Source organism: Actinoplanes sp. G11-F43 (assembly GCF_050589265.1).
Classification (GTDB): Bacteria; Actinomycetota; Actinomycetes; order Mycobacteriales; family Micromonosporaceae; genus Actinoplanes.
Genome location: NZ_JBNZCE010000021.1, coordinates 57,672 through 110,354, shown reverse-complemented (window position 1 = coordinate 110,354; position 52,683 = coordinate 57,672). Strand labels below are relative to the sequence as shown.

The 52,683-nt window shown below is 70.0% G+C and carries 58 protein-coding genes and 1 pseudogene (1 of these 59 cut by a window edge); 41 read left to right on the top strand and 18 right to left on the bottom strand.

Annotation, left to right across the window (positions count from 1 at the left end):
• Positions 1-220: 220 nt before the first annotated feature.
• Genes ACQ0O7_RS25320 through ACQ0O7_RS25310 form a run of 3 tightly spaced genes read right to left on the bottom strand, consistent with a single transcriptional unit; the run spans position 221 to position 2,806 of the window.
• On the bottom strand, positions 221-1,045 hold the full coding sequence (locus ACQ0O7_RS25320) for a CDP-alcohol phosphatidyltransferase family protein (protein WP_430784941.1): 825 nt from the start codon (positions 1,043-1,045) through the stop codon (positions 221-223).
• Positions 1,026-2,087: an iron-containing alcohol dehydrogenase family protein gene (locus tag ACQ0O7_RS25315; RefSeq protein WP_430784939.1), complete on the bottom strand. Its 1,062-nt coding sequence runs from the start codon at positions 2,085-2,087 to the stop codon at positions 1,026-1,028. The genes ACQ0O7_RS25320 and ACQ0O7_RS25315 overlap by 20 nt, the downstream gene beginning before the upstream one ends.
• Positions 2,075-2,806, bottom strand: a complete 732-nt coding sequence (locus ACQ0O7_RS25310; RefSeq protein WP_430784937.1) for a sugar phosphate nucleotidyltransferase — start codon at positions 2,804-2,806, stop codon at positions 2,075-2,077. Before ACQ0O7_RS25310 ends, ACQ0O7_RS25315 begins: the two co-directional genes overlap by 13 nt.
• Before the next feature lie 122 nt (positions 2,807-2,928).
• Between ACQ0O7_RS25310 and ACQ0O7_RS25305 the strand changes: the two genes are divergently transcribed.
• The 3 genes from ACQ0O7_RS25305 (at position 2,929) to eccB (ending at position 6,637) form a co-directional block, all read left to right on the top strand.
• Positions 2,929-4,023 (top strand): PLP-dependent aminotransferase family protein, encoded by a 1,095-nt coding sequence (locus ACQ0O7_RS25305; protein WP_430784935.1) that lies wholly within the window; start codon positions 2,929-2,931, stop codon positions 4,021-4,023.
• Between the two features lie 135 nt (positions 4,024-4,158).
• Positions 4,159-5,271: a magnesium and cobalt transport protein CorA gene (locus ACQ0O7_RS25300; RefSeq protein ID WP_430784933.1), complete on the top strand. Its 1,113-nt coding sequence runs from the start codon at positions 4,159-4,161 to the stop codon at positions 5,269-5,271.
• A 37-nt stretch (positions 5,272-5,308) separates the two neighbouring features.
• On the top strand, positions 5,309-6,637 hold the full coding sequence (eccB, locus tag ACQ0O7_RS25295) for a type VII secretion protein EccB (protein ID WP_430784931.1): 1,329 nt from the start codon (positions 5,309-5,311) through the stop codon (positions 6,635-6,637).
• A 7-nt stretch (positions 6,638-6,644) separates the two neighbouring features.
• On the opposite strand, the gene ACQ0O7_RS25290 is transcribed toward eccB, so the two are convergent.
• Positions 6,645-7,214 (bottom strand): hypothetical protein, encoded by a 570-nt coding sequence (locus ACQ0O7_RS25290; protein ID WP_430784929.1) that lies wholly within the window; start codon positions 7,212-7,214, stop codon positions 6,645-6,647.
• Between the two features lie 130 nt (positions 7,215-7,344).
• Between ACQ0O7_RS25290 and ACQ0O7_RS25285 the strand changes: the two genes are divergently transcribed.
• Positions 7,345-7,869 carry a peptidylprolyl isomerase gene (locus ACQ0O7_RS25285; protein ID WP_430784927.1) on the top strand — a complete coding sequence of 175 codons (525 nt, stop codon included), beginning with the start codon at positions 7,345-7,347 and terminating at the stop codon, positions 7,867-7,869.
• A 22-nt stretch (positions 7,870-7,891) separates the two neighbouring features.
• Complete coding sequence (locus tag ACQ0O7_RS25280; RefSeq protein WP_430784925.1) at positions 7,892-8,803, top strand: rhomboid family intramembrane serine protease; 912 nt, start codon at positions 7,892-7,894, stop codon at positions 8,801-8,803.
• On the opposite strand, the gene ACQ0O7_RS25275 is transcribed toward ACQ0O7_RS25280, so the two are convergent.
• Positions 8,790-9,194, bottom strand: a complete 405-nt coding sequence (locus ACQ0O7_RS25275; RefSeq protein WP_430784923.1) for a PH domain-containing protein — start codon at positions 9,192-9,194, stop codon at positions 8,790-8,792. The two genes, ACQ0O7_RS25280 and ACQ0O7_RS25275, sit on opposite strands and share 14 nt — an antisense overlap.
• Positions 9,195-9,301: 107 nt before the next feature.
• Between ACQ0O7_RS25275 and ACQ0O7_RS25270 the strand changes: the two genes are divergently transcribed.
• Positions 9,302-9,733: a hypothetical protein gene (locus tag ACQ0O7_RS25270; protein WP_430784921.1), complete on the top strand. Its 432-nt coding sequence runs from the start codon at positions 9,302-9,304 to the stop codon at positions 9,731-9,733.
• Here ACQ0O7_RS25270 and ACQ0O7_RS25265 read toward each other — a convergent pair.
• Positions 9,714-10,583, bottom strand: a complete 870-nt coding sequence (locus ACQ0O7_RS25265; RefSeq protein WP_430784919.1) for a transketolase family protein — start codon at positions 10,581-10,583, stop codon at positions 9,714-9,716. The two genes, ACQ0O7_RS25270 and ACQ0O7_RS25265, sit on opposite strands and share 20 nt — an antisense overlap.
• Positions 10,580-11,242, bottom strand: coding sequence for a thiamine pyrophosphate-dependent enzyme (locus ACQ0O7_RS25260; protein ID WP_430784917.1), 663 nt, complete (start codon positions 11,240-11,242; stop codon positions 10,580-10,582). Before ACQ0O7_RS25260 ends, ACQ0O7_RS25265 begins: the two co-directional genes overlap by 4 nt.
• A 46-nt stretch (positions 11,243-11,288) precedes the next feature.
• Here ACQ0O7_RS25260 and soxR point away from each other — a divergent pair, with 46 nt between their 5' ends.
• From soxR to ACQ0O7_RS25220, 8 genes are all read left to right on the top strand, one after another.
• Positions 11,289-11,732 carry a redox-sensitive transcriptional activator SoxR gene (gene soxR, locus ACQ0O7_RS25255; RefSeq protein ID WP_430784915.1) on the top strand — a complete coding sequence of 148 codons (444 nt, stop codon included), beginning with the start codon at positions 11,289-11,291 and terminating at the stop codon, positions 11,730-11,732.
• Positions 11,733-12,290: 558 nt separating this feature from the next.
• On the top strand, positions 12,291-12,971 hold the full coding sequence (locus ACQ0O7_RS25250) for a response regulator (RefSeq protein WP_430784913.1): 681 nt from the start codon (positions 12,291-12,293) through the stop codon (positions 12,969-12,971).
• Positions 12,971-14,008, top strand: coding sequence for a HAMP domain-containing sensor histidine kinase (locus ACQ0O7_RS25245; protein WP_430784911.1), 1,038 nt, complete (start codon positions 12,971-12,973; stop codon positions 14,006-14,008). The genes ACQ0O7_RS25250 and ACQ0O7_RS25245 overlap by 1 nt, the downstream gene beginning before the upstream one ends.
• A 38-nt stretch (positions 14,009-14,046) precedes the next feature.
• The gene (locus ACQ0O7_RS25240; protein WP_430784909.1) at positions 14,047-14,433 is read left to right on the top strand and encodes a hypothetical protein; all 387 of its coding nucleotides are present in this window, start codon (positions 14,047-14,049) and stop codon (positions 14,431-14,433) included.
• Positions 14,430-16,052, top strand: coding sequence for a cation acetate symporter (locus ACQ0O7_RS25235; protein WP_430784907.1), 1,623 nt, complete (start codon positions 14,430-14,432; stop codon positions 16,050-16,052). Before ACQ0O7_RS25240 ends, ACQ0O7_RS25235 begins: the two co-directional genes overlap by 4 nt.
• Before the next feature lie 127 nt (positions 16,053-16,179).
• Complete coding sequence (locus ACQ0O7_RS25230; RefSeq protein WP_430784905.1) at positions 16,180-16,875, top strand: hypothetical protein; 696 nt, start codon at positions 16,180-16,182, stop codon at positions 16,873-16,875.
• Between the two features lie 58 nt (positions 16,876-16,933).
• Positions 16,934-17,710, top strand: a complete 777-nt coding sequence (locus ACQ0O7_RS25225; protein WP_430784903.1) for an ABC transporter ATP-binding protein — start codon at positions 16,934-16,936, stop codon at positions 17,708-17,710.
• A complete protein-coding gene (locus tag ACQ0O7_RS25220) occupies positions 17,701-19,287 on the top strand; it encodes an ABC transporter permease (protein ID WP_430784901.1) in 1,587 nt (528 codons plus the stop codon). The genes ACQ0O7_RS25225 and ACQ0O7_RS25220 overlap by 10 nt, the downstream gene beginning before the upstream one ends.
• A gap of 18 nt (positions 19,288-19,305) precedes the next feature.
• Here the strand turns inward: ACQ0O7_RS25220 and ACQ0O7_RS25215 are convergent, their stop codons facing one another.
• Positions 19,306-19,590 (bottom strand): hypothetical protein, encoded by a 285-nt coding sequence (locus ACQ0O7_RS25215; protein WP_430784899.1) that lies wholly within the window; start codon positions 19,588-19,590, stop codon positions 19,306-19,308.
• A 72-nt stretch (positions 19,591-19,662) separates the two neighbouring features.
• Between ACQ0O7_RS25215 and ACQ0O7_RS25210 the strand changes: the two genes are divergently transcribed.
• The 9 genes from ACQ0O7_RS25210 to ACQ0O7_RS25170 all read left to right on the top strand — a co-directional run bounded on the left by ACQ0O7_RS25210 (position 19,663) and on the right by ACQ0O7_RS25170 (position 28,280).
• The gene (locus ACQ0O7_RS25210) at positions 19,663-20,187 is read left to right on the top strand and encodes a flavin reductase family protein (protein WP_430784897.1); all 525 of its coding nucleotides are present in this window, start codon (positions 19,663-19,665) and stop codon (positions 20,185-20,187) included.
• A 120-nt stretch (positions 20,188-20,307) separates the two neighbouring features.
• The gene (locus tag ACQ0O7_RS25205) at positions 20,308-20,655 is read left to right on the top strand and encodes a DUF485 domain-containing protein (protein WP_430784895.1); all 348 of its coding nucleotides are present in this window, start codon (positions 20,308-20,310) and stop codon (positions 20,653-20,655) included.
• Positions 20,655-22,331 carry a solute symporter family protein gene (locus tag ACQ0O7_RS25200; RefSeq protein ID WP_430784893.1) on the top strand — a complete coding sequence of 559 codons (1,677 nt, stop codon included), beginning with the start codon at positions 20,655-20,657 and terminating at the stop codon, positions 22,329-22,331. Before ACQ0O7_RS25205 ends, ACQ0O7_RS25200 begins: the two co-directional genes overlap by 1 nt.
• A 116-nt stretch (positions 22,332-22,447) precedes the next feature.
• Entirely contained in the window at positions 22,448-23,611 is a 1,164-nt protein-coding gene (locus ACQ0O7_RS25195; RefSeq protein ID WP_430784891.1) for an LCP family protein, read from the top strand.
• 111 nt (positions 23,612-23,722) lie between these two features.
• Positions 23,723-24,895, top strand: coding sequence for an LCP family protein (locus tag ACQ0O7_RS25190; RefSeq protein WP_430784889.1), 1,173 nt, complete (start codon positions 23,723-23,725; stop codon positions 24,893-24,895).
• A gap of 66 nt (positions 24,896-24,961) precedes the next feature.
• Entirely contained in the window at positions 24,962-25,297 is a 336-nt protein-coding gene (locus ACQ0O7_RS25185; RefSeq protein WP_430784887.1) for a rhodanese-like domain-containing protein, read from the top strand.
• A complete protein-coding gene (locus ACQ0O7_RS25180; RefSeq protein ID WP_430784885.1) occupies positions 25,294-26,085 on the top strand; it encodes a glycerophosphodiester phosphodiesterase in 792 nt (263 codons plus the stop codon). The genes ACQ0O7_RS25185 and ACQ0O7_RS25180 overlap by 4 nt, the downstream gene beginning before the upstream one ends.
• Before the next feature lie 84 nt (positions 26,086-26,169).
• Entirely contained in the window at positions 26,170-27,318 is a 1,149-nt protein-coding gene (locus ACQ0O7_RS25175; protein WP_430784883.1) for a sensor histidine kinase, read from the top strand.
• Positions 27,319-27,404: 86 nt separating this feature from the next.
• A complete protein-coding gene (locus tag ACQ0O7_RS25170) occupies positions 27,405-28,280 on the top strand; it encodes a DUF5926 family protein (RefSeq protein WP_430784881.1) in 876 nt (291 codons plus the stop codon).
• A 32-nt stretch (positions 28,281-28,312) separates the two neighbouring features.
• On the opposite strand, the gene ACQ0O7_RS25165 is transcribed toward ACQ0O7_RS25170, so the two are convergent.
• On the bottom strand, positions 28,313-29,503 hold the full coding sequence (locus ACQ0O7_RS25165) for an arginine deiminase (protein WP_430784879.1): 1,191 nt from the start codon (positions 29,501-29,503) through the stop codon (positions 28,313-28,315).
• 260 nt (positions 29,504-29,763) lie between these two features.
• On the opposite strand from ACQ0O7_RS25165, the gene ACQ0O7_RS25160 reads away from it, so the two are divergent.
• From ACQ0O7_RS25160 to pheA, 5 genes are all read left to right on the top strand, one after another.
• A complete protein-coding gene (locus ACQ0O7_RS25160) occupies positions 29,764-30,504 on the top strand; it encodes a hypothetical protein (protein WP_430784877.1) in 741 nt (246 codons plus the stop codon).
• A 74-nt stretch (positions 30,505-30,578) separates the two neighbouring features.
• A complete protein-coding gene (locus tag ACQ0O7_RS25155) occupies positions 30,579-31,040 on the top strand; it encodes a hypothetical protein (protein WP_430784875.1) in 462 nt (153 codons plus the stop codon).
• An 84-nt stretch (positions 31,041-31,124) separates the two neighbouring features.
• Positions 31,125-31,514 (top strand): ACT domain-containing protein, encoded by a 390-nt coding sequence (locus tag ACQ0O7_RS25150; RefSeq protein WP_430784873.1) that lies wholly within the window; start codon positions 31,125-31,127, stop codon positions 31,512-31,514.
• Positions 31,515-31,535: 21 nt separating this feature from the next.
• Complete coding sequence (locus tag ACQ0O7_RS25145; protein ID WP_430784871.1) at positions 31,536-32,102, top strand: hypothetical protein; 567 nt, start codon at positions 31,536-31,538, stop codon at positions 32,100-32,102.
• Between the two features lie 14 nt (positions 32,103-32,116).
• Positions 32,117-33,046, top strand: coding sequence for a prephenate dehydratase (gene pheA / locus ACQ0O7_RS25140; protein ID WP_430784869.1), 930 nt, complete (start codon positions 32,117-32,119; stop codon positions 33,044-33,046).
• 70 nt (positions 33,047-33,116) lie between these two features.
• Here the strand turns inward: pheA and ACQ0O7_RS25135 are convergent, their stop codons facing one another.
• The 3 genes from ACQ0O7_RS25135 to ACQ0O7_RS25125 form a co-directional block, all read right to left on the bottom strand.
• On the bottom strand, positions 33,117-33,851 hold the full coding sequence (locus ACQ0O7_RS25135; RefSeq protein ID WP_430784867.1) for an AIM24 family protein: 735 nt from the start codon (positions 33,849-33,851) through the stop codon (positions 33,117-33,119).
• Between the two features lie 30 nt (positions 33,852-33,881).
• The gene (locus tag ACQ0O7_RS25130; RefSeq protein WP_430784950.1) at positions 33,882-34,223 is read right to left on the bottom strand and encodes a metallopeptidase family protein; all 342 of its coding nucleotides are present in this window, start codon (positions 34,221-34,223) and stop codon (positions 33,882-33,884) included.
• Positions 34,224-34,287: 64 nt separating this feature from the next.
• Positions 34,288-34,716 (bottom strand): OsmC family protein, encoded by a 429-nt coding sequence (locus ACQ0O7_RS25125; protein ID WP_430784865.1) that lies wholly within the window; start codon positions 34,714-34,716, stop codon positions 34,288-34,290.
• Positions 34,717-34,783: 67 nt separating this feature from the next.
• Between ACQ0O7_RS25125 and ACQ0O7_RS25120 the strand changes: the two genes are divergently transcribed.
• The 4 genes from ACQ0O7_RS25120 to ACQ0O7_RS25105 all read left to right on the top strand — a co-directional run bounded on the left by ACQ0O7_RS25120 (position 34,784) and on the right by ACQ0O7_RS25105 (position 38,482).
• Complete coding sequence (locus ACQ0O7_RS25120) at positions 34,784-35,464, top strand: hypothetical protein (RefSeq protein ID WP_430784863.1); 681 nt, start codon at positions 34,784-34,786, stop codon at positions 35,462-35,464.
• Between the two features lie 55 nt (positions 35,465-35,519).
• Positions 35,520-36,773: a serine--tRNA ligase gene (gene serS, locus ACQ0O7_RS25115; RefSeq protein WP_430784861.1), complete on the top strand. Its 1,254-nt coding sequence runs from the start codon at positions 35,520-35,522 to the stop codon at positions 36,771-36,773.
• A gap of 102 nt (positions 36,774-36,875) precedes the next feature.
• Positions 36,876-37,688, top strand: a complete 813-nt coding sequence (locus ACQ0O7_RS25110) for an HAD family hydrolase (RefSeq protein ID WP_430784859.1) — start codon at positions 36,876-36,878, stop codon at positions 37,686-37,688.
• A complete protein-coding gene (locus tag ACQ0O7_RS25105) occupies positions 37,688-38,482 on the top strand; it encodes an HAD family hydrolase (RefSeq protein ID WP_430784857.1) in 795 nt (264 codons plus the stop codon). Before ACQ0O7_RS25110 ends, ACQ0O7_RS25105 begins: the two co-directional genes overlap by 1 nt.
• Positions 38,483-38,560: 78 nt before the next feature.
• Here ACQ0O7_RS25105 and ACQ0O7_RS25100 read toward each other — a convergent pair whose 3' ends face one another.
• Positions 38,561-39,016, bottom strand: coding sequence for an Lrp/AsnC family transcriptional regulator (locus ACQ0O7_RS25100; RefSeq protein ID WP_430784855.1), 456 nt, complete (start codon positions 39,014-39,016; stop codon positions 38,561-38,563).
• Positions 39,017-39,084: 68 nt separating this feature from the next.
• Between ACQ0O7_RS25100 and ddaH the strand changes: the two genes are divergently transcribed.
• Both ddaH and ACQ0O7_RS25090 read left to right on the top strand, forming a co-directional pair.
• The gene (gene ddaH / locus ACQ0O7_RS25095; protein WP_430784853.1) at positions 39,085-39,915 is read left to right on the top strand and encodes a dimethylargininase; all 831 of its coding nucleotides are present in this window, start codon (positions 39,085-39,087) and stop codon (positions 39,913-39,915) included.
• A gap of 52 nt (positions 39,916-39,967) precedes the next feature.
• Positions 39,968-40,534 carry a bacterial proteasome activator family protein gene (locus ACQ0O7_RS25090; RefSeq protein ID WP_430784851.1) on the top strand — a complete coding sequence of 189 codons (567 nt, stop codon included), beginning with the start codon at positions 39,968-39,970 and terminating at the stop codon, positions 40,532-40,534.
• Between the two features lie 558 nt (positions 40,535-41,092).
• Here ACQ0O7_RS25090 and ACQ0O7_RS25085 read toward each other — a convergent pair.
• The 3 genes from ACQ0O7_RS25085 to mobA all read right to left on the bottom strand — a co-directional run bounded on the left by ACQ0O7_RS25085 (position 41,093) and on the right by mobA (position 43,317).
• Positions 41,093-42,178: a T3SS (YopN, CesT) and YbjN peptide-binding chaperone 1 gene (locus ACQ0O7_RS25085; RefSeq protein WP_430784849.1), complete on the bottom strand. Its 1,086-nt coding sequence runs from the start codon at positions 42,176-42,178 to the stop codon at positions 41,093-41,095.
• 327 nt (positions 42,179-42,505) lie between these two features.
• The gene (locus ACQ0O7_RS25080) at positions 42,506-42,739 is read right to left on the bottom strand and encodes a DUF6457 domain-containing protein (RefSeq protein WP_430784847.1); all 234 of its coding nucleotides are present in this window, start codon (positions 42,737-42,739) and stop codon (positions 42,506-42,508) included.
• Positions 42,736-43,317 carry a molybdenum cofactor guanylyltransferase gene (gene mobA / locus ACQ0O7_RS25075; RefSeq protein WP_430784948.1) on the bottom strand — a complete coding sequence of 194 codons (582 nt, stop codon included), beginning with the start codon at positions 43,315-43,317 and terminating at the stop codon, positions 42,736-42,738. Before mobA ends, ACQ0O7_RS25080 begins: the two co-directional genes overlap by 4 nt.
• 147 nt (positions 43,318-43,464) lie before the next feature.
• On the opposite strand from mobA, the gene fdhD reads away from it, so the two are divergent.
• The gene (gene fdhD / locus ACQ0O7_RS25070) at positions 43,465-44,292 is read left to right on the top strand and encodes a formate dehydrogenase accessory sulfurtransferase FdhD (RefSeq protein ID WP_430784845.1); all 828 of its coding nucleotides are present in this window, start codon (positions 43,465-43,467) and stop codon (positions 44,290-44,292) included.
• A 38-nt stretch (positions 44,293-44,330) separates the two neighbouring features.
• A pseudogene (locus tag ACQ0O7_RS25065) lies at positions 44,331-45,964 on the top strand (alkaline phosphatase D family protein).
• Positions 45,965-45,969: 5 nt separating this feature from the next.
• On the opposite strand, the gene ACQ0O7_RS25060 reads toward ACQ0O7_RS25065, so the two are convergent.
• Together ACQ0O7_RS25060 and ACQ0O7_RS25055 are read right to left on the bottom strand one after the other, a co-directional pair.
• A complete protein-coding gene (locus ACQ0O7_RS25060) occupies positions 45,970-46,959 on the bottom strand; it encodes a DUF4192 domain-containing protein (protein ID WP_430784843.1) in 990 nt (329 codons plus the stop codon).
• Between the two features lie 136 nt (positions 46,960-47,095).
• On the bottom strand, positions 47,096-47,599 hold the full coding sequence (locus tag ACQ0O7_RS25055) for a GNAT family N-acetyltransferase (RefSeq protein WP_430784841.1): 504 nt from the start codon (positions 47,597-47,599) through the stop codon (positions 47,096-47,098).
• 56 nt (positions 47,600-47,655) lie between these two features.
• Between ACQ0O7_RS25055 and ACQ0O7_RS25050 the strand changes: the two genes are divergently transcribed.
• The 5 genes from ACQ0O7_RS25050 to ACQ0O7_RS25030 all read left to right on the top strand — a co-directional run.
• Positions 47,656-48,543, top strand: a complete 888-nt coding sequence (locus ACQ0O7_RS25050; protein ID WP_430784839.1) for a fructosamine kinase family protein — start codon at positions 47,656-47,658, stop codon at positions 48,541-48,543.
• A gap of 35 nt (positions 48,544-48,578) precedes the next feature.
• Positions 48,579-49,592, top strand: a complete 1,014-nt coding sequence (gene moaA, locus ACQ0O7_RS25045; protein ID WP_430784837.1) for a GTP 3',8-cyclase MoaA — start codon at positions 48,579-48,581, stop codon at positions 49,590-49,592.
• A gap of 5 nt (positions 49,593-49,597) precedes the next feature.
• Positions 49,598-49,837: a MoaD/ThiS family protein gene (locus tag ACQ0O7_RS25040; RefSeq protein WP_430784835.1), complete on the top strand. Its 240-nt coding sequence runs from the start codon at positions 49,598-49,600 to the stop codon at positions 49,835-49,837.
• 1,138 nt (positions 49,838-50,975) lie between these two features.
• Positions 50,976-51,791 (top strand): DUF6939 family protein, encoded by an 816-nt coding sequence (locus ACQ0O7_RS25035; RefSeq protein ID WP_430784833.1) that lies wholly within the window; start codon positions 50,976-50,978, stop codon positions 51,789-51,791.
• Between the two features lie 176 nt (positions 51,792-51,967).
• A protein-coding gene (locus tag ACQ0O7_RS25030; RefSeq protein WP_430784831.1) for a metallophosphoesterase crosses the window boundary here: on the top strand, positions 51,968-52,683 show its 5' portion. It continues 700 nt past the right edge of the window; the window shows 716 of its 1,416 coding nt (coding positions 1-716); the start codon lies at positions 51,968-51,970; its stop codon lies off the right edge, out of view.

Below are 52,683 nucleotides of genomic sequence, written 5' to 3'. Positions count from 1 at the left end.
TCGAATCGGACCGCAACGCGGCACACGGAGGCTGAGGCACGACCGCGTGCCAACTTACGGCTCGAATCGGACCGCAACGCGGCACACGAGGGTTGAGGCGTGACCGCGTGCCGAGTTGCGGTTCGGATCGGACCGCAACGCGGCACACGGGGGGCTGTGGACGACAGCGTGCCGCGTTGCGGCTTGGGGTGGACCGCAGGTCGGCACGCTGGGGGGTGGGTTATGGCTTCAGGGCGGCTCGGCCTGTGAAAGCGATCGACGCCGCCAGGAAACCGCCGTTGACCAGGGTGAACAGACCGACGAACCAGACCGTCAGCTGCGGGGCGATCACCAGCACCACCCCGGCCAGGGCGATCACCGCCCCGTAGTCGCGGACCAGCTTGACCGCGCGGACCGGCAGCGACGTGCTGGTCACCATGCTGGACGCCTGGGTGCCGGACTGCATCACCGAGGTGACCAGGTTGACCATCCAGGTGGCGGCGAAGGCGGCCAGCAGCCAGGCGGGGGTGTCCGGCTCCTGGGCTTTGGCGGTGGCGGCCAGCGCCGACACCAGCGAGGCCTGAACCGCGACGTCGCAGAGCACGTCGAGACGGCCACCGGCGGGGCTGGACTGGCCGGTGACCCGGGCCAGCTGACCGTCGGAGCAGTCGAACGCGTAGGCCAGCTGCCAGCCGATCAGCGCCAGCAGCCCGATCGGCGCGGCCCAGAACCGGCCCTCGGCGACCGGGCCGGCGGCGGCGATGACGATCGACGAGGTCAGCACCCCGAGGCCCAGGTTGAGGATGGTGAGCACGGTCGGGGTGAGGTGGTAGCGGTGTGCCCGGACCGCGATCTGGGCGCCGAGGCGCTGGCTGATCGCCTCGCTGAACAGCCCGCCGCCACGGTTGACCGCGTAGTAGTCGGCGGCGGTGGGCGTACCGCCGAAGGTCGTGCCCGGCGGGTTGCCGGACGGTGCCGGGTTCTCGATGCGTGTGGGCTGCGGGCCGCCTCCGGCCGGAGACTCCGGAGGCCGGCCCGTGCCGTCGTCAGAGGGTCGTGAGGACATCGTTGTATTCGGCCAGCTTCTGCCGGGTCTGCTCCGGCGTCAGGGCGAGGTGCTCGATGATGGTGTAACGATCCGGACGGGTCCGCGGCGCGAAGTCGATGACCTTGGCGAACTGGTCGGCGTCGAGACCGACGTCGCCCGGGGTCCGGGGCAGCTGGTGCCGGGCCAGGGTGTCCGACATCTGCTTGAGCCGCCGCTCGTCGCCCCGCAGGAAGGTGCAGAACAACGCGCCCATGCCGGCCAGCTCGCCGTGTGAAGCGGTGCCCGGGAAGAGCGAGTCGGTGGCGTGCATGATCTCGTGGCATCCGCCGCTGCACGGGATGCTGGTGCCGGCCACCGCCATCGCCAGTCCGCTGGCGATCAGCGCCTCGGCCAGGGTGGTGACGAACGCGTCGTCGGACATGTCGCCGGGCATCGAGAGGATCGCCTCGGCGCCCATCCGGGACAGCGAGGCGGCCAGTCCGTCGACGTTCTCGCCGCGGATCTGGCGGGCCAGCTCCCAGTCGGCGAGGGCGCTGATGTTGCTCACCACGTCGCCGATGCCGGCCCGGTTGACCCGGTCCGGCCCGCTCTCCACGAAGTCCAGGTCGACGACCACACCGAACGGGATGTGCACCCCGTACGACCCTTTGATGCCGTCGTTGATCAGGCTGGCCACCGGCGACGCGATGCCGTCGTTGGCCAGGCTGGTGGCGACCGAGACCATCGGCAGGCCCCAGCGGCTGGCCGCGTACTTCGCGGTGTCGACGGTCTTGCCGCCACCGATGCCGACCACCGCGTCGTAGTGCCCGTGGCGCAGCTTGGCGGAGAGGTCGAGGGCCGCGTCCAGGGTGCCGCCGCCGGTGACGAAGACGTCGGCCGACTTCAGCGAGGGACGCAGCAGGTCGACGATCTGCTCGCCGAGACCGGGCCCGACCACCACGGCCACGTCCCCGCCGGACGAGATGCGCCCGTCGGCGAGGATCCTGCCGAGGTCGGCGACCGCGCCCCGCCGCACTTCGATGTGCAGCGGGGTCTGGACGCTACGGGCTAGTAGCGGCATGCGATGTCCCGGGCCTTCGCCAGGTCCTCGTGGTTGTCGACCTCGACCCAGGAGACCTCACCGATCTCGGCGGCCCGCACCTCGTTGCCGCGGTCGGCGTAGAGCTGGAAGCCGTCCTCGTAGAACTGGTTCGGGTCCTTCTCGAAGGTCGCCTTGAGCGCGTCGGCGAGCTTGCCGGCCGCGGACGCCTCGATGATGTTGGCGCCGATGTACTCGCCGAAGGCCTCGGCCGGGTCCATCAGCTTCGTGATTTTGGTGAGCTGGCCATCTTCATTGAAGACGGTCTTCATCTCCTCGTCAGCCAGCTTCTTCACGCTGTCGATGGCGAGGAGGATGCTCGGGCCACGCTTGGCCAGCAGGGTGTGCTCCACGCTGACCGGGTGCACGGTGTCACCGTTCACCATCAGCGCGCCCTGGGCGAAGTGGTCCCGGGCGAGCCACAGGGAGTAAGCGTTGTTCCACTCCTCGGCCTTGTCGTTGTGAACCAGGGAGATCTTCACGCCGTACTTCTTCTCGAAGCCTTCGACGCGCTCCTCCACGGCACCGGCGCAGTAGCCGACGACGATGGTGACCTCGGACAGCCCGGCCGCCGCGAGGTTGCGGAGCGAGATGTCCATGATCGTGGTCTCACCGTCCACCGGGACCAGTGCCTTGGGCAGCGTGTCCGTGTATGGGCGCAGCCGGCGCCCTGCCCCGGCGGCGAGTACCAGTCCGATCATGGGGTGGTTCCTTCCAAGCGCGATGAGGGGTGCCCAGCGAGGATAACGGCATGCGTCCCATACGTAGGACTCGCGAGGGGCGCACCGAAAATGGTATAGACCCGGCTTCTAAGCTGGGGACCATGACTGCTGAGCAGCTGATCTCGTTCGCCCGTGGCGCTCCGTCGCTGGACATCGTCGACGTCGAGGGGCTGAAGGCCGCCGCCGCGCGCGCCTTCGACGCCGATCCGGCCGGGGTGACCGCCTACGGCACCTCCGTCGGCTACCTCCCGCTGCGCAAGTGGATCGCCGACAAGCACCACGTCTCCCCCGACCAGGTCATCGTGACGAACGGCTCGCTGCAGGCGGACGCGTTCCTCTTCGGCCACCTGGTGCAGCCCGGCGACGACGTGATCGTGGAGAAGCCGACCTACGACCGGACGCTGCTCAATCTGCAGAACCTGGGCGCCAAGGTGCATCAGGTCACACTCCAGCCGGACGGCATCGACATCGACGAGCTGCGGTCGCTGCTGGAGTCCGGGGTGCGGCCGAAGCTGGCGCACATCATCCCGAACTACCAGAACCCGGCCGGCCTGACGCTGTCCGAGGAGAAGCGGCGCGCGCTGCTGGCCCTGGCCGAGCAGTACGAGTTCATCATCTTCGAGGACGACCCGTATGTGGACATCCGGTTCCGCGGCGAGGCGCTGCCCTCGATGCTGTCGATGGACACGAACAGCCTGGTCGTGCACGCGTCCAGCTTCACCAAGACGGTCTGCCCCGGGGTCCGGGTCGGTTACCTGGTCGGCCCGGCCGCGCTGATCGACGCGATCGCGAAGAAGGCCACCAACCTGTACATCTCCCCGGGCATGGTCTCCGAGGCGATCGTGCACCAGTTCTGTGTCTCCGGTGACATCGAGAAGTCGGTCCGGACGGTCAGCACGGCCCTGGGCGAACGGGCCAAGGTGCTGGCCGAGTCGATCCGCAAGCACATCCCGGGCGCCACCTTCACCGAGCCGGACGGCGGCTACTTCCTCTGGGTGGACCTGCCCGAGGACGTGGATGTGGACAAGCTCTTCCCGGCGGCCATGAAGAAGGGGGTCGCGGTCGTCAAGGGCAGTGACTTCCTGCTGGAGGGCGGCCGGAACTCGCTGCGCCTGGCGTTCTCCGCGGTGACCGTGGACCAGATCGACGAGGGTGTGCGCCGGATCGCCGACGCCATCGAGGAGATCCGTTCCTGACCGGTAGGGCTTGCCGAGCTGAACAGGCGGCGGCAGGCCTGCCGAGCTGAACAGGCGGCGGCAGGCCTGCGACGAAACCTCCTCCGGGCACAGGCGTAGCCTCGACTGGCTTGCCGCACCGGGGGAGGTTTTGGCATGACGGAACGTTCGTGGACCCGGGGCCGGCCCCTCGGCGCGGCCTGGGCGGCCCGGATGCGGGGCCTGCTCAACAACGGCGACTCCCGGTCCGGTGGCCCCGACGGCGGTCACTCGTCGGCGGTGGTGGACTGCGGGGTCTATCAGGACGGGCGCCGTCTTCCGGGTGAGTTCTCCCCGGATGAGGCGCTCACCGAGGCCCGCAGCCGGCCCGGCGCCTTCGTCTGGCTCGGTCTGCATCAGCCGTCGTTGCGGGAGATGGCCTCGATCGCGGAGATCTACGGCCTGCACGAGCTGGCGGTGGAGGACGCGGTCAAGGCCGAGCAGCGGCCCAAGCTGGAGCAGTTCGGCTCGGTGCACTTCCTGGTGCTGCGCACCGCCCGGTACGTACCGCACAAGGAGCTGACCGAGAGCTCTCAGGTGGTCGAGACCGGCCAGATGATGATCTTCGTCGGCGAGAACTTCGTGATCACCGTCCGGCATGGTGACGCCTCCGAGATGGCGCCGGTCCGGGCCGATCTGGAGTCCCAGCGGGCGGCTCTGCTGGAGCAGGGCCCGTGGGCGGTGGCGTACGCGGTGACCGACCGGGTGGTGGACCACTATCTGCTGGTCGCCGACGGGGTCGAGGACGATCTGGACATCATCGAGGAGGGTGTCTTCTCCCGGGACCGGACCGCCCCGATACAGCAGGTCTATCAGCTCAAGCGGGAGCTGGTGGAGTTCCGCCGGGCGGTGGTCCCGTTGCAGCGGCCGCTGGTGGCGATCACGTCGAGCCAGGGCGTGGTGCCCAAGGAGATCCGCCGGTATTTCCGGGACGTGCAGGACCACCTGACCCGTACCGTGGAGCAGGTCTCCTCCTACGACGACCTGCTCAACTCGATCCTGCAGGCCCGCCTCGCGCAGGTCACCGTGGACCAGAACAACGACATGCGCAAGATCGCGTCCTGGGCCGCGATCGCCACGGTCTGGACCGCGTTCGCCGGGGTCTACGGCATGAACTTCGACTACATGCCGGAGACCGATTGGAAGTATGGCTACCCGGCCCTGATCGCACTCTTGTCGGCGGTGACGGTCGTTCTCTACCGTGCCTTCCGCCGCAATGGCTGGTTGTGACCCCACGAACCCGCGCCAGGCCCTCTAGAGTGTCCGGGTGCCGTCGCGTCAGGATGAGCTGCACTCGTATCAGTACTCGGTGCAGCGTGTGGTCGCGGCACTCGTCTCTCACGACCCGGATCCGCATCGATCACCGTTGCGCCGGGCCGGTGTCACCGCGCTGATCGGCGCGCTGGTCGCCGCCCTGGTGGTCGGCGGGTTCGCCGCCTACGGCCTGTTCACCGGCAACACCATGGCCGAGGCGACCGACCGGAACGCGGTCCTGGTGGAGAAGAAGACCGGCGCCCGGTTCGTCTATCTGGAGTCGGACGGCAAGCTGCACCCGGTGCTCAACTACACGTCCGGGCTGCTGCTGGCGACCGGCAACCCGCCGCAGCTGAAGACGGTGGCGACCGAGAAACTGGCGAAGATCCCGCTCGGCGTCCCGCTCGGCATCCCCGGCGCCCCGGACTCCCTGCCGACGGCGAAGAGCCTGCTCAAAGGTGCCTGGTCGATCTGCACGGACATCGCCGCGGGCCGGCCGCGCAGCACCATGCTGATCGGGACGGCGGCGTCCGGGGGCACCACGGCCACCGGCGGTTTCCTGGTGCGGGACCCGACCGGGCGTACCCATCTGGTGCTCGGTTCGCAGCGTTTCCGGCTGCGGGCCGGCGAGGTGGACCCGATTCAGCGCGCCCTCGGGTGGTACGGCTACCGCCCCTGGCAGGTCTCGGCGTCCTGGGTCGACGCGATCCCGGCCGGACCGGACCTGACCGCGCCCACCATTCCGGGCCGTGGGCGTACCTCGGTGATCCCCGGCCGCAAGGTGGGCCGGGTGCTGACCAACGGGGACGGTAAGACGTTCGGGGTGGTGCTGGCCGACGGCATCAGCCCACTCACCGAGATGCAGGCCAAGCTGCTGTCCATCGAGGCCGGCGGCACGCCGCTGTCGGTCGGGGCCCGCTTCCTGTCACTGCCGCCGTCGGACTCCGGGCTGGGTGCCGCCGCGGAGGGCCTGCCCGCCACGGTTCCGGCGCTGGCCGAGGCGCCGGCCACGGCGTGTGTCACCGCGCCGGGCGACGCGATCAAGGTGAACGTGAAGGTCCCGGCCGGTGTCGCACCGGCCGGGACCTCCCGGGTCGATCTGATCGCGGTGGCCCGCGGGTCGGGCGCGCTGGTGGAGTCGGCGGCGTCCCCGGACGCCGCGGCCGGCACCGGCACGGTCAGCATCGTGACCGACACCGGCACCCAGTACCCGCTGGCGAGCCGCGATCTGCTGGGCCGGCTCGGCTACGCCGGAACGCGGCCCACCCGGATCCCGGCTCAGCTCATCGCCTACCTGCCGGCCGGGCCCGCGCTGGACCCGGTCCGGGCGGCCCGGCAGTGAGCTGCGGTCAGCGCGGGTCCGGCTTGTTCTGGTCGGTCCCGGTGCCGTTGGCCGTGGTGTAGACGGTCGGCTCCATCGGCTCGAAGGCCGCGTCGTCGGCGCCGCCGCGGGTGGTGGGCTCGTACTCCTCCCACTGCGCCTCCCGGCGACGGCGGGCCACGTAGGCGGCGCCGATGCCGACAGCGGTGCCGAGCAGCGCGTACCCGGCCAGCTTGCCGGCCCGGCTCTTCTTGCGGCCGGTCGCCTTCTCGGCCCGGCGCTGCAGCTTGCGGGCCTGCTTCTCCTGGACCTTGAGCTGCTTGCGGGTCGCCTTCTTGGCGCCCTTGCCGGCCTGCCGGACGTTGTCCGAGGCCTGAGTCAGCGCGGCGAGGGCGCTGTCCCAGCTCTGCGAGGCCGCGTCCCGGGCCGCGGTGGCCGCCGGCTGGACCCGATCGCGCGCCGCGTTGATCCGGGGCGTGACGGTCGAGCTGGTCTCGTGGGCCGCGATCGTGGCTGCCTTCTTGAAGTGCTCCACGCTCTGGCCGAGCTCGTTGCGCATGCGCGCCTTACGGTTGCGGCGACGAATCGTTGCGAACACCGGTGCCCACCTCCTGTGGTCTTCTCCCACGTCATGTTGCCTTCTCGGGTACCCCCGCGCGGCCGGATCCATGACATGGGGGAGGATCCGAATTGCACGAGAACAGCCCATCACGATGACGGGAGTACCCGTGGCCGAGAATCTTTACGCCACCCTTCACACCAATCACGGCGCCATTCGGGTGCAGCTCTTCCCGGACCACGCCCCGGCGACGGTCCGCAACTTCGTGGAGCTGGCCGAAGGAACCAAGGAGTACACCGACCCCCGCACCGGCCAGCCGGGTAAGGGTCCGTACTACGACGGCACCATCTCGCACCGGGTCATCGCCGGCTTCATGGTCCAGGCCGGCGACCCGACCGGCACCGGCCGTGGCGGCCCGGGGTACACGTTCGCCGACGAGTTCCACCCGGAGCTCATGTTCGACCGCCCGTACCTGCTCGCCATGGCGAACGCCGGGCCGGGTACCAACGGCTCGCAGTTCTTCATCACGGTCGGCCCGACCCCGCACCTGAACCGCCGGCACACGATCTTCGGCCAGGTCGCGGACGAGCAGTCGGCGAAGAACGTCGACTCGATCGCGACCACCCCGACCGGGCCGGGCGACCGTCCCCGCGAGGACGTCGTGATCCAGCGCGTGGAGATCGAGCGCTCCTGACCCCTCGGGTACCTTTGGTGCCATGAGTGAGGCGCCCTCGACGGCACCGGTGTGCTATCGCCATCCGTCGCGAGAGACCATGCTCCGGTGCAGCCGGTGTGATCGTCCGATCTGCACCGATTGCATGAATGAGGCGACGGTCGGCCATCAGTGCCCCGACTGTGTCAAAGAGGGACGCCGCAGCCAGCGGTCGGCGCGCACCGCCTTCGGGGGGAGTCGCGCCGGCCAGCTCGGCTACGTCACGACCACGATCATCGTGGTCAACTCGCTGGTGATGGTCGCGTCGGCGATCCTCGGCGGCCCCAGCGCGATCTTCGGCGGCGGCAGCTGGGGTCTGCTGGGCAGCGGCACCCCGATCACCGACTTCGGTGAGGTGCTGGGCCTGGCGCTCTACCCCAACGGCGAGCTGCACGGTGTGGCCAACGGCGAGTGGTACCGCCTGGTCACCGCGATGTTCCTGCACTACGGCATCCTGCATCTGTTGCTCAACATGATGCTGGTGGCCCAGCTCGGCCGCTATCTGGAGAGCCAGCTCGGCCCGCTGCGGTTCGCCGGGCTCTACATGCTCGCCGGCATCGGCGGCAACGTGACGGCCTACCTCTTCCAGGCGCCGAACCAGCCGTCGGCGGGTGCGTCCACGGCCACCTTCGGCCTGATCATCGCGGTCATCGTGATCAACCGGAAGCTGATGCGCGACTCCAGTTCGATGACGTCGATGCTGGTCATCAACCTGATCTTCACGTTCACCATTCCGAACATCTCGATCGCCGGGCACCTGGGCGGCCTGGCCGTCGGTGGCGCCGCGGCCGCGGTGATGGCCTATGCCTCCCGGCCCAACCGCGGGGTCAAGCAGGCGATCGGCTGTGCGGTGCTGCTGGCGGTGATCGTGGGCGCGGCGGTGTGGCGTACCGAAAGCATTCTCAGCCTGTTCTGACCTCGGTCAGGGCCAGCGCCACCGTCTCCGGGTCGGCGCTCAGGTCGTTGGGCGTGAACAGGTAGACCGCCTCACCGGCGTCGATCTCCAGGAATTCACTGCGCAGGCCGCGGCGGGTGCTCTGCTCCACCCGTACCCGCTCGATCTGCGACCACGGGATGTGCTTGCGCCGGGAGAAGCCGGTGACCACCGTGATGCCGGCCGGATCCGCCGCCAGGCGGACCGGGACCAGCACGTCACGGGCCGCCCAGACGACGACGGCGCCCGCCGCGATCAGGGCCAGCACCCAGCGGGACCACTCACCCTCGGCGAAGATCGCGGCCAGGGCCGGGAAGGTGAGCGCGACGATCAGCTTGACGAGCGGGAGGACGGGTCGGACGCGCCATTGCATCTGCTCACTATCCCAGAATGATTCGGATGACCTTCCGGGCGCCGGTGTAATTCGATATTCAGTGGCCCGAACCGCCTCTTATTCGATTCATCTTCCGTTAACAGTGCATGGACGTGTTCTCAAGTACGTTCCACGCCGCGGCCGAGACCGCCGGGGCCACACCGGCGGCCAATCGGCACCTGCCGATCTTCCGCACCTGTGTGGACCCGGACGATCCCGCGATCCTGGTGGCGCGCTGTGTCCGCCCCGGCGCGCCACTCTCCGGCGACTGGTTCCTGCTGCTCACCGAACGCCGGCTGGTGGTCACCCAGGAGACCCGGCCGCTGCACCGGCTCCGCCTGCACCTCAACGCCAACTTGCGTAACCTCAGCGCGGTGACCTGGCGGCTGGACCTGTCCAAACCCGGTGTCGAGCTGTCGGTCACCGCGATGGACGGGGTCCGCGAACGGTTCCGGATGCGACTCGGCGACTCGGACACCGCATGGCGGGTGGAAGCCCTGGTCCGGGAGAGTTTCACCCTCAGACCCGCGCTCGTGTGAACTCCGTGATCGACCTCCGGATCCCGGCCGCGTCCAGGCCGTGCACCCGGGCGTGATCGCGGCGGTGCCCGTACCGGCGTACCTCGGCCCGGCCGGCGCCCAGATGCAGTGACCGGTGCGGCAGGTCGCTCAGCGCCTCGCTGACCAGGCGCGCCGAGGTGCCCGCGGCATAGGGTTCCACCAGGACGATCTCAGTGGTCACCAGCTCACGCAGGGCGGTGGTGTCCAGTGGGCGGGGCGTGTTGGTGTAGAACACCGTCACGTCCAGGTCGCGGGTCGCTTCCAGCACCGGGTCCAGCATCGGGCCGATCGCGACGACCAGGGGCCCACCACGGCTCAGGACGGCGCCGTCGGCATGAGAACGAACGTTCTCCTCCGCGGAGAGCCGGACATAGACCCGGTCGTCGGTACGGGCCGCGTCCCGCAGCAGAGCCGGCACCTCGTCCCGGTGCCCGGGCACGTGCACGGTCCAGCCGTCCAGGGTGTCCAGCAGGGCCACGTCACCGGGGGACTGATGGGTGTAGCCCTCCTCGGCGGCGTCGTACGACCCACCGATGCTGACCAGCACCGCGCCGGTGTCCTGATGCCCGAAGTCGAGTTTGATCTGCTCGTACGCCCGGTCGATGAGGAACGGCGCGTACGAGTGCAGGAAGGGCCGCAGACCGGTCAGCGCCAGCCCGCCGCCCACCCCGGCCATCAGCTGTTCCCGGATGCCGACGTTGAACACCCGGTCCGGATGCCGGCGGTGCGCGTCCTCGAACGCGCTCGCCGAGATGTCCGCCAGCACCAGTGCGGTCCGCGGGTCCTCGTCCAGCAGCGCGGTCGCGGTCGTCACGAATGCGTCTCTCATACCTCTGCCACCACCAGGTTCGGTCGGGCGCCGGTCAGGCGCAGCGCCTTCTCGATGTCGTCGTGGTCGCGCCCGTTCACCACGGACACACTCCAGTTGGGGAACCGCGCCGGGATACCACCCGGCCAGCCGTGCGTGGCGGACCGGTTGTCGATGACGATCGCGGTGATCGGCAGCCGGACGGCGGCGGCGTACGCGATCGCCTCGTGGTTTGATCCCTCGTCCAGTTCCGCGTCGCCGAGCAGCACGAACGTGCGGCTGTCATAGCCCTGGGCGCGCAGCCCGAGCGCGGTGCCGACGGCCAGGCCCAGCCCGTGCCCGAGCGAGCCGGTGCCGATCTCGACGCCCGGGACGAGCATCCGGTCCGGGTGGTGCCCGAGCGGGCTGTCCCAGCCGCCCATGTCGTCGAGCCACTCCTCGGGGATGAAGCCCTTGGCGGCGAGCACCGCGTAGTAGGCGGCCGGCCCGTGCCCCTTGGACAGCAGGAAGCGATCCCGGTCCGGTTCGTCAGCGGTCTCCGGCGTGACGCGTAACACTCGGTCGTAGAGAACCCAGAGCACGTCCAGAGTGGAATGCGCGCTCGGGGCGTGTTTCACGTCTCCGGTGATCCGGCTGAGCAGCCGGTGTACGGGGTGTCGGGGTGTCGTCACAGCGGTCATGCCCTCTAGGCTGCAACTTGAAGTTCACTTCAACTCAAGGAGTGCCATGGAGACGCTCACGATCGGCGAACTCTCCGCCCGCAGCGGCGTCGCCCCGTCCGCGTTGCGTTTCTACGAGCGGGAGGGGTTGATACACGCCTCCCGCACCAGCGGCAACCAGCGGCGCTACGACCGGGCCGAGCTGCGCCGCGTCTCGTTCATCAAAATCTCCCAGCAGGTCGGGGTGTCCCTGGACGAGATCCGCGACGCGCTGGCCTCCCTCCCGGAGAACCGCACCCCCACCCGGGCCGACTGGTCCCGGCTGTCCGCGAGCTGGCGCTCCCGCCTCCAGGAGCGCATCGCCGTCCTGGAACGCCTCCGCGACGAGCTGAGCGGCTGCATCGGCTGCGGTTGCCTCTCCCTGCAGAGATGCAAACTGGCCAACCCGGGCGACCGCCTGGCCGCCGGCGGCACCGGCCCCCAGCGAATCCTCAACCCCACCGCCGACTGAATCAACCCGCGCATACCGGAGAATAAGATCAAATAGTTCGGATAACCTCATCCGGCGCTGCTGGCCTGCCGATGAATCATTCAGTGACGACTGGCATTACATGGCAGCCCTATCGTGCGACGGTCCGGGTGTCCAGTCGACCACCGCCGATCTTGACGCGGTGGTGGAGAGGGCAGTCGACTACGCGGCATCGTTCGGATCCAGCTCTCTACCGCAGAAGCGAGTCGTTGGCGGAACAGGTCAAGCCGTTGATCGTGCACTCGCACTGCTGGCAGCCGTGAGCGCGGAAGGCCCGAATGCACGAAGGCCCCGCGGATGCGGGGCCCAGGGCGGGATCGGAGGTTTCCTTCCTGCCGACCATGCTTCACGTATGTGGGCCACCCGGGCGTTTCACTTCTTCGTAGCGGACGGCGCGAGGAGCTGAGGAGCCTGCACAGTTTGTTCACAACTCCCCCTCCGGGTGGGCGCGGGCGGTCAATAAGCTGCTGCGCGGCGGTCGGTGAGTCACGGGGGCACACCGGCCGAGCAGTGGGCGGCTACGGGTGAAGGTGGCGGAGCGTGGAGACGGTCGAGCGGCGGGTTCTCGTGGTCGAGGACGAGCGGGCGATCGCGGATGCGGTGGCGGCCCGGCTGCGTGCGGAGGGGTTCCGGGTCGAGGTGGTCGGGGACGGGCCGGGGGCGGTGGCCGCGGCCCGGCGGATTCCGCCTGACGTGATCGTGCTGGATGTGATGCTGCCCGGGTTCGACGGGCTGGAGGTGTGCCGGCGGATTCAGGCGGAGCGGCCGGTGCCGGTGCTCATGCTGACCGCCCGCGGTGACGAGACGGATCTGCTGGTGGGGCTGGCGGTGGGCGCCGACGACTACATGGCGAAGCCGTTCTCGATGCGGGAGCTGGCCGCCCGGGTGCACGCGCTGCTGCGGCGGGCCGACAAGGTGGCCACCGCCGCGTCGATCAAGCGGCTCGGCGATCTGGAGATCAACCAGGCGGAGCGGCGGGTGCTGCGCGGCGGGGTGGAGGTGCATCTGACGCCGACCGAGTTCGATCTGCTGGTGCATCTGGCGGGCCGGCCGCGCACCGTGCTGCCCCGGGAGCGGCTGCTGGCCGACGTGTGGGGCTGGGCGGACGCCTCCGGCACCCGGACCGTGGACAGCCACATCAAGGGGTTGCGCCGCAAGCTGGGGGCCGACCTGATCCGTACGGTGCACGGGGTCGGTTATGCCTTGGAGGTGGACCGGTGATGACGCGGGTGCACAACCTGGTCGCGCCGGTCTTCGCCTATCTGCCACGGCCGCTGGACCCGGTGCGTTCGATCAAGGCGAAGTTGTCGCTGGCGCTCGGGTTCGCCGGTGGGACGGGTCTGCTGGTGTTCCTGTGGAGCATCGACTTCTACCGGGTGGACCTGCTGTGGATCGCGATCGCGGCGGCGCTGGGCCTGGTCACGTTGCAGGTGATGGCGCACGGGGCGACGGTGCCGTTGCGGGAGATGACGGTGGCGGCGGGTGCGATGGCCCGGGGCGACTACACCCGGCGGATCCGGACGCGTTCGCAGGACGAGGTGGGTGAGCTGGCGGACGCCTTCAACCGGATGGCGGCGGATCTGGCGACCGCGGACCGGCAGCGGCGTGAACTGATCGCGAACGTCTCGCACGAGCTGCGTACCCCGATCACCGCTCTGCGGGGTGTGCTGGAGAACATCGTCGACGGGGTGGCGGCGGCCGAACCGGACACCATGCGGACCGCGCTGGCCCAGACCGAGCGGCTGAGCCGGCTGGTGACCGATCTGCTCGATCTGTCCCGGTTGGACGCCGGGGTCACGCCGATGCGGCTGGAGCCGATCGAGGTGCCGGAGTTCCTGGACGGGGTGGTCCGGGAGGCCCGGGTGAACGCCGGCGGCACCGGGCACGACGTGTCGTTCGTCGTGTCGGCGCCGCGGCTGGTGCTGCCCGGGGACCGGGAGCGGTTGCATCAGGTGTTCGCGAACCTGCTGGACAACGCGGCCCGGCACAGCCCGCCGGGCGGGACGGTGACGGTTCGGGCCGAGCGCCGCGACGACCAGGTGGTGTTCGCCGTCGTCGATCAGGGTGACGGGATTCCGGCCGCCGATCGGGAGCGGGTGTTCGAGCGGTTCACCCGGGGTGAGCGGGCCACCGGCGGAGGCACCGGGCTGGGCCTGGCGATCGCCCGCTGGGTGGTCCAGTTGCATCGGGGCACCATCGCGGTGGTGGAGCCGGGCGATCAGCGCGGTTGTCACATCCAGGTGCGACTTCCCCGGTAGATGTTGACAAACGGCCTGGGGCGGACAGACTGCCGAACATGGCCGTCGATCCGCCCCCGCGCCCGCGCACCCGGGTGGTGCTGGCCGACGCCGCGGGCCGGCGCGGCGGCACCGACCGCAGCCGTGCCGATCTGGCCGAGCAGACCCCGGTCGGTGAGGCGCTGGTCAAGGGTCTGATGCGGGCTCAGCTGGCGCTCGCGTTGCGGCTGTCGCTGGTGGTGGTCGCCGGGTTGGGGACGCTGCCGCTGCTGTTCGTGGCGGCGCCGGCTGTCGGCGGGTTCACCGTGTTCGGCATCCATCTGCCGTGGCTGCTGCTCGGGCTGTTGTCGTTCCCGTTCCTGGTCGCGGTGGGCGCCGCCTATGTGCGCTGGGCGGAACGCAACGAGCAGGACTTCGCGGCGCTGATCCGCAGGCCGGAGCAGTGAACCCGTACCTGGCGCCGGGCCTGGTCGTGGTGCTGCTGCTGACCGTGGCGATCGGCGCGTACGGCCTGCGTTTCGCCCGGACCACCTCGGATTTCCTGGTCGCCTCGCGTTCGGTCAGCCCGTCCTGGAACGCCGCCGCGATCAGCGGTGAGTACCTGTCCGCCGCCTCGTTCCTGGGGGTGGCCGGGCTGGTGCTGCGGTACGGCGTGGACGTGCTCTGGTATCCGGTCGGATTCGCGGCCGGCTATCTGGCTCTGCTGCTGTTCGTGGCGGCACCGCTGCGCCGGTCCGGGGCGTTCACCCTGCCCGATTTCTGCCAGGTGCGGCTGGGGTCGACCGGGCTGCGCCGGCTGGCGACCGGGTTCGTGCTGTTCATCGGCTGTCTCTACCTGCTGCCACAGTTGCAGGGGGCGGGGCTGACGTTCGCCACGCTCACCGGTGAGTCGTACATCTGGGGTGCTCTGGTCGTCGGTGTGGTGGTGACCGGGAACGTGGCGTTCGGCGGGATGCGCGCGATCACCTTCGTGCAGGCGTTCCAGTACTGGCTGAAGTTGACCGCGCTGGCCGTGCCGATGGTGTTCCTGATCCTGCAGTGGCAGTCCGACGGCCGTCCGGCGGTGACGCCGCCACAGGGTGCGGTGTTCCACAGCGCGACGACGGTGACCGTGCAGCAGGACGCGGTGCTGGACGGGACGGTCGAGGTCCAGGCCGGAGAGACTCTGCGGTACGCGGCCGGGGCCGCCGTCCCGACGGTGAGCACTGTGGACGCCGAGTTCGGCGACGCGTGGCTGCTGCCCGGCCAGGACGGACTCTTCACCACCTATTCGCTCATCCTCGCCACGTTCCTCGGCACCATGGGGCTCCCGCACGTGCTGGTCCGGTTCTACACGAACCCGGACGGCGCCTCGGCCCGGCGCACCACCCTGGTGGTCCTCGCGATGGTCGGTCTCTTCTACTTCCTTCCCACGTTGTACGGGGTACTGGGCCGGATCTACACACCGCAGCTCCTGATGACCGGCAACACCGACGCGGTGGTGCTGCTGCTGCCGGAGGCGGCGCTCGGTGGCGGGCACCTGGGCCGGCTGCTCGGCGCCCTGGTCACCGCGGGCGCGCTGGCCGCCTTCCTGTCCACCTCGTCCGGCCTGCTCACCAGCGTCGCCGGGGTGATCTTCACGGATGTGCTGCGGCCGGGGCGCAACGGTTCGATCCGGGACTTCCGGATCGCGACGGTGCTGGCCGCGGTGGTGCCGACCGGGCTGGCCCTGTTCGTGTCCGACATGGACGTGTCCCGGGTGGTGGGGCTGGCGTTCGCGGTGGCGGCGTCCAGTTTCTGCCCGCTGCTGGTGCTGGGCATCTGGTGGCGGGGGCTGACCGCGGCCGGGGCGATCGCCGGGCTGGTCGTCGGTGGTGGCGCGGCGGTGGCGTCGGTGCTGGTGACCGTGCTGGGGCCGACCCTGCACGTGCGGATCGCCGAGTTCGTGGAGCAGCCGGCGGCGTGGACCGTACCGCTGGCGTTCCTGGTGATGGTGGGTGTCTCGCTGGTGACCGGCCGCCGGGTGCCCTCGGATGTGGGTGCCACCATGCTGCGCCTGCACGCCCCGGAGTCGCTGCGCAGTTGACGTGTGCCGATCCGCGGCTCGAAACGAGCCGCAGATCGGCACGCGAGCTGACCCCGGCCACGGCTATTTAAGGATGTTTAAGGTTGCGTGCCCATCCGGCCCTGAACCCCGGCTCGTATGACCGGGCATGAGACGCACCTACAAGCGGCCGGGCAGTGGCATCAGCGGACGTAACAAGAAGATCGTGATCGGCCTCGTGACGGCTGCCGTCGTCGGCGGCGGCTTGGCGGTGGGCACCGGGCTCAGCAGCGCCTCCACCAACACCTTCTGTGACGGCCAGGCGCAGGCGATCCGGAACAACGAGAAGTTCATCGCCGACCAGCGGGCCAACCCGAACGCGCAGACCGACGCGATCATCGCGAACCGGGAAGCCGTGATCAAGCAGATCAACCTGCAGATGAAGGCCGGCGGCTGCGACGTCGCCGACGTGCCGGTGGCCCAGCCGACGACGGCCGCGCCGACCACCCCGCCCGCGGCTCAGCCCCCGGCGAACAACGGCGGCAACAACGGCGGTGGCGGCAACAACAACGGTGGCGGCAACAACGCCGGCGGCAACAACGGCGGTGGCGCCACCGGTGACGTGGTCTGCGCCGGCTCGACGGTGACCCTCTCCGGGGAGGGTGGCGCCCCGGCGGCGTCCAGCGGCACCCACCCGATCGGCACCCGTCTGAAGGTCACCAACCTCGACAACAACAAGGCCATCACGGTCACCGTGTCGAGCGTGTCGGGGAGCTGCGTCCTGCTGAACAACGCGGCCTTCGAAGAGGTCCGCGAGCCCGGCAAGTTCCTGATCCGGCGCGCCGTGATCGAGCGGGTGGGCTGATCCGGTCCGGGCGGTCCGGCTGTACCGGACCGCCCACCCGGCGGTTACGTTCGATGACATGAGCGTGCCGGAACAGCGACGACCCGACACCGCGGCGATGTCGCTCCACGGGCTCATCAAGCGCTTCGACACACGGCTGGCGGTCTCCGGGGTGAGCCTGGAGGTGCCGGCCGGTTCCTTCTTCGGCCTGCTGGGCCCCAACGGGGCCGGGAAGACCACCACCCTCTCCATGGCGGTGGGCCTGTTGCGGCCCGACGCGGGCCGGGCGACATTACTGGGGTACGACGTCTGGCACTCCCCCGCCGAAGCGAAAGCCCTGGTCGGGGTGCTCCCCGACGGGGTGCGGATGTTCGACCGGCTGAGCGGCCCGGAGCTGCTCGCCTACCACGGCCTGCTGCGCGGCATGCCCGCCGGCACCGTCGACCAGCGCGCCCGTGACCTGCTCGAAGTGCTGGAGCTGGGCAGCGGCAACCGGACCCTGGTGGTCGACTACTCGGCCGGCATGAAGAAGAAGATCGGTCTGGCCTGCGCGCTGCTGCACGCGCCCCGGCTGCTGGTGCTGGACGAGCCGTTCGAGGCGGTCGACCCGGTGTCCGCGGCGCTGATCAGGGACATTCTTCAGCGGTACGTGTCCGGCGGCGGGACCGTCGTGTTCTCCAGCCACGTGCTCGAAGTCGTCGAACGGCTCTGCTCGCACGTGGCGATCATGTCGGACGGTGTGCTGCGGATGACCGGGACGCTGGCCGAGGTCCGGGGCGACCGCCCACTCCAGGACGTCTTCGTCCAGGTGGTCGGCGGCCGGGTGGCGACCGGGTCGGAGCTGGCGTGGCTCTAGGCGCCACCGTGTGGCCGTTCGTCCGGCTCAAACTGCGGATCACCGCGAACAGCCTGCGCGACCGGCCCGCCCGGATCGTGATGTTCGTGCTCGGCGTGATCGCCGCGTGCGGCTTCGCCGTTCTCGGCTACGCGATGTTCGCGCTGCCCGGAGTGCTCGGCCGGCCCGGCATCGCGGAGATCCTCTTCCCGTTCGGGGGAGCGGTGCTCGTACTCGGCTGGGTCTTCCTGCCGTTGCTCTTCTTCGGTGTCGACAACACCCTCGATCCGGCCCAGTTCGCGCTGCTGCCGCTGCGCCGGCCGACCCTGATCGCGGGCATGGCCACCGCCGCCCTGGTCGGCGTGCCCGCGCTGGCCACCCTGGCGGCCACATCCGGCACGGTGCACACGGCCGGCTCGCTCGGCGGTCCGGCGGCGGCACTCGCCGGGCTGACCGGAATCCTGTCCGGGCTGCTCCTGTGCGTGGTGCTGAGCCGTGCCGTGATCAGCGCGTTCGCCACCGCGCTGCGCTCCCGCCGGGCCCGGGACCTGGCCACCATCCTGCTGGCCGTGGTGGCCGCGTCGATCGGGCCACTCGAACTGACCCTGCTCGGGCTGCTCGACCGGGCGGACTGGTCGGCGGTCGAGGCGATCGCCGAGGTGACCGGGTGGACGCCGTTCGGTGCGCCGTACACGATGGGTCTCGATGTCGCGCGGGGGCGGGCGTGGACCGTACCGCTGAAGCTGTTGATCGTCCTGACCACGGTGACCGGCCTGCTCCTCTGGTGGGGCCGCACGCTGGAACAGGCGATGGTCGGCGCCTCGGGCGCCGGCCCGGCCCGGACCGGATCGCCGGACACCCGCGGCCCGGTCGCCCAGCTGCTGTTCCGCTGGTGGCCACGGACCCGGTTCGGTGCGCTGACCGCCCGCGAGACGCGGTACTGGTGGCGGGAGACGCGGCGGCGCGCCGCCCTGGTCACCCTGGCGATGGCCGGGGTCTTCCTGCCGCTGTCGACGGCGTTCGCGGGCGGTGGCCTGGGCGCGACCGGTTTCGGTTTCATGGTCGGCGCCATCGCGCCGATCGGACTGGCCAACCAATTCGGGTACGAGGGGAGCGCCTACGCCACCAACGTGGCCACCGGGATTCCAGGCCGGTTGGAGGTGCACTCCCGGGCCGCCGCGCACGCCGTGTTCACCGTGCCGTTGCTGCTGCTGGTGGCTATCGTGACCGGTCTGGTGGCGGGCGGGCCGGAGACGATCGCGGCCCAGTTCGGCACCATGCTGGCGACCTACGGGGTGGGCCTGGCCCTGGTGCTGCCGATCTCGGTGCGGGCCGCCTACTCCCTGCCGGACACCAGCGGCCCGTTCGCGCTCTCCTCCGGCGGGGGCCTCAGCAAGTCGCTACCCGGGATAGCCGCACTGTTCGGCGCGATGCTCGGAGCCCTGCCGGTGGTGCTGATGGCCTGGCAGTGGCCGTGGACGGCTCTGCCGGTGGGCGTGCTCTACGGCGGCGCGGCCTACCTGCTCGGCGCCCATCTGGCCGGCCGTCTCCTGGACCGCCGGATGCCGGAACTCCTGGCCGCGGTCACCCCACGCTAGGGAGCCTCCGCGGGACGGTCATGACGAGGGCCGGCCGACCGGCCGGGATCCGCTGCGAGTCGCCGGCGCCCGATTGACCTGGGCCGGGCGCAGGCCGTCCCGGCGGACGAAGATGCGCCGGCGCTGGAGCGCGGTGCCGGTCTGGTCCAGCACGTAGCCGTCCAGCCAGATCCACCCGTCGTAGGTGATCCGCGGATCGACCCGGATCACCCGGAACGTCAGTGCCCGGTCATGGGAGAACTGCACACTCGCATCGGGGCCGACGTGGACGACGTCACCCGGACGGAGCACCACCTGCACCATCCTTCGAACATAGTTGTTGATCAATAAATGTGGATGATGCGGTGCACAATCTGTAATCGGGAGAATGATCGGATGAACTTCGATGAGCCGGGTGGCCAGATCCACTCCACCGATCCGTTCGCGGTTCCGGAACCGGAGAAGTCACCGGTCCGCCGGTTGCGCGGGCGTCTCGCGGCGCCGGTGACGCTGTGGACCGCGCCCGGTCCGGCCGGGTTGACCGTCTCCTCCGCGCTGGTCGCCGACGGGGATCCGGGCCGGGTGCTCGGCCTGATCGACGAGGAGAGCGACTTCTTCGACGCGGTCAGCGCGGCCGGCCGGTTCGCGGTGACCCCACTGACCCCGGACGACAGGCAGCTCGCCGACCGGTTCGCCGGACTGTTCCCGGCGCCGGGCGGGCTGTTCGCCGGTGGCGACTGGACCGATACCGAGTACGGCCCGGTGCCCGCGGCAGCCGGCACCTGGGCGGGTTGCCGACTCGACTCGACTCGCCCGTGCGGGTGGGCGCTGCTCCTCGACGGGGTGATCGAAACCGTCCGGACCGGCACGATCGGGACACCTCTGATCCACTATCGGGGGAGGTACACCGAACTCGGCTGACTGCCGCTCAGCGCAGTCAGACGGCCACTCAGCGCAGACCGCGACCAGCGAACCGTGACACGGCTCACTCCTTCGTACGGTGCCGGAAAGGTCCGCCCCCACGAAGGTGGTGAATATTCCGTGCCGGCATCCGCCGAGAAATACCTCGAAGTGCAGCGCTCCGAGGAGTTCGCTCAACTACGCCACCGGCTGCGTCGTTACATCTTCCCGACGACGGTCGCGTTCATCGTCTGGTACTCGCTCTACGTGCTGCTCTCCGCGTACGCGCGGGACTTCATGGCCGTCAAGCTGATCGGCAACGTCAACGTCGCGCTGATCTTCGGCATTCTCCAGTTCGTCTCCACCTTCCTGATCGCCTGGCACTACTCGCGGTACGCCGCCAAGGAGCTGGATCCGCTGGCCGACAAGGTCTACGAGGGCCTGGAGAACGGCACCGCCGAGGCCACCACCGACGGGGGTAAGGCCTGATGGCGCCGGAACTGTTCGCCGCCGAGGCCTCGGCCAGCGGCTCGCGCTCCCTGACCATCACGCTGTTCCTGGTCTTCGTGGTGATCACCCTGGGCATCACCATCTGGGCCAGCCGGCAGACCAAGACGGCCACCGACTTCTACGCCGGCGGCCGGCAGTTCTCCGGTTTCCAGAACGGCATGGCGATCGGCGGCGACTACATGTCGGCGGCGTCCTTCCTGGGCATCGCCGGCCTGATCGCGCTGTACGGCTACGACGGCTTCCTCTACTCGATCGGCTTCCTGGTCGCCTGGCTGGTGGCGCTGCTGCTGGTCGCCGAGTTCCTGCGCAACTCGGGCCGGTTCACGATGGCCGACGTGCTGGCCTTCCGGATGCGCCAGCGCCCGGTCCGTACCGCGGCCAGCGTCTCCACCATCGTCGTGTCGATCTTCTACCTGATCGCTCAGATGGTCGGCGCGGGCGCGCTGGTCTCACTGCTGCTCGGCATCAAGCCGGACACCACGTTCCTGGGTATGGACGCGAACACCGCCAAGATCGCCACGATCATCCTGGTCGGCGCGCTCATGATCATCTACGTGACGGTCGGCGGCATGAAGGGCACTACGTACGTCCAGATCGTCAAGGCCTTCATGCTGATGGGCGGCGCCCTGATCATGGTGCTGCTGGTCCTGGCGCACTACAAATTCAACCTGTCCGCCCTGCTCGGCGCCGCCGCCGACCAGTCCGGCAAGGGCAGCGCCTTCCTCGAACCCGGGCTCCGGTACGGCGTGGAGACAGCCGGCGACGCGGCCAAGACGTTCTACAGCAAGATGGACCTGCTCTCGCTGGGCCTCGCGCTGGTGCTCGGCACGGCCGGCCTGCCGCACATCCTGACCCGGTTCTACACCGTGCCGACCAGCCGGATCGCGCGTAAGAGCGTGCTCTGGGCGATCGGCATCATCGGCACGTTCTACCTGTTCACCCTGGCCCTCGGCTTCGGCGCGGCGGCCATGGTGGGCGGCACCGCGATCACCGAGCAGGACAAGGCCGGCAACACCGCGGCCCCGCAGCTGGCCCAGCGGCTCGGCCTCGACTACCTCGGTGGCGAGACCGGTGGCGCGATCATGCTGGCGGTCATCGCGGCGGTCGCCTTCGCCACCATCCTGGCCGTGGTCGCCGGGCTCACCCTGGCCTCGTCGTCGAGCCTCGCGCACGACTTCTACGCCAGCGTGATCAAGCGGGGCAACGCCTCCGAGCGGGACGAGGTCCGGGTCGCCCGGTACTCCGCCCTGCTCATCGGCGCGGTCTCGATCGCCCTGTCGATCTTCGCGCAGAGCCTGAACGTCGCCTTCCTGGTGGCACTGGCCTTCGCGGTGGCGGCCTCGGCGAACCTGCCGGCCATTCTCTACAGCCTGTTCTGGCGGCGGTTCAACACCGCGGGCGCGCTCTGGTCCATCTACGGTGGCCTGGGTTCCGCGGTGATCCTGGTGTTCTTCTCGCCGGTGGTGTCCGGCTCGGCCACCGCGATGTTCCCGGACTCGGACTGGCACTTCTTCCCGCTGTCCAACCCGGGCATCATCTCGATCCCGCTCGGCTTCTTCTTCGGCTGGCTCGGCACCGTCCTGTCCAAGGAGACCGACCCGGAGAAGTACGCGGAGCTGGAGGTCCGGTCGCTGACCGGGCACGGCGCGCACTGACCTCTGGGCACTGACGGTGGGAGATGCGTGACGACGCCGTCACGCATCTCCCACCTTCGTGCCGATGCCTGCCCGAGCGCACGGATCTACGCTCGGCACTCCGTAGTCTGGGATACATGTCAGCCACCACCAATCCCAGCGGCAACTCCTCCGGACGAGCGTCCGTGCCCGGGCCCGGGCGTCCCGATCGGGATCTTCCCCCGCGCGGTGGTGACGGCATGGGCCCCGGCGGCCGTCCGCCCGGCGGCACCGGCCGCTCCTACGGCGGCGGGGGCGGTCGCCGCCCGCAACCCCGGTGGGGCCGGATCGCACTGGTCGCCGGTGTCGTCGTGCTGGTGCTGGCCCTGGTCGGCGGTGTCGTCGCCTGGGGTTACGTCTCCGGCCTGGACGACAACCTGAAGCGGACCAACGCCTTCGGCGAGATCACCACCGAGCGCCCCGGCAAGGCCGTCGAGGGCGCCATGAACATCCTGCTGGTCGGCACCGACTCCCGGGACCCGGACGCCAAGCAGGACCAGGCGAACCAGTGGCGCGCGGACACGCTGATCCTCATGCACGTGCCGTCCGACCACAAGTCCGCGCAGCTCATCTCGATCCCCCGGGACCTGTGGGTGGTCATCCCGCGCGACAACAACGCGGCGTGCGGCGACGGCAGCCGGGCGAAGATCAACGCGGCGTTCGCCTTCGGCGGCATCCCCCGCGCGGTCCGCACCGTCGAGTGCATGACCGACGTGCGCGTCGACCACGTCGCGGCGATCGACTTCGGCGGCTTCAAGGAGGTCACCGACGCGCTCGGCGGTGTCGACCTCTACGTGGAGCAGGACACCACGTCCATCCACAAGCCGTTCCGTGAGTTCAAGAAGGGCATGATGCACATGGATGGTGCGCAGGCCCTGGACTGGGTGCGTCAGCGCAAGCAGTTCCCGCGCGGCGACTTCGCCCGGATGCAGCACCAGCAGGATTTCCTGAAAGCGCTGATGGACAAAGCAGCGAGTAGTGGAACGCTCACCAATCCGGTCAAGCTGAACGGTTTCCTGAGTTCGGTCACCGAGGCCGTCACGGTCGACGAGACCTTCTCCCTGAAGGACATGGCGCTGGAGTTCCGCAGCCTTCGCGGCGAGAACCTCACCTTCCTGACCAGCCCGAACAACGGCAGCGAAACCATCAACGGACAGTCCGTAGTCGTTTCCGACCGGGAGAAGGCATTGGCGCTCTACAAAGCCGTGGCCGACGACAAAATGGACGAATGGATGAAGGCCAACCCGACGAAGAAGAAGTAGCACGACCTGTCAAGGAACTGTGACTTCATTCCGAAACGTAAAAGTCCTTCAGTTGTCCAGAAAGTGTCCGTAAGGTGATGCAGCCCCTGATCCCCGTCCATGGAGTGCTGCATGACCGTCACGGCCGATCGGCAGTCGCCGACGGGGACCGGGCTGGATCCCGCACCCGCCCCGCCGGCACCGCCGAAGGAACGTAAGCGGCGTTCCCCGCTCTGGGCCAAGCTCTCCATCGGGCTCGGGGCGGTCCTGATGGTGGCCGGCGGCGGTGGCGTGGCCGCGACGAAACTGGTCGTCCACGAGGCCACCGAGACGATCGCGGTGACCGACCTGACCGGCGAGGCCAAGAAGACGGTCGAGGAGGGCGGCGGCACCGACCTCGAAGGCCCGATCGACATGCTGTTGATGGGCGTGGACGCCCGGGCCCGCTGGGCGGCGGACTCGGTCCACGCCGACACCATCATCATCCTGCACATCCCGGCCAGCCACGATCAGGCGTACCTGATCTCGGTCCCGCGCGACACCGAGGTCGAAGCCCCGGCGTTCGAGCCCAGCAAGTACGGCGGCGGCACGGTGAAGGCCACCGAGGCGTTCTACTGGGGCGCCCAGAACGGGGCCGGCTGGGGCGGCGGCGCGCAACTGCTCGCCAAGACGCTGAAGAAGAGCACCGGGATCAGCTTCGACGGCGCCGGGATCATCAACTTCGGCGGTTTCAAGAACGTGATCGACGAGCTCGGCGGCGTCCGGATGTGCGTCGACCAGCAGGTCACCTCCAAGCACATCGTGTACGTCGAGGGAAAGCCGCTGTATCTGGCCGACGCCCGCAAGACCGGTAAGACCCGGAAGCCGGTCGTGCACAAGGTCGGATGCCGGGACATGGCGGGCTGGGAGGCGCTCGACTACGCCCGTCAGCGTTACGGCCTGAAGAACGGTGACTACGACCGGCAGCGGCACCAGCAACAGCTGATCAAGGCGATGGCGACGAAGGCCACCTCCGGCGGCATCCTCGGCAACCCGCTCAAGGTCGGCTCGCTGGTCAAGACGGCCGGCAAGTCGCTGGTGCTGGACACCGGCGACATCCCGATCGAGGACTTCGTGCTCGGGCTCACCGACGTGGCGGCCGCCGACATGGTCCTGCTGCGCACCAACAGCGGCACGTTCTCCGGGAACTCGGCCGGTCGCGAGGTCTTCAACGACATCAGCAAGCAGATGTTCGAGGCGGTCAAGAACGACAAGCTCGACGAGTTCGTCCTCGACCACCCCGAAGTGGTAGCCAGCGAGAAGTAATACCCCCTTCCAACCACCCCGACCCCCGCCCCTGAAACGGACCAAAGACGGGCCTAGGCTGATTCCGTGTTCGGACCTCAGGTACCAAGCGTCACCGCTGACCAAGTAGAAGCCGGCGTCTACCTCCTCGACGTGCGCGAGGACAACGAGTGGGAGGCCGGCCACGCGCCCGGCGCGCACCACCTGCCGATGATGGAGGTGCCGGCCCGGATGGCCGAGGTGCCCACCGACGGCGAGGTGGTCGTGGTGTGCCGGGCCGGCGGCCGCTCCGGCCAGGTCGTGGCCTATCTGATGAACAACGGCTGGGACAACGTGCGCAACCTGGACGGCGGCATGCAGTCCTGGGCCGCCCTCGGTAAGGATGTGGTGACCGACAACGGTCAGCCGGCCCGGGTGCTGTGACCGACCGGTACCGCCCGCTCGTCTTCGCCCACCGTGGTGGCGCGGACGCCCTGCCCGAGCACACCCTCGGGGCCTATCTGCGCGCCCTGGACGAGGGTGCCGACGGCGTCGAGTGCGATGTCCGGCTCTCCCGGGACGGGCATCTGGTCTGTGTGCACGACAGCAAGCTGGAACGCACCAGCGACGGCCGGGGCCGGGTCAGCACCAAGACGCTGGCCGAGCTGAACGAGCTGAACTTCGGCTCCTGGCATCCCGGCTACCCGGCCGACGCGGCGCTGCCCGACCTGTCCCGGCTGCTCACCCTGGAACGGCTGCTGGACGTGCTGCGCTCCAGCGGGCGACCGGTGAAGCTGCTGATCGAGACCAAACATCCGTCCCGGTACGGCGCGGAGGTGGAGCGCCGGCTGGTCAAGCTGCTGCGCCACCACGGGCTGGCCGACCCCAAGCCGGACGACGACGTACAGATCACGGTGATGTCGTTCGCGGCGCTCGCGCTGCGCCGGGTCCGGGCCCAGGCGCCCACCCTGCCGACCGTCTACCTGATGGAGATGACGCCGCCCGGGGTGGGCCGCGGCCGGCTGCCGTTCGGCGCGCGGACCGCCGGTCCCGGTGTCGAGCTGATCCGGGCCAAGCCGGCGCTGCTGCCTGCACTCAAGGCGGCCGGGCACCGGACGTACGTCTGGACCGTCAACGAACCGGAGGATCTGAGCCTGGTCCTGGAGCACCGCGTGGACGGTGTGATCACCGACCGTCCCCGTTTCGTGCTGGACCAGCTCGACGCGATGTGAGCTGCACCACTACAGCTGGCCGCACTCAAGGATCCGCTTAGGTTCGTCTGCACAAATCCCGGCGGACGAGGCAAACTCGCAGGCATGCCGGCCCGTCCCGACTATGCGGCCCTGACCCGGGGTCAGATCGCGATCCTCGATCGTGTCGACTCCGGTGACGCGGGGCTGGACGTGCTGGAGCAGCTCGTCCAGCTGACCGACGACGTGCTCGGGGCTCGGGGCGTCGGATTCGCCGAGTACGCGGAGGACCACGGCCGGATCATCGCGGCCACCGGGGTGTACTCGCCCGCGATCGGGCGCCGGGTGGCGAAAGCGTCGGTCCACGACGAGTTCGCCGGACTGATCGACGGCGGTGACCCGCGGCACATGCTGGGCGCCCGATGTGCCAGCGGCGGCACGGCGATCGGCTCCCTCCACGTCTACCTGGACGCCACGTCCGGCGGGCCCGAGCACCTCGCCGTGCTGGAGCTGCTGGCCGCCTTCATCGGCCGGGTCTACCACCTGCGGTCCGGCCTGCCGACGCACGGCGAACCGGCACCCGAGGAGGTCCGCCGGAACGCCGGCCGGGACCTGTGGCTCGCGGTCACCAGCCACGAGCTGCGCACCCCGGTCACCGCGATCAAGGGCTACGCGGACACCCTCACCACCCATTGGGAGAGTCTGGGCGAGGACGGCCGCCGCGAGGCGGTCCGGGTGGTCGGCGCCCGGGCCGGTGAGCTGGCCCGGCTGGTGGACCGGCTGCTCTCCGTCGCCAGCGAGGAGGACGGCGCGGTGGGCGCCTCCCCGGCCGGCCCGTTCGATCTGGTGGAGGCACTGCGTGAGGCGGCCGGTGAGCTGCCCGGCGATCTGCGCGCGCGGCTGCTGCTGACCGACCTGCCGGAGGACCTGCCCAAGGCGTACGGCAGCCGCGACTCGATCGCCACCATCCTGACCGAGCTGGCCACCAACGCCGAGAAGTACTCGGATCCGGACAGCACCGTCGAGGTGTGCGCCGGGGCGGACGACGACACGCTGCGGTTCCGGGTCGCCGACCGGGGCGGGGGCATCGCGCCGGAGCACGTCGAGCACGCCTTCGACCGCTACTGGCAGGCCGACTCCGGGCATCACCGGGCCGGCGCCGGACTCGGGCTCTACCTGGTCCGACGCCTGGTCGAAAGCCAGCACGGCTGGGTCTCGCTGCGCCCCCGGGAGGGTGGCGGGACGGTGGCCGAGGTCCGCCTGCCCCGCGCCTGAGTCTCCTTCTTACGGGTGGTGGGTGGGGCGGTCGGATGGGGCCCATGTCACCGGCTTCCCTCCGGGACCGCTTACGCTGGTTCCCCGTGAGCAAGCGTCGCAAGTCCCGCGAAACCGCCCCGAAGACGAAGGTGCGCGACATCTTCGTCGCCCGCCCGTTCGAGGGCCTGGCCGACGAGCCGGAGTGGGTCGCCCTTCGAGAACTGGTCCCGGCCGCCTCCGCGCCGCTGACCCTCAAGCCGGAGATCGCCGCGGAGTACGGTGACCGCCCGGTGACCCTCTCCACGGTGCTGCCGATGGCCTGGCCGGCGATGTCCCGCCGGGACGGGCAGGTCTTCATCGGTCTCCAGCGGCACGTCCAGTCCGGTGACGTCTCCCGTGACCTGGCCGTGGCCATCCTGGCCGCCCTGGCCACCGAGCCCGGCGGCACCGTCGCGGTGCCCTCCCTGCCCGGTGAGGGCCTGCGCCTGCAGGACATCCTGGCCGACGGCCCGCTGGACGTCACCATGCACGAGGGCTTCGAGTACTGGCTGGACGCCGAGCAGATGCAGGACGCCACCGTGACGGCGTCGCTGGAGCGGGCCAACGCCTCGATCTACCCGACCGTGCGGCTGGCGGCGGCCAAGGCCGCCTACTGGTGCCGGGTGGCCGCCGACAAGAGCCACGTCCGCTGGGTGCTGGGCGAGCCGGAGGACAAGGCGCTGGACGCCCTGGCCCGACTGTCCGCCGCCGGTGATCTGCTGCTCGGTGAGGGCACCAAGTTCGCCGGGATGTTCCGGGCGCACGGCCTGCTGGTGCCGGTCTGGGACGTGCCGGGTGAGCCGGAGGGGACCGAGTTCGAGGGTCCGCTGGCCGACTTCGCCAAGCGCTACCAGGACATCCTGGCCGTCGACGAGCCCTTGGACGCCGCCGCCCGGCGCGCCAAGCAGGGCCTGATCGGCCGCCAGCTCACGCTGCGCTGATCGTCACCCGTACCCGGGCAACGGGTTTGATCTCACCGCAACGGGTCGCGCTGGATGGGGCAACTCATGCAGCGTGGCCCGCCACGGCCCGAGCCCAGCTCGGAGCCGCTGATCCGGACCACCTCGATGCCGGCCCGCTCCAGCTGCGCGTTGGTCTCCACGTTGCGCTCGTAGGCGACGCAGAGGCGCGGCGCGATGGCCAGGGTGTTGTTGCCGTCGTCCCACTGCTCGCGCTCGGCGGTGACCGGGTCGAGGCCGGTGTCGATCACCCGCAGCCGGTCGATGCCCATCGCCGCGGCGGCCACCTCCAGGAACGGGCCCGGTCCGCGCACCGACAGCTCGCCGTCCGGGCCGCCGGTGACGGTCCAGGCCTGCAGGCTGTCGGCGAGGTTCGGGTACATCACCACCGCGTCGGCGTCCACCATGGTGCAGACGGTGTCCAGGTGCATGGTGGCGCGTTCCTGGGCGATCGGCACGGCCAGCACGGTGTGCGCGAGCCCGGCGGCGATGACCCGCTGGGCGAGCCGCTCGGCGCCGGCCGGTGTGGTCCGCTCACCGACGCCGATCGCCAGCACCCCGGGGGCCAGCACCAGCACGTCACCGCCCTCGACGTGCTCCAGCGACGGGTCGAAGAGCAGTTCGGCGCCGGCGAACCGGGGGTGGTGCCGGTAGATCGCGTGGGTGAGGGTGGTCTCCCGGCGGCGGGCCCGCATCGCCAGGCTGGTGACCGCCGGCCGATCCCCCACCCAGACCGAGGAGTCCCTGGTGAAGAGCAGGTTGGGCAACGGGTCGATGACGAACTCGTGCCGGTCCATCATCGCGTAGACCAGGCCGGAGCCGCCCGGCTTGATCTCCTCGTGGGCCAGGCCGGCGACCAGCACCTCGGCCAGCCGGGTCGGGTCCTGGTCGGCCAGGTAGTCGGCGACGGTGGCCCGCAGGGCGTCACCGAGGCGGCGGTGGGACAGCACGCCGGCGGTGAGCTCGGCCCGCGCCGCCGGCACGGTCAGCGTCTCGGCGAGCAGATCACCCAGGTAGAGCACCTCGACACCACGGTCGCGGAGGGCCTCGGCGAACGCGTCGTGCTCCTCCTGCGCGCGGCTGACCCAGGGGATCCCGTCGAAGAGGAGCGAGTCGTTGTTACGTGGGGTCAGTCGTGCGAGCTCCGCGGCCGGACGATGCAGCAGCACAGTACGGAGGCGGCTGACTTCACTGTCGACGTACACGGTCTCGAACCTATCCCGTACCGAGCGCTATCGGACTGTGACGTTGAGACTAGATCTTGAGACACCCATGCATCGACCCCGGACGCGGGTTAGCTTGTGATGGTGTGATGCACCATCCGAAAGAAGAAGTTGTCGTGAATATGGCATTCATCCACACTCATTCCCCTTTCTTTCCTACCCGTCGCCCTGTTCCGTGAGGGCCTAAGCACGTACGGTAGTTGGAAAAGAAGGCCCAACTTGACCTTTTGCCGGAGGTCGCAGTGTCTGTCTTCCCCGCCCGCTCCGCGCTGCCCGCGCACTCCCAAGCCCTCACGCCCGTCGACCGACACCATCCGTCGCCCCTCATGGAGGACACGCAACGGATGCCGACGCCGGCCGAGTGGGCCCGCCGCCGCCGAGCCGAACGCGGCGCCCGCCGCATCGAGGCCGCCGGGGCGCGAGCCCTCACCCGACTGGACCGTCTCGGGCCCAACTGGCACATCGTCGACTGGCCGCGCACCGACGTCTCCCAGTCGTACTACGAGCCGAACCCCGCCGACGAGCGGGCCGGATTCCTCGCGATCGGCCCCGGTGGCATCTACGCGGTGAGCGTGGTCGACCACGGCCGGTCCCGCGTCCTGATCGCCGGTGACGTGGTCCAGGTCAACGGCAAGCGCCCGGAGTACATCTCCGAGGCCCGCCGGGACGCCCGCCGGGCCGCCAAGGCGATCTCCGCCGTCGTCGGGCTCTCCGTCCCGGTGACCGCGGTGCTCACCTTCGTCGGCAACGGCGTGATCAGCGTCCATGGCCTGCCGAAGGACTGCCTGATCTCCACCGACAAGGAGCTCGACCGCCTGCTGATCGCCGGCGGGGCGAAGATCTCCCCGGCCACCGCGAGCAAACTGTCCGCGGTCGCCCACCACCCGGGCACCTGGTCGAACGCTCCCTGGCGGCCCAGTCACGACTACTCTTCGTACGGTAACGGACAGACGGCCGCTGACAAGCGGCTGAGCCGCCGGTAACGTTCCTTGCGAGCCGTCGATGGCCGGCGTTTCCGACGCCGGCCGTCGACGCACGAGGAGCGAGGAGGAGCCCGGTGGCACATGTTGAGCTCTCCCTCTCGGGAGCGTTCGTCCCCCAGGCCCGCACACCGTCGGACGCCGAGTTCGTCACCAGTGTCGAGCGCTGGAGCACGACGGTCGCGGTGGCCGACGAGCCGTGCCTGGTCATCGATGTCGACGGCTCGATACTCGCGGTGTCGCCGTCCGGCAGCGAGCTGCTCGGCCTGGGCAAACCCGCCGAGGCACTGGGCCGGCGGCTGGGCGACGCGCTGCACCTGCTCGATTTCACCGCGGGCGCCGGCCGGCTCGAGGAGCCCGAGGCCGACAACATCCCGCCGCTGCTGGCGCTGCGCAGCGAGCGGCTGGCCCGTGGGCTGATCCGGGTGCTGCCGGGCGAGGGCGCCACCCCGCTGACGCTGGACGCGGTCTCCACGCCGCTGATGGCCGCCGACCGGGTGGGCGGGACGCTGACCTTCCTGTCCCCAGTGCGGTATTGACGTCCCATTTCGGGCACGCAGATGTGTCGTTCATTGCAGCCACCAGGCATTGGTTGTTACAGATACGCAACGTAGTCTGCGAACATGCTCGATCTAGACCTGCTACCAGGTGAATACGCGGTGTGCCGGCTTCCGGCCGGTTCGGCCCTGCCCGCCGCACTCACCGCAGGTCCGGCCGACAAGAGCGTCGTCTCGGTCACCTGGGGAGTCGGCGAGCTGTCCGTCATCTGCCCGATCGACCGGGTGCCGGCCGGTGCCGAGGCCGACACCGCGTGGCGATGTCTGCGCGTCGAGGACCTCAGCCTATCCATGACCGGCGTGCTCGCGTCCCTGGTCGGGCCGCTCGCCGACGCACGAGTCAACATCGTGACCTTCTCGACGTACGACACGGACTACCTGCTCGTGCCCACGGTGCGGCTCACCGAGGCGGTCAACACGCTCACCGCCGCCGGGCACCGGATCGCCAGTCAGTGATTCAGCTCCTACGATGAGCGCGTGTCCCCCCGCGCACGCCTGCTCCCCCCGCTCGTGGGTGTCCTGCTGCTGAGCGCCGCCTGCGGCTCGCCGCCCGAGGCACTGCCGTCCGGGCCGACCCTGCCGCAAGCCAGCGCTGGGCTGCCGCCCAGCGGGATGGCCGGGCCGCCGCCGGTCTGGTCACCGCCGGTGGTGCCGACCGGCCCGCTGTACCCGACGGTCGCGCCCACCACCACGTACGTCGTGCCCACCCGCACCACGACCACTACGCCGCCGGCCACCTCCCCGACACCGACGCCGTCACACGCGCCGCCCTGCACCGGGGAACCGACCGGCGAGCAGATCGTCACGCTGATCAGGGAGCACCCGGCGGTGCCGGACGGCACCCTGGCCGTGTCGGCGGGGCCGCTCTGCTCGGGCGACTGGAGTTTCACCACCGTAGGCAAGGCCGGGGCCGAACCGCTGTCGGTGGTCACCAGCGGCACCGGCACCGAACTGACCGTGGTCACCCTCGGCACCGACGTGTGCAATCCCCAGGTGAAGGCGCAGGCCCCGGTGGGCATCCGCGTTCTCGCCTGTGGATATTGATTTAAACTTTCCGGATGCCTGGCACATTCGCGTACCTCGGTCCGGAGGGCACCTTCACCGAGGCCGCCCTGCGGACCATTCCGGCGGCCGAGCGCGGGGTCCGCACCCCTGCCCGCAGCGTCCCGGAGGCCCTGGAGGCGGTGCGCACCGGCGAGGCCGACGCGGCGCTCGTGCCCTTGGAGAACTCCGTGGGTGGCGCGGTCCCGGTCACCCTCGACGAGCTGATCACCGGCAGCCCGCTGATGATCACCCAGGAGGTGCTGCTGCCCGTCGAGTTCGTGCTGGCCGCCCGGGAAGCGAGCCCGCTGGCCGGCATCCGCTCGATCGCCGCCCACCCGCAGGCCTCCGCCCAGTGTCGGCACTGGCTGCAGGCGAACGTGCCGGACGCGATCGTGGTCGACGTGCTCTCCAACGCGGCGGCGGCGATCAGCGCGGCCACCGGCGAATACGACGCGGCCCTGTGCGCCCCGATCGGGGTGGGCCGCAACAACCTGACCGTGCTCGCCGAGAAGGTCGCCGACCGGGCCGAGGCGGTCACCCGGTTCGCGCTGCTCACCAAGCCCGGCCGGCCCGCCCCGCCGACCGGCGACGACGTCACCTCGCTGGCCGTGTCGATCCGGCACGACCAGGTCGGGGCGCTCCTCGCGGTGCTCACCGAGCTGGCCGTACGCGGCATCAACCTGTCCCGGATCGAATCCCGCCCGACCGGCGAGCAGCTCGGGACGTATGTCTTCTTCCTCGACTGCACCGGCCACGTCGCCGAGTCCCGGGTCGGGGAGGCGTTGCGGGGCCTGCGGCGTATCTGTGCCGAGGTCCGGTTCCTCGGCAGTTACCCGAAGCACCGACTCCAGCCGGAGCCGCCGGTCGCGCCCCCGCCGGGCCTCACCGACGACGACTTCGCCGACTCGGCGGCCTGGCTGGACCGCCTCCGCACCGGGTCTTAGCCGAGTCTACGTTCGTGTGGCGATCCGCCGCACAAACCTAGGTTCTGTGTGGCGATCCGCCACACAGAACCTAGTCGTCGAAGATGTTCTCCAGGATGCCGCCGCCGCTGCTGGACTTGCCGGTGGGGACTGTCGCACCGCCGGGCGGCTCCTCGGAAGGCTGGACGATCACGAAGCCCTGACCGGCGAAACTCATCGTGAAACGCTCGCCGGTGGTGCGGCCCAGCAACGTGCCCAGGCCCAGCTGCTCGGCCTTGTGATAGCCGGTCTGCAGGCTCGCCGACCAGGCGATCGCGGCCTGCGGGTCGACGAACGTCGGCTGGTCGACGTTGAGCACCACCGGAGTGCCCTTGGTGGTGACCGCGATCCGGCCGTGGCCGCTGAAGACGCAGTTGAACAGGCCGGCGTTGGAGAACATGCCGACGCCGCCGACCATCTTGATGTCGTAGTTCAGCGTCGAGTCGAAGGCCAGCACGTTCGCCCCGTTGATGGAGAGGGCGTCGCCGGGCTCCAGATCGATCAGGTGGATGTCGGCGGCGTTGTCGGCGAGGAAGACGTCACCGTTGCCCCGGATCCGCATCAGCGGGACGCCCTCGCCGGTCAGCTTCTGCTTGAGGAATTTGCCGAGGCCCCCGGAGCCGAGCGCCTCGAACGTCACCTGCCCCTGATAGGCGACCATCGAGCCGGTCCGGGCCAGGAACTCCCCGTTCAGCTCGGCCTTCAGGAGCTTCGCGTTCTGCAGCCGGAGACCCGGCTGGCTGTGCTCTTTTTCCAGGTTCTCAGCCGAGAAAAGTTCGCTGCGCATGCCATCAGGTTAGGCCTGGCCTGCAAGGTCTCAGCCCCAACCGAGGTCGTGGAGCTTTTTGTCGTCGATGCCGAAGTGGTGGGCGATCTCGTGCACCACGGTGATCGCGACCTCCTCGATCACGTCCTCTTCGGTGTCGCAGATCTTGAGGGTGGGCAGGCGGTAGATGGTGATCCGGTCGGGAAGCGCCCCGGCGTAGTCCCAGCCGCGATCGGTCAGCGCGGTGCCCTCGTACAGGCCGAGCAGGTCGTCACTGCCGTCGGCCGGGCGGTCCTCGACCAGGAAGACCACGTTGTTCATCAGAGACATCAGCTCGACGGGCACTTCGTCGAGGGCCTCGCCCACCAATTCCTCGAAACGCTCTGGACTCATCTCGACCGGCACGAGCCCATTGTGCCCGGCACGGCCGACGGACGGCCGTGCCGGGAATCGTGCCTCAGGACAGCTTGGCGACCAGGCTGATGGCAGCGCCGGGCGAGAGCAGCCGGGAGATCGGGCAGTTCTCCTTGGCGGAGGTGGCCAGCTCCTGGAACTTCGCGTCGTCGATGCCCGGGACGTCACCGACGGTCTCCAGGTCGATCCGGGAGACGCCGAAGCCCGCGTCGGTCTTGTCCATGTGGACCTTCGCGACGGTCTCCACCGAGGTGGGCGTGAAGCCCGCGTCGGCGAGACCCTTCGAGAAGGCCATCGAGAAGCAGCCGGCGTGCGCGGCCGCGATCAGTTCCTCGGGGTTGGTCCCCTCGCCCTCCTCGAACCGGGACTTGAACGAGTAGGCGCCCTGGAGTCCACCCTTGCCGGTCTTGACAGTGCCGGAACCCTCGGTGAGGTTCCCTTCCCAACGGGCTGAAGCAGAACGAATAGGCATGTCCCCGACGCTATCCGATATCCCGCCCGTTGGTCCGGGTACCGGCCCAGGGTTCATCATGGGTCGCATGGCCCAGGACTCGATGATCAGTTTCGGCGACGAGAGCCCCCGCCGGACGTACCTGCGTGACCTGGGGCGGGACCGCCGGATCCCGGCGCTGACCGCGGGACTCGGTGCGGTCGCGGCGTTCGGTTCGCTGATCTCCGAGTGGCAGACGACGACCCTCGTCAGCAATGGCAACTTCGATGCCGACGCCGGGGTCACCGACCGGATCCTGCCGGCCGAGCTGCCCGACCTGGGCGCGATCGGCGGCGGGTACCTGGTCGGGATCCTGCTGCTGGTGACCGCGGTGGTGTTGACCCTGTTCGGCCCGGAGACCGGCCGGCGGCACGCCCGGCTGGCCGGCCTGGCCGTCGGCGGGGTGCTGCTCGCCCTGCTGGTGGCGGTGCTGAACCACGCGGGTGAGGTGAGCCTGCTGATCCCCCGGTACTACACCGACGACCTCTTCGGCGCCGAGATGCGGGTGGCGGTCGGCCGGGGCCTGTGGTGTGCGATGGCCGCGGTCGCCGCCGGGCTGATCGCGCTGTGGATGCCGCGCGGCGAGGACACCGGTGTGCGGCCGGCCCCCGAGCCGGACGACGCGGAGCCGCTCGACGGCCCGCTCGAACTGAGCATCGCGCCGGCGGCGCCGTTCGTCCCGGTGCCCGGCGATTTCCCCGGTGAGCGGGACCGGCCGCACCGATCGTGACACCGGGGGATATCCGGGTGATGAACGGACCGGCGCGCCGGTAGGCTCCACAAGCGTGATTGACCTGCGTCTGCTTCGTGAAGACCCGGAACTGATCCGTGCCAGCCAGCGGCTGCGCGGCGAGTCGCCCGAGCTCGTCGACTCCCTGCTGCGTGCCGACGAGGAGCGCCGGGCCGCCACCCAGCGGTTCGAGGCCGTCCGGGCGGAGCAGAAGTCCATCGGCAAGGAGGTCGCGAAAGCCTCCGGCGACGAACGGGCGGCGCTGCTGGCCCGTACCAAATCGCTCGCTCTGGAAGTGAAGGCGGCCGAGGCCGCCGCGAGTGAGGCGGAGGTGGCGCTCAAGCAGGCGCACCTGGCCGTTTCCAACGTGGTGGAGGGTGCCCCGCCCGGTGGCGAGGACGACTTCGTGGTGCTGCGTGAGGTCGGTGACATCCCGGCCATCGCGAACCCGAAGGACCATCTGGAGATCGGTGAGGCGCTGCGCGCCATCGACACCGAGCGGGGCGCCAAGGTGTCCGGTTCGCGGTTCTACTTCCTCACCGGTGTCGGCGCGCTGCTCCAGCTCGGCATGCTCCAGCTGGCCATCCAGCAGGCGGTCGAGCACGGGTTCATCCCGTCGATCACGCCGACCCTGGTCCGGCCGGAGTCGATGGAGGGCACCGGCTACCTGGGCGCCCACGCCAGCGAGGTGTACCGGCTGGAGGCTGACGACCTCTACCTGGTCGGCACCTCGGAGGTGGCGCTCGCGGCGTACCACTCGGGCGAGATCATCGACCTGGACGGGCCGCGGCGCTACGCCGGCTGGTCGTCGTGTTACCGCCGGGAGGCCGGCTCGCACGGCAAGGACGTCCGCGGCATCCTGCGCGTGCACCAGTTCGACAAGGTGGAGATGTTCTCGTTCTGCCGCCCCGAGGACGCCGCCGAGGAGCACCTGCGGCTGCTCGCGATGGAGGAGGAGATGCTGGCCAAGGTCGAGATCCCGTACCGGGTGATCGACGTGGCGGCCGGCGACCTGGGGTCGAGCGCGGTGCGCAAGTTCGACTGCGAGGCGTGGGTGCCGTCGCAGCAGCGCTACCGCGAGGTCACCTCGACGTCGAACACCACCACGTTCCAGGCCCGCCGGCTCAACGTGCGGTACCGGGACGAGAACGGTAAGCCGCAGACCGCCGCCACCCTGAACGGGACGCTGGCGACCACCCGGTGGCTGATTCCGATCCTGGAGAACCACCAGCAGCCGGACGGTTCGGTCCGGGTACCGAAGGCACTTCAGCCGTTCCTCGGCCGGGACGTGCTCGAACCCGTTAAGTAACGCGCAACCGATCGGCTACCAGTTGTCATAGATGCTGGTAGCCGATCGGGTGTACCGTTCTCCTTCCGCCCTCCGCGGGGGTCAGCCGACCCAACGGAGGTTGTGATGAAGCCAGGGCTGCCCAAGCTGATCGCCACTGATCTGGACGGCACTCTCGTTCGCAGCGATGACACCGTCTCGGCGTACACCCATGAGGTTCTCGACCGGGTCCGTGCCGCCGGCATCCGCATCGTCGCCGCCACCGGCCGCGGCCCCCGCCTCACCTCGCTCACCCGCAACGACATCCGCGTCGCCGACTTCCTGGTGCTCGCCCAGGGTGGCTGGGTGCTCGATCTGGCCGACTCCCGCTACCTGCGCCAGGCCCGGATGCCCGGCAAGGCGCTCGGTGCGGCGCTCGGCGCGCTGGAGTCGGTGGCCGGCCCGCTGTCGGTGATGTTCGAGGCGCTGGAGCATGACGACGCCCCGCTCTGGGGTGACTACGACCCGACCTGGCGCTACCCGGTCACCGTCGAGTCCCGGACCCGCGCCGAGTGCCTGAACGGCGAGGTGATCAAGGCGTTCGCCAGGTCCTTCCAGCTGGACGTGGACGAGCTGCTGGACGCCGCGCACCGGGTGGTCCCGCCGGACCTGGCCACGGTCACCCAGGCCGGGCTGAACTACGTGGAGATCTGCCCGGCCGACGTCGACAAGGGCACCGGGCTGTCGGTGGTGGCCGACACCGTCGGCGTCGATCCGGCCGACGTGCTGGTCTTCGGCGACATGCCCAACGACCTGCCGATGTTCGCCTGGGCCGGGTGGGGGCGGGTGGCCGTCGCCAACGCGCATCCGTCGCTGCTGGCGGTCGCCGACGATGTGACCCTCGCCAATGACCAGGACGGCGTGGCGGTCTATCTGGACCGGCTATTGTCGAGGTGATGCCAGACTTCCAGCTTGTCGCCACCGACATCGACGGCACGCTGATCACCAGCGAGCGCACCCTCAGCCCGCGCACCCTCGACGTGCTCGGCCGTCTCCCGGTCCCGTTGGTGCTGGTCACCGGCCGGCCGCTGCGCTGGTTGCAGCAGATCTACGACCAGCTGCCCGCGCCGATCCCGGCGGTGTGTGCCAACGGCGCGGTGATCTACGACCCGGACCGGGACGAGGTGCTGCGGGCCCAGCCACTCGCCATGGACGTCCTGCTCGACGTGACGAAGAGCCTGCGCGACGCGATCCCCGACGTCTCCCTGGCCGTCGAGGTGGCCGACGGGCGGGAGTTCCTGCACGAGGAGACCTGGACCATCCGGTGGGAGCACGACCTCCGGGTCCGGGTGATCGCCACCCCCGACGAGCTGACCTCCGCGCCCGCGGTCAAGCTGCTGGCCCGGTCCGCGACCGCCGACCCCGACGACTTCCTGACCCTGGTCAGCGGGATTCTCGGGGATCGGGCCGAGGCCACCCGGTCCTCGTCGTCGGCGCTGGTGGAGATCTCGGCGGCCGGGGTGACCAAGGCGGCCGGGCTGGCCTGGTTCTGCGAGCGGCGCGGGATCACCGCCGAGCAGGTGGTGGCGTTCGGCGACATGCCCAATGACATTCCGTTGCTCACCTGGGCCGGGCGGGCGGTGGCGGTGGGTAATGCGCATGCCGCGCTGCGCGCGATCGCCGACGAGATCACCGAGACCAACGACGCCGACGGGGTCGCGGTCTACCTGGAGTCCCTGTTCAACCTCTGATTGCCGGGTTCGTCGCAGTCGGCGCCTTGTCGTGCGGGCCGCTCGGCACGCGGGCGGCCGAGTCGTCCGGGCCTCTTTTCACTCGGGCGGCAGGACCGTCGGCGTCTCCACCAGCCTGGACAGCACCACCATGCTCCGGGTGGAGGTCACGAACGGTTCCGCCCGCAGCTTCTCCAGCGCCTGTTCGAGATGCCCGATGTCGGCGGCCCGCAGGTGCACCAGCGCGTCGGCCTGCCCGGACACCGTGTAGGCGCCGACCACCTCGGGATGCCGCCGGGCCGCGACGGTGAGCTGGGCCGGTGTGGTCCGGCCGGTGCAGAACAGCTCGACGAACGCCTCAGTCGTCCAGCCCACCGCGGCCGGTTCGATGACGGTGGTGAATCCCTTGATGACCCCGGTGGAACGCAACCGATCGACGCGCCTCTTCACCGCGGGTGCCGACAACGACACCTTGACACCGATCTCTGCATACGAAGCACGGGCATCGGCGACGAGGAGCGCAATGATTCGCTGGTCGACCGCGTCCATCTGCAACGAATCGCCTCCGAGGAGCAAGATTTAGAGCTGTTTGCTGCAACTCAGCCTACCTAGGCTTTGACCTCATGAGCTACACGGAGCGCTTGCCGCGAAACAGGACATACCTCATGTGTCCGCCTCAGCATTTCACGGTCGAGTACGCCATCAACCCCTGGATGGACACCACCACCGCGGTCGACGCCCAGCTGGCGCTCACCCAGTGGGAGCAGCTCCGCAGCACCCTCACCGGCCTCGGGCACGTCGTGCACGTACTGGATCCGAAACCGGGACTGCCGGACATGGTCTACTCCGCGAACGGCGCCTTCTCCGTCGACGGCACCGTCTACGGCGCCCGTTTCCGCTACCCGCAGCGCGCCGACGAGGCGGTCGAGCACCGAACGTTCTATCTGCGCGGCGGCGAGTGGCGTTTCGTCGCCCCCGAGCACGTCAACGAGGGTGAGGGGGACTTCGCGTACCTTCCTCACGCGTACGGCGGGATCGTCCTCGCGGGTTATGGTTTCCGCACCGATCCGGCCGCGCACACCGAGGCCCAGGAGGTGCTGGGCCGCCCGGTGATCTCCCTCAAGCTGGTCGATCCGGCCTTCTACCACCTGGACACCGCGCTGGCCGCCCTGGACGACCGGAACGTCACCTACTACCCGGACGCCTTCTCGCCCGCATCCCAGCGGGTGCTCGCCCAGCTCTTCCCGGACGCGGTGCTCGCCGACCGGGAGGACGCCGAGGCGTTCGGCCTGAACCTGGTCAGCGACGGCCGGCACGTGATCCTCAACACGGAGGCCGTGCGGATGGGACACAAGGTGCGCGACGCCGGATATCACCCGGTGCACGTCGACCTTTCCGAACTCAAGCGCGGTGGCGGCAGCGTCAAATGTGCCGTTGCCGAGTTGCGGCCCTGAACCGCACCGACCACATGGGCGTCGCTCGAACCGGTGCGTAAAGATGGATCGCATGACCGACGACTCCCGCACCACCGAGCACCAGGAAGACGGCTCCGTCATCGTGGTCGGCCCCGACGGCCGCCCGATGGGCACCATCGACGAGAACGGAGCCCTCACCCCCGAGGAGCCCGGCAACCTCATCGAGCAGCCGGCGAAGGTCATGCGCATCGGCAGCATGATCAAGCAGCTGCTGGAAGAGGTCCGGGCCGCCCCGCTCGACGAGGCCAGCCGCGGCCGCCTGCGGGAGATCCACCAGCGTTCGATCAAGGAGCTGGAGGATGGGCTGGCCCCTGAGCTGCGGGAGGAGCTGGAGCGCCTGTCCCTGCCGTTCGAGGGTGAGACCCCGCCGTCCGAGGCCGAGCTGCGGATCGCCCAGGCCCAGCTGGTCGGCTGGCTGGAGGGCCTGTTCCACGGCATTCAGGCCGCACTGGTCGCCCAGCAGATGGCCGCGCGGCTCCAGCTCGAACAGATGCGCGGCCCCGGCGGACGCCCGGCCCTCCCGGTCGGCGGCGTCATGCCCGGCAAGCAGCCCACTGGACAGTCCGACATTTCCGGACGAACGGGTCAATACCTCTAAACCCTTTTCCGGTACGTTCCAGGACGCCCCGCCGAATCCGGGCCGCCCCGCCTCGTCCCCGCGAGGCCGGCGGCACACCGGACCGCCCGGCGGCCGCCGGGCTGATGCGGCACACGAGCCCGCGAGACTGGGGCACACCGGACCGCCTGGCGAGCGCCGGGCTGGTGCGGCACACGAGCCCGCGAGACTGGGGCACACCGGACCGCCTGGCGAGCGCCGGGCTGGTGCGGCACACGAGCCCGTGAGGCTCAGCCGCGGCCGACACCCGGCCGCGGCTCGCCCTCATCAGGCCACTCGCCTTTGTAAACCTGCTCTTGTTGGGCTGCCTTTGTTAGGCGGCCCCGCTCGGCCGCTCTTGCTAGGCCGCCCCTGTTAGGCCGCCCCTGTTAGGCCGCCCCTGTTGGGCCGCCTGCTGTTATCAGGCCGCCTGCTTTTGTCAGGCCGCGTGCTTTTGTCAGGCCGCTCACCTTTGTCAGGCCGTTCGCCCGCTGCCGGTCGTTTCCGGCCGCGGGCATCCGCGTTCCGCTCTTTCCCGGCCTGACATTCCGGACTTTCCGGTCAGAGATACATTCCCGGCCGGTGGTTGTCGTCGGTCTCGTCGGCCTTCGGGGCGGTCGGTTTGTCGCCCTCCCCGAAAAAGCGCTTGCCACCGAACTCGCCGTGCAGCCGGTCGTCCAGCTCGTCGGCCAGACCGGTCATCACCTGCACCGCCAGCATCAGGTGGATGGCCTGGAAGTTGCGGCCGAACACCGGGATCGACGCCCACACCGTGTCCTGCGCGCAGTAGAGCCGCCCGATCGGCATCCGGTTGGTCAACTCGGAGAGCTTCACATAGAGCTGCTCGGTCGGCTCGACCTCGGTCAGGATCGGCGAGAACACGTCGACGAGCGGCGGATTGTCGCGAACCCGCACGAAGACCATCGCCGACCCGGCCCGGATCCCGATGTCGCCGTCCGCGTCCACCTGGAGCTGGTCGACAGTGGTCTTGGACATGGTGGCGACCACCGTCCGGACCCGCTCCTCCAGCGGAACGACGTCCTCGGTGACCCCGGCCAGTGCCCGGTCCAGAGCGCCGTTCTCCTCGAGCGCCTCCAGGGCGACCTCGATGCTCGGCTCGTGCCGGGCGGTGCCCAGCGGGTTGGCCTCGATCGGCTCGTCCTCGGCGTCGTGCACCAGGTAGACCAGGAACGCCGGGTGCGGCGCGCCGTAGACGTCCCGCAGCGTCCGGGACACCGCGGTGGCCAGCTGGCTCGCCTTGTCCTGCGACGACCGCAGCCCGAACGAGTCACCCGACCCGGCCAGCACGCCCGGCGGCGACCAGCCGAGCGCGACCAGGTCGGCGACCGCGGTCCGGTCCATCCGGAACTCCTGGGGCAGAGCCGCGTTACCGACCGCGAGGGCTTCGACCACCCCGTCGTCGAGCACCCGGATGCTGACCGAGTAGACGGCCGTCCCGGTCCCGGACGCGGTGGGATCCAGGGTGAGATCGATGTACGACCCGGACTCCAGCCCGACGAGCACCCCGGCCAGGGCACTGGCGAACTCCCGCCACGCTTCGGTGACCTTGGCCCGTAGGTCGGCCGTCGTCGGCTCTTCGAGCAACACGCCTTCGTACGCCTCGCCCGCGGCGCCTTCTACCGTCATGATCGCGCACCTCCGTTCCCGTCACCCTATCGAGCGTCGCCGGGTCACGAACGGCCCTCTCCACCGGAGAAGAAATCCCCACCCCCACCAGTCCGCTATGTCCAGGATGGACAAGGCCCGAAGAGCGGCGATTCCACCCGAGCCGGGCCGCCGCACCCCCAGCGAAGCGCAGTCACGGCGAGCCGCAGTCACGGCGAGCCGCGGTGAGGCGCGAGCGCGGTGAGGCGCGAGCACGAGCGGTGAGGCGCGAGCACGAGCGGTGAGGCGCGGTGGCTGGGGTTCTCGGTTGAGGCGGGCTCTCGGTGAGGCGTGTTCTCGGTGAGGCAGCTACTCCGGGTTCTGGTTCAGAGCCAGTGCGCTGATCTTGGCGGCCGCCTCGGACGGGTCGGCGCCGGCGGCCACCGCCAGGCCGAGGAGGTAGGCCGAGACCGGGGCTCCGGGGCGCAGCACGTTGTGGGCCACGTCGCGGGCCACGTCCAGCACCTCCTTCGTCGGCACCTGGGTGTCCTCCAGGCCGAGTTCGGCGGTGACCTTCGCCACCCACTGGTCCAGCTCGTTCATCGCGCCCACTCCTCGGCCGTCCGCAGGTCGTCGTCGGTGTCGCAGTCGAACCAGGGTGGCGGGCCCGGGCGGCGCCACGACACCTCGGCGACCCGGGAGTGGTCGAGCAGGGCCCGGACCGGCGCGCCGTGCAGTCCGCCCCGGGCCTGGGCGACCCGGTGGAGCGCGGCCCGCAGCCCGGCGGTCCGCCACACACCGCAGAGCAGTTGGAGGTGGCCGTCGGTGTCCCGGTAGACCGCGCCCTCCATCGGCGCCGACTCCAGGGTCAGCCGCAGCACGTCGATCGCCTCGCCGGTGAGCAGCGGCAGGTCGGCGGCGAGCAGAGCGGTGTAGGTGACCCGCTCGGGCACCAGCGCGAGCCCCGCCGCGGCGGCCGCGACAGGGCCGCCACCAGCCGGTTCCTCACGTGTCACGTGCACCGGAACCGGGAAGTCGCCGGGTATTCGCCCGACCACCACTCGGGGGTCGGCGTCGTGCACCGCCGCCAGCACCCGGGTGAGCATCGACTGGCCGGCCACCGTCAGGGTCGGCTTGTCGGCACCACCCATTCGCCGTGCCGCACCACCGGCCAAGACCACCGCCGCGAATCCCCCCACGTGAGTACCGTATCCCGAGTGCGTGGCGAGCGTGACCACGCGCTCGGTTCGACGCCTTCGGGGGACCTGTGACCCGGCCGGGTCAGATCGGACCGCGCCGATGCCCGGAGCAGGACGTAAGCTCCGGCCATGGCCCGGAGCACCGGCCGCCGCACGGTGGTCACCGTCGATGTCAGTTCGCCGTCCGGCTCCAGAAGTCGCCAGGATCACCTCGCGGCCGAGGAGCCGCTGGAGATCCGGGTTCGCAAACGGCCACTGGCCGTCACCATGCGCACGCCCGGGCACGACATCGATCTCGCGATGGGGTTCCTGCTCAGCGAGGGCGTGATCGGCAAGGCCACCGACGTGACGACGGCACAGCTCTGCGCCGGGACGGACACCCCGAACACGTACAACGTGGTGGATGTGGTCCTTGATCCGGCCGTGCCGCCACCGGTCACCGACCCGAGTCGCAACTTCTACACCACCAGCTCGTGCGGGGTGTGCGGCAAGGCCAGTATCGACGCGGTGCGGACCCGGTCGCGGTTCGAGGTGGCCGGCGATCGGGTGACGGTGCCGGCCGGGGTCCTCGCCGGGCTTCCGGACAAGCTGCGGGCCGCGCAGCGGACCTTCGACCGCACCGGTGGCCTGCACGCCGCCGGTCTCTTCACCGCGGACGGCGATCTGGTGGTGCTGCGCGAGGACGTGGGCCGGCACAACGCGGTCGACAAGGTGCTCGGGTGGGCGGTGCGTGAGGGCCGGTTGCCGCTGGCCGGGCATGTGCTGCTGGTGTCCGGGCGGGCCAGTTTCGAGCTGGTGCAGAAGGCGTGGATGGCCGGGGTGCCACTGCTGGCGGCGGTCTCGGCACCGAGCACCCTGGCGGTGGAGATGGCCGAGGAATCCGGCATGACACTTGTCGGATTCCTGCGCGAACCCAGGATGAACATCTATTCCGGTGCGGAACGCGTCACCGTCTGACCAGCTGCCGTTCACCACGGTGCTCAACCCTTCGATGTATGTCGATATCTCGTCGTACCCTGCTGACCTCGGCGGCCGGAGCCGCCACCGTGATCCCGCTGACCGGCGCGATCACGCCGGCCCGGGGACCGTTACGAGCCGATCCGTTCACCCTGGGGGTCGCCTCGGGTGACCCGGATCCGAACGGTTTCGTGCTGTGGACCCGGCTCGCGCCCAGCCCGTTGGCCGAGGACGGGCTGGGCGGTATGCCGTACCGGAACGTGCCGGTCACCTGGGAGATCGCCGCGGACGAACGGTTCCGCCGGGTGATCCGCCGTGGGGTGGCCACCGCCCGCCCGGACCGGGCCCACGCCGTGCACGTCGAGCTGGACGGGCTCTCGCCGGGGCGGGAGTTCTTCTACCGGTTCCGTGCCGAGCGCTGGGCCTCCCCGGTCGGCCGGACCCGGACCGCACCGGCCCGGTCGGCACATCCCGGAGCGCTGGCGATGGCCTTCGTGTCCTGCTCCCAGTACGAGCACGGGTACTTCACCGCGTACCGCCGGCTGGCCGAGGACGAGCCGGAACTGATCCTGCATCTCGGCGACTACCAGTACGAATACGCTCCAGGCGTCTACACCGTCCCGGGCGGCAACCCGCGGGACCACGAGGGGCCGGAGACGGTGACCCTCGCGAACTATCGCCAGCGGCACGCCCAGTACAAGACCGACCCGGACCTGCAGGCCGCGCACGCGGTCGCTCCATGGGCGGTGGTCTGGGACGACCACGAGACCGACAACAACTGGGCCGACGAGGTGCCGGAGCAACCCGAGCCGGACTTCCTGGCCCGCCGGACCGCGGCGTTCCGGGCGTACTGGGAGAACATGCCGTTGCGCCGCTCGTCGATCCCGAACGGCATCGACATGCTGCTCTACCGCCGCCTGCACTGGGGCCGGCTCGCCACCTTCCACATGCTCGACACCCGCCAGTACCGCGATGACCAGGCCTGCGGCGACGGGTACAAGGACTGCCCGGAGGCCTTCGACCCGGCCCGCAGCATCACCGGCGCCGAGCAGGAGGCCTGGCTGCTCGACGGGTTCCGCCGGTCCACGGCCCGCTGGGATCTGCTGGGCCAGCAGGTCTTCTTCGGGCAGCGGGACAACAACTCCGGCCCGCAGAAGGTGCTCAGCATGGACTCGTGGGACGGTTACCAGGCATCGCGGGACCGGATCACCCGTGGCTGGGTGGACGCCGGCGTCCGCAACCCGGTGGTGCTCACCGGTGACGTGCACGCCCACTGGGCCGACGAACTCAAACTGGACTGGAACGATCCGACCTCGCGGACCGTCGGCACCGAGCTGGTCTGCTCGTCGATCACCTCGGGCGGCAACGGCGCCGACGTGCCGAGCGGCAACCACACCTGGGCCGCCTGGAACCCACACCTGCGCTTTACAACAACCAACGCGGTTACGTCCGGACCAGAATCACCGGTGACGCGCTGACCGCCGACTTCGTGGTCCTGCCCTACGTCAACGAGCCGGGCGCGGCGGCGCACACCCGCGCCACCTTCGTGATCGAGGACCGGGTGCCCGGCCTGCAGAAGATCGCGGACACCCCGACCCCGGCGCCCGGCGCGCGCACCGGCCTCACCGACCTGGGCCCGGAGACCGTCCGGCAGGAGACCGAACGGCCCTGACCCGCTCATCGTGAGCCGCCCCGCAGCACGGCGGGCCCGAAACCGAACCCGAGCACCCTGTTCAAGGTGACGGCGAGGTCGTGGCCGGGGTCCACGGCCAGGGCGCGGTCCGCCGCGACCCGTGCCAGGGCACCCCGGCCCAGCCGCCACGCGCTGAACCCGAGCAGGCAGGCCGGCGCCGGGACGTAGACCGGCTCGACCCGGCGCACCACGTCGGTCCAGAGCCGGACGCGCCACTCCGTCCCGTCGAGGCGGTCGAGGGCGTAGTCCTCGACCGCCCGGTCGGTCAACATCACCCCGAGCCAGGCCACCTCGTCGTCGCCGAGCGCGGCGCCGGACCGGTAGCGTCTCTCCACCTCGCGGATGGCCGCCCGGCCGGCCTGGCGGATCCGTTTGCCGACGGTCCGGCCCTCGGTCTCCCGCACCAGCTCGCCGAAGCGGCGCCGGGCCCGCTCGGTGGCCGCGACCATCGCCGCCCGGGCCGGGCCGTCGACCGCCGCCACCTGGGCCACCATGGCCGCGCGATCGGGCAGGGCGACCTGGCCGAGATAGGTGGCCTCGGCGGCGATCACGCTGTCCGCCGGCAGGCAGGGCTGGCCGTCGGGCGAGCAGCAGCCCGGGTCGGTGCACAGATAGGACCACCATCGCCCGCCGTCGACACGTAACACCTCGTCGACCCGGATGTCGGCGCCGTGCAGCGCCTCCACGAGACAGAGCACTACCGGGGTGACGCGCTGAGCCGCCCCGTACCCAATGATCATCAGGCCGCCGGGATGCTGGCGGCGGACGGTCTCGGCGGTCTCCCGGACGCCGCGGCGGATCTCCCTCTCGTCGCCGCCCGGCGGCGGCAGGTCGAAACAGGCGCCGAAATCCAGATCGCGCCCGCGCATGCCGACCAGGGCGACGCTGTCCCGCGGGTGGTAGCCCATCAGGAAAGGCAGGGCCGCGATGAGCTCGGCGGGATTGCGGACGACGAGTGCGGGGTCGGATCTCATGCCGGCCAGCGTGGCGGGTTCCCGGCCCCGGCCGCGTGCCGAATACCCGGGCCTGTGGACGACACGCGTTCATCCACAATCTGCCCGCGGAAAAGCCCAGCTAGCCGCGTTTCGCTGACCGCGCGGTAAGTGGACGTCAGGAGCGGAAGGGCAACTCGTGGAGTTGCAGACCCTCCTGGTGCCGGGCGTGGGTGTGCCGTTCCAGATCCATGGTCAGCTCGATCGACGAGACGACGTCGTAGCCGGCCGCGTGCAGGCTGCGGATCGCCTCCACGTTGCGTGACTCCGGGGAGATCGTCAGTGCCGTCATGTTGCGGCGTTTCGCCTCGTCTGCGACGTGCTTCAGAAGCTTCCGGCCGACGCCCTTGTGCCGGTGCGAGATGGTCACCACGACCGGGTCGACCTCGCCGGCCCGATCCCGCATGATCAGCCCGACCATCCCGATCACCCCGTCGTCGGCGTGGTCGGCCACCCAGAGCCCGGACAGATCGAGCCGGGTGAGGTACTCCTCGAAACCGGCCCCGCCGTCGTCCCGATGCTCGCCGTACATCTCGTTGTGCTGCCGGTTGAGCTCCGCCCAGAGGCGGCGGCCCGCGGAGTGATCACTCGGCCGGTACGAGCGCACAACGACAGGGGTCATGTCGCCATCTTGCCTCGGGATGGAGACGTACGTCACCGGAAGCGCAAGATAACCGGGTGGACCTGGCGTACCTGCGCGCGCACCCCCAGCACCTACCGACATTTCTCACCCACCAGCGGATCCGGGAGACTCCGGTCGGCGGAGGCGGGGTCTGTACGGCCAGCCGGCTGACGCTGGACGACGGAGCGTCGCTGTTCGCGAAGACCTGGCCGTCCGGGACAGCACCGTCCGGGATGTTCGAGGCCGAGGCCGGCGGACTGGCGTGGATTCGAGCGGCTGACGGCGTACCCACGCCGGAGGTTTTTGTGGTTCTGCCCGATCTGCTGGCGATGGAATGGATCGAATCGGGCGAACCGACACGCCGGTCCGCGGAGCGCTTCGGCCGGGAACTCGCTGAGACGCATCGGGCCGGCGCCGAGCGCTTCGGGGCGGACCGGCCCGGATACATCGGCCCGCTGCCGCTCGACAACACGCCTGGTCAGACGTGGGGTTCCTGGTTCGCGGACCGGCGGCTGTCCCCCTACCTCAAGATCTCCGCCGATCGCGGTGCGTTGTCCGATTCCGACATCGCGGTGGTCGAGGAGATCATCGACAACATTGAGCGGTACGGCGGGGACGAACCGCCCGCACGAATCCACGGTGACCTGTGGCCGGGCAACCTGGTGTGGGCGGTCGGCGATCGGGTGTGGCTGGTGGATCCGGCGGCACACGGCGGTCACCGGGAGACCGATCTGGCCACTCTCGCGATGTTCGGAGGCGTACCCAATCTGGATCTGGTCCTCGCCTCTTATCAGGAGACGTGGCCTCTCGCCGACGGCTGGCGCGATCGGGTGCCACTGCATCAGCTGCATCTGTGGCTGGTGCACACGGCCGCATTCGGTGGTGGATATCGATCCGGGGTACGGGCGGCGGCCGACGAGTTATCCACAGGGCGAAGTGCCTAACGGCGGTTGTGATCGGGAACGGCTAGATTCGATGGGTGCCCAACGTCCCGCTGCTCGACCGGTTCGGTCGTGTCGCCACTGATCTCCGTGTGTCGCTCACGGATCGATGCAACCTGCGCTGCACGTATTGCATGCCGGCCGAGGGCCTGGCCTGGATGCCACAGCCGCAGCAGCTCACCGACGACGAGGTGAAACGGCTGGTCCGGATCGCGGTGGAGCGGCTCGGGGTGACCGAGGTGCGGTTCACCGGCGGCGAGCCGTTGATCCGGCGTGGTCTGGTCGGCATCGTGGCGGACGCGGCCGGGCTCTCGCCAAGGCCCAAGCTGTCGGTGACCACCAACGGGATCGGGCTGGACCGCACGGCGGTGGCGTTGCGCGACGCCGGGCTGGATCGGGTGAACGTCTCACTCGACACCCTCGACCCGGAGCGGTTCCACCGGCTCACGCTGCGCGATCGGCACGCCGACGTGCTGGCCGGGCTGCGCGCCGCGGCGGAGGCCGGGCTCACGCCGGTGAAGATCAATACGGTGCTGATGCGCGGGGTGAACGACGACGAGGCCGCGGCGCTGTTGCAGTTCGCGCTGGATCACGGCTATCAGCTGCGTTTCATCGAGCAGATGCCACTCGACGCCCAGCATCAGTGGGATCGGCACGAGATGGTGACGGCCGAGGAGATCCTGGCCGCGCTCGCGCCTTTCGATCTCCAGCCCGACGATGTTTCACGTGGAACAGCGCCGGCCGAGACCTGGCTGATCCCCGATCGCGTCGACGCGGCGGGCGAGCCGGCCCGGGTGGGCGTCATCGCCAGCGTGACCAGGCCGTTCTGTGGAGACTGCGACCGGACCCGGCTGACCGCCGACGGCCAGGTGCGTAACTGCCTATTCGCAACATCGGAGAGCGATCTGCGGGGGCTGCTCCGTTCGGGTGCCACTGACGAGGCCCTGGCCGAGGCCTGGCGGACCGCCATGTGGGGCAAGCGGGCCGGACACGGCATCGACGACCCGAAGTTCCTTCAGCCGGCTCGTCCCATGTCCGCGATCGGAGGGTGAACGGGATGCTCACGGTTCGCTATTTCGCTGGGGCTCGCGCGGCCGCCGGCACGTCCAGCGAGACGGTCTCGGCCGCCACCCTCGACGACCTGATCCAGCTGTTGACCGATCGGCATGGGGAGCGGTTGGCGCTGGTGCTGAAGGCGGCCAGCTTCCTGGTGGACGGTCTCGCCAGCCACGACCGGATGGCGCCGTTGCCCAGCGGGGTGACGGTGGATGTGTTGCCGCCCTTCGCCGGAGGCTGATCGGCGGGTCGCCCCGGCCCGGGTCCATGTCGGCGGCTCGCACCAGCCCGGGTCCACATCCGCAGGCCAGCCCGTCCCGGGTCCACATCCGCGACCCAGCCTGGCCCGGCGCCACATGCACGACCCAGCCCGGCCCGGCGCCACATGCACGACCCAGCCCGGCCCGAGTCCACATCCGCAGGCCAGGCCGGTGCGGATCGACGTCCGCTGTTCAACGGCCGCGGGTCAGCCTCGCCCGGCTCGTCTCGTCGGTGCGGTCGCGGGAATCCGTCCGGGCGGCAGGCATCGTGACGCAGGTCGGGCCCATGCCACCCGGGCTGTCGTCCTCCGGTGGCGGATGCGGCCTTATGGACGTGGACGACCGAGCCCGATGGCAGGCGCGGCGTCTCACAATAAGAGAATCTGGCCATCAGTCGCGGACGCGGCCTTACGAGAGAGAGCGACCGGCCTCTGGTCACGGGCTCGGCCCCCGCGAGCGAGAGCGACCGGCCTCTGGCCGCGGGCACGGCCCCGCGAGCGAGAGCGACTGGATTCTGGTCGCGGGGAGCCGTCTCGAGAATGGGAACCAGCGGCAGGCGAGCCTTCTCCTCGGCGGCGGGGCTCCTCTCACCCCCAACTCCCGCGCGAGTGTTCACTTCCCGGCAAATCATGGTCGATTTTCTACCGTTTTGAGTCTTCGTCTTGGCTACTCGCCCGGTCGCGGCCAATTCCCCGCGCGGGTGTCCACTTCCGGCCCCGACCTTGGCCGATCTTGGTGGATTTACCACCGTTTCAGGTGGTAAATCCACCAAGATCTCGGCTGAACGGGGCGCCCGTGCGAGGGATTGACCGCAAGCGATCAGGCGGACCGGGAACAAGACTTTTTGGGTGGTGTATCCACCACGATTGCGGCTGATTGGTCGCCTCGGCGAGGGGCTTGACCGGACCACGGCACATAACGTCTGAGCGGGCGGAGCGCGGCGGCCGACCTGCTTCGTGAGTGTTGGTCTGATTCGTGTGTGTCGGAGGGCTTCGTGAGTGTCGGGGTGTTGTGGCGTCGCTGACATTGGCGGACTCGGTGTCCGTCAGGCGGGGATCGGGACCGATTCTTGTCGTACCCCTCGGGCAGCATGACTGGCGAGACCCGAGGGAGGTTGAGATGTCGGTGCATGTCGCGAGTCGGCGGCGTAAGCCTGAGTCGGTTCGGGCCGCGTTCCCGGGTGCCACCGTCGTCGACGTGACCTCGCGGGCCGCCGAGCCATGGGTGCGGCTCAGCCCGTTCTATCCACACGGCGGGATTCCGGTGCCGCTCACACCCGGGGCCGTCGCCGCCTCGGTGGAGGGCATCTGGCAGGCGCTAAAGGTCTTCGAGCAGTCCGACATCGACCCCGGCAAACTGTCGGTCGTGTCGATGACCGGACTGAAACGGACGGTTCGCCGGCATGGTCCGGTCCTGGGACATCGGGCCGGGCTGCACGGTACGACGCTGCTGGACTATCCGACGGCTCGTCGGCAGATCTACCTTCCGGCCTATCGCTGGGTGCTGGAGCATCGGGTGCCCGATCTGGTGGAACGGCTCCGGGGCATGACCGAGGGTGGTGTCGTCCTGCTCGACTACACCACCAACGGCGACCCGGCCGACACGTCGAGTCCGTTGTCCCACGCTGCTCTGCTGGCCCGCTACCTGACCGATCGCTGGCCCGGCCCGACTGATCCACGCGCGGCCCGGACAGGGTCCGCGGTCAGCCCAGACCGATCCATGCCCGGCCCGGCCCGGACTGCTCCATTGTCAGCCCAGGCTGACCCACCAGCCCAGACTGATCCACGGCCCGCCCGGAACGGTCCCCAGCTGACCCAGACCGATATGCAGCCGACCCAGACCGATCCGCAGCGGGCCCAGACCGATATGCACCGGCCCGGAACGATCCACAGCCGGCCCGGATCGACCCCTGGCCGGCCAGGGATGGCGACGTGACCGGCGGCAAACCGTGAATCCGCTGGGATGTGTGCCGATCACACCGATGTTGTGGGCGGGCTGAGAAGGGTGGTCGCTCGGCGTTCCAGGGGCTTCGGACAGTCGGGGACACTGGGTCGGGCAAGCTGAGGTGGGGGCACGGTCACGAAGTGGCCGGCTTGGGGAGGATTGGGTAGTTGTTGTTCATCACGATGGTTCTGCTCGTCGTCGGCCTGATCCACTTCTATCTGTGGAAACGGCTCGTGCACGACCCGCTGCGGCCGGGGCCGGCCCGCCGGATCGGGACTGTGGTGGCCGTGGTGCTCTTCGCGCTGGTGCCGTTGACGCTGGTCGGGGTGCGGGCCGGATATTTCAAGTGGCTGTCCTGGCCGGGCTACATGTGGATCGCCGTGATGTTCTATCTGCTGGTGTCGCTGGCGGTGCTGGAGATTCCACGGCTGGTGGCGACCCGTCTGTGGGTGCGCTCCGGACGTACCGCAAGTGTGGTGAAGGACGGTGCGGCAACGCCGGACCGGATCGCGACCGCGAACGGCACCCCCGGCGCAACCGTCGCTAGCTCAGGCGGCGCTGCGGAGACCGCGACCACTGCGGGCGGCGCTCCGGAGACCATGCCCACCGCAGGCGGCGCTCCGGAGACCGTGGCCACCGCAGGCGGCGCTCCGGAGACCGTGGCCACCGCAGGCGGCGATTCAGGGACCAAAGCCACCGCCGAGAGCGGCACGGCGGGGACCGTGGTGTCGGACGGCGCGGTGCCGGGGGATACGAAGCAGGGGGTTGAGCGGCGGCTGCTGCTGGCCCGTGGGGCGGCGATCTTCGCGGGGCTGACGGCTGCGGGGGTGACCGGCTATGGCGTGAAGACGGCTACCGGGCTACCGCAGATCGACCGGTTCCA

Excerpts from the sequence above, each read along its gene's own strand:
- ACQ0O7_RS25230 (WP_430784905.1), top strand. The coding sequence starts at position 16,180 with ATGAGACGCACCTACAAGCGGCCGGGCAGTGGCATCAGCGGACGTAAC.
- ACQ0O7_RS25245 (WP_430784911.1), top strand. The coding sequence starts at position 12,971 with ATGACGCGGGTGCACAACCTGGTCGCGCCGGTCTTCGCCTATCTGCCA.
- ACQ0O7_RS25120 (WP_430784863.1), top strand. The coding sequence starts at position 34,784 with ATGGCCCAGGACTCGATGATCAGTTTCGGCGACGAGAGCCCCCGCCGG.
- ACQ0O7_RS25270 (WP_430784921.1), top strand. The coding sequence starts at position 9,302 with ATGGACGTGTTCTCAAGTACGTTCCACGCCGCGGCCGAGACCGCCGGG.
- ACQ0O7_RS25035 (WP_430784833.1), top strand. The coding sequence starts at position 50,976 with ATGTCGGTGCATGTCGCGAGTCGGCGGCGTAAGCCTGAGTCGGTTCGG.
- ACQ0O7_RS25175 (WP_430784883.1), top strand. The coding sequence starts at position 26,170 with ATGCCGGCCCGTCCCGACTATGCGGCCCTGACCCGGGGTCAGATCGCG.
- ACQ0O7_RS25260 (WP_430784917.1), bottom strand. The coding sequence starts at position 11,242 with ATGACCGCTGTGACGACACCCCGACACCCCGTACACCGGCTGCTCAGC.
- ACQ0O7_RS25125 (WP_430784865.1), bottom strand. The coding sequence starts at position 34,716 with ATGCCTATTCGTTCTGCTTCAGCCCGTTGGGAAGGGAACCTCACCGAG.
- ACQ0O7_RS25150 (WP_430784873.1), top strand. The coding sequence starts at position 31,125 with ATGCTCGATCTAGACCTGCTACCAGGTGAATACGCGGTGTGCCGGCTT.
- pheA (WP_430784869.1), top strand. The coding sequence starts at position 32,117 with ATGCCTGGCACATTCGCGTACCTCGGTCCGGAGGGCACCTTCACCGAG.
- ACQ0O7_RS25040 (WP_430784835.1), top strand. The coding sequence starts at position 49,598 with ATGCTCACGGTTCGCTATTTCGCTGGGGCTCGCGCGGCCGCCGGCACG.
- ACQ0O7_RS25210 (WP_430784897.1), top strand. The coding sequence starts at position 19,663 with ATGAACTTCGATGAGCCGGGTGGCCAGATCCACTCCACCGATCCGTTC.
- ACQ0O7_RS25280 (WP_430784925.1), top strand. The coding sequence starts at position 7,892 with ATGAGTGAGGCGCCCTCGACGGCACCGGTGTGCTATCGCCATCCGTCG.
- ACQ0O7_RS25195 (WP_430784891.1), top strand. The coding sequence starts at position 22,448 with ATGTCAGCCACCACCAATCCCAGCGGCAACTCCTCCGGACGAGCGTCC.
- ACQ0O7_RS25265 (WP_430784919.1), bottom strand. The coding sequence starts at position 10,583 with ATGAGAGACGCATTCGTGACGACCGCGACCGCGCTGCTGGACGAGGAC.
- ACQ0O7_RS25300 (WP_430784933.1), top strand. The coding sequence starts at position 4,159 with ATGACGGAACGTTCGTGGACCCGGGGCCGGCCCCTCGGCGCGGCCTGG.
- ACQ0O7_RS25105 (WP_430784857.1), top strand. The coding sequence starts at position 37,688 with ATGCCAGACTTCCAGCTTGTCGCCACCGACATCGACGGCACGCTGATC.
- ACQ0O7_RS25055 (WP_430784841.1), bottom strand. The coding sequence starts at position 47,599 with ATGACCCCTGTCGTTGTGCGCTCGTACCGGCCGAGTGATCACTCCGCG.
- ACQ0O7_RS25275 (WP_430784923.1), bottom strand. The coding sequence starts at position 9,194 with ATGCAATGGCGCGTCCGACCCGTCCTCCCGCTCGTCAAGCTGATCGTC.
- ACQ0O7_RS25085 (WP_430784849.1), bottom strand. The coding sequence starts at position 42,178 with ATGACGGTAGAAGGCGCCGCGGGCGAGGCGTACGAAGGCGTGTTGCTC.
- ddaH (WP_430784853.1), top strand. The coding sequence starts at position 39,085 with ATGAGCTACACGGAGCGCTTGCCGCGAAACAGGACATACCTCATGTGT.
- ACQ0O7_RS25315 (WP_430784939.1), bottom strand. The coding sequence starts at position 2,087 with ATGCCGCTACTAGCCCGTAGCGTCCAGACCCCGCTGCACATCGAAGTG.
- ACQ0O7_RS25240 (WP_430784909.1), top strand. The coding sequence starts at position 14,047 with ATGGCCGTCGATCCGCCCCCGCGCCCGCGCACCCGGGTGGTGCTGGCC.
- ACQ0O7_RS25200 (WP_430784893.1), top strand. The coding sequence starts at position 20,655 with ATGGCGCCGGAACTGTTCGCCGCCGAGGCCTCGGCCAGCGGCTCGCGC.
- ACQ0O7_RS25135 (WP_430784867.1), bottom strand. The coding sequence starts at position 33,851 with ATGCGCAGCGAACTTTTCTCGGCTGAGAACCTGGAAAAAGAGCACAGC.
- ACQ0O7_RS25215 (WP_430784899.1), bottom strand. The coding sequence starts at position 19,590 with ATGGTGCAGGTGGTGCTCCGTCCGGGTGACGTCGTCCACGTCGGCCCC.
- ACQ0O7_RS25225 (WP_430784903.1), top strand. The coding sequence starts at position 16,934 with ATGAGCGTGCCGGAACAGCGACGACCCGACACCGCGGCGATGTCGCTC.
- ACQ0O7_RS25190 (WP_430784889.1), top strand. The coding sequence starts at position 23,723 with ATGACCGTCACGGCCGATCGGCAGTCGCCGACGGGGACCGGGCTGGAT.
- ACQ0O7_RS25080 (WP_430784847.1), bottom strand. The coding sequence starts at position 42,739 with ATGAACGAGCTGGACCAGTGGGTGGCGAAGGTCACCGCCGAACTCGGC.
- ACQ0O7_RS25305 (WP_430784935.1), top strand. The coding sequence starts at position 2,929 with ATGACTGCTGAGCAGCTGATCTCGTTCGCCCGTGGCGCTCCGTCGCTG.
- ACQ0O7_RS25130 (WP_430784950.1), bottom strand. The coding sequence starts at position 34,223 with ATGAGTCCAGAGCGTTTCGAGGAATTGGTGGGCGAGGCCCTCGACGAA.
- fdhD (WP_430784845.1), top strand. The coding sequence starts at position 43,465 with ATGGCCCGGAGCACCGGCCGCCGCACGGTGGTCACCGTCGATGTCAGT.
- ACQ0O7_RS25310 (WP_430784937.1), bottom strand. The coding sequence starts at position 2,806 with ATGATCGGACTGGTACTCGCCGCCGGGGCAGGGCGCCGGCTGCGCCCA.
- ACQ0O7_RS25060 (WP_430784843.1), bottom strand. The coding sequence starts at position 46,959 with ATGAGATCCGACCCCGCACTCGTCGTCCGCAATCCCGCCGAGCTCATC.
- soxR (WP_430784915.1), top strand. The coding sequence starts at position 11,289 with ATGGAGACGCTCACGATCGGCGAACTCTCCGCCCGCAGCGGCGTCGCC.
- ACQ0O7_RS25320 (WP_430784941.1), bottom strand. The coding sequence starts at position 1,045 with ATGTCCTCACGACCCTCTGACGACGGCACGGGCCGGCCTCCGGAGTCT.
- ACQ0O7_RS25090 (WP_430784851.1), top strand. The coding sequence starts at position 39,968 with ATGACCGACGACTCCCGCACCACCGAGCACCAGGAAGACGGCTCCGTC.